The 57,671-nt window shown below is 62.5% G+C and carries 50 protein-coding genes, 2 tRNA genes and 1 other RNA gene (1 of these 53 running past the window's edge); 17 read left to right on the top strand and 36 right to left on the bottom strand.

All coding sequences use genetic code 11. The features are described 5' to 3' along the window. The 4 genes in view from BZL41_RS02930 to BZL41_RS02915 are tightly spaced (at most 57 nt apart) and all read left to right on the top strand, a layout consistent with a single transcriptional unit that may run on beyond the window. Positions 1-2,349 carry the 3' portion of a DUF748 domain-containing protein gene (locus BZL41_RS02930; protein ID WP_095597915.1) on the top strand. 549 nt of this gene lie to the left of the window's left edge, so only the last 2,349 of its 2,898 coding nucleotides appear in the window; the start codon falls outside the window, past its left edge; its stop codon occupies positions 2,347-2,349. A gap of 1 nt (position 2,350) precedes the next feature. Further along, the gene (locus tag BZL41_RS02925; protein WP_095597914.1) at positions 2,351-2,644 is read left to right on the top strand and encodes a DUF2845 domain-containing protein; all 294 of its coding nucleotides are present in this window, start codon (positions 2,351-2,353) and stop codon (positions 2,642-2,644) included. A 57-nt stretch (positions 2,645-2,701) separates the two neighbouring features. Further along, positions 2,702-3,004, top strand: a complete 303-nt coding sequence (locus tag BZL41_RS02920; RefSeq protein WP_095597913.1) for a DUF2845 domain-containing protein — start codon at positions 2,702-2,704, stop codon at positions 3,002-3,004. Between the two features lie 21 nt (positions 3,005-3,025). Next, complete coding sequence (locus tag BZL41_RS02915; protein WP_095597912.1) at positions 3,026-4,477, top strand: rhomboid family intramembrane serine protease; 1,452 nt, start codon at positions 3,026-3,028, stop codon at positions 4,475-4,477. 128 nt (positions 4,478-4,605) lie between these two features. Here BZL41_RS02915 and BZL41_RS02910 read toward each other — a convergent pair whose 3' ends face one another. From BZL41_RS02910 to rlmE, 18 genes are all read right to left on the bottom strand, one after another. Further along, positions 4,606-4,803 carry a CsbD family protein gene (locus tag BZL41_RS02910; RefSeq protein WP_084337242.1) on the bottom strand — a complete coding sequence of 66 codons (198 nt, stop codon included), beginning with the start codon at positions 4,801-4,803 and terminating at the stop codon, positions 4,606-4,608. Positions 4,804-4,847: 44 nt separating this feature from the next. Further along, positions 4,848-5,222: a BON domain-containing protein gene (locus BZL41_RS02905; protein ID WP_095597911.1), complete on the bottom strand. Its 375-nt coding sequence runs from the start codon at positions 5,220-5,222 to the stop codon at positions 4,848-4,850. A gap of 202 nt (positions 5,223-5,424) precedes the next feature. Then, positions 5,425-6,840, bottom strand: coding sequence for a DUF4013 domain-containing protein (locus tag BZL41_RS02900; protein WP_095597910.1), 1,416 nt, complete (start codon positions 6,838-6,840; stop codon positions 5,425-5,427). A gap of 151 nt (positions 6,841-6,991) precedes the next feature. After that, the gene (gene pnp, locus BZL41_RS02895; protein ID WP_095597909.1) at positions 6,992-9,100 is read right to left on the bottom strand and encodes a polyribonucleotide nucleotidyltransferase; all 2,109 of its coding nucleotides are present in this window, start codon (positions 9,098-9,100) and stop codon (positions 6,992-6,994) included. Between the two features lie 171 nt (positions 9,101-9,271). Next, positions 9,272-9,541 carry a 30S ribosomal protein S15 gene (gene rpsO, locus BZL41_RS02890; RefSeq protein WP_011914369.1) on the bottom strand — a complete coding sequence of 90 codons (270 nt, stop codon included), beginning with the start codon at positions 9,539-9,541 and terminating at the stop codon, positions 9,272-9,274. A 126-nt stretch (positions 9,542-9,667) separates the two neighbouring features. Then, positions 9,668-10,585, bottom strand: a complete 918-nt coding sequence (truB, locus tag BZL41_RS02885; RefSeq protein ID WP_095597908.1) for a tRNA pseudouridine(55) synthase TruB — start codon at positions 10,583-10,585, stop codon at positions 9,668-9,670. Between the two features lie 3 nt (positions 10,586-10,588). Beyond that, positions 10,589-10,975: a 30S ribosome-binding factor RbfA gene (rbfA, locus tag BZL41_RS02880; protein WP_095597907.1), complete on the bottom strand. Its 387-nt coding sequence runs from the start codon at positions 10,973-10,975 to the stop codon at positions 10,589-10,591. A gap of 125 nt (positions 10,976-11,100) precedes the next feature. Next, complete coding sequence (infB, locus tag BZL41_RS02875; protein ID WP_095597906.1) at positions 11,101-13,614, bottom strand: translation initiation factor IF-2; 2,514 nt, start codon at positions 13,612-13,614, stop codon at positions 11,101-11,103. A gap of 27 nt (positions 13,615-13,641) precedes the next feature. Beyond that, the gene (gene nusA / locus BZL41_RS02870; RefSeq protein ID WP_095597905.1) at positions 13,642-15,123 is read right to left on the bottom strand and encodes a transcription termination factor NusA; all 1,482 of its coding nucleotides are present in this window, start codon (positions 15,121-15,123) and stop codon (positions 13,642-13,644) included. Between the two features lie 47 nt (positions 15,124-15,170). After that, the gene (gene rimP, locus BZL41_RS02865; protein WP_084337226.1) at positions 15,171-15,629 is read right to left on the bottom strand and encodes a ribosome maturation factor RimP; all 459 of its coding nucleotides are present in this window, start codon (positions 15,627-15,629) and stop codon (positions 15,171-15,173) included. 129 nt (positions 15,630-15,758) lie between these two features. Continuing rightward, positions 15,759-15,835 (bottom strand) — tRNA-Met (locus tag BZL41_RS02860). 95 nt (positions 15,836-15,930) lie between these two features. Continuing rightward, a tRNA-Leu gene (locus tag BZL41_RS02855) sits at positions 15,931-16,016 on the bottom strand. 8 nt (positions 16,017-16,024) lie between these two features. After that, entirely contained in the window at positions 16,025-16,408 is a 384-nt protein-coding gene (gene secG / locus BZL41_RS02850; protein ID WP_095597904.1) for a preprotein translocase subunit SecG, read from the bottom strand. 4 nt (positions 16,409-16,412) lie between these two features. After that, positions 16,413-17,168 (bottom strand): triose-phosphate isomerase, encoded by a 756-nt coding sequence (gene tpiA, locus BZL41_RS02845; protein WP_095597903.1) that lies wholly within the window; start codon positions 17,166-17,168, stop codon positions 16,413-16,415. 65 nt (positions 17,169-17,233) lie between these two features. Beyond that, positions 17,234-18,571: a phosphoglucosamine mutase gene (gene glmM / locus BZL41_RS02840; protein WP_095597902.1), complete on the bottom strand. Its 1,338-nt coding sequence runs from the start codon at positions 18,569-18,571 to the stop codon at positions 17,234-17,236. Positions 18,572-18,588: 17 nt separating this feature from the next. Then, positions 18,589-19,440, bottom strand: a complete 852-nt coding sequence (gene folP, locus BZL41_RS02835) for a dihydropteroate synthase (RefSeq protein WP_095597901.1) — start codon at positions 19,438-19,440, stop codon at positions 18,589-18,591. Between the two features lie 9 nt (positions 19,441-19,449). Further along, positions 19,450-21,363, bottom strand: coding sequence for an ATP-dependent zinc metalloprotease FtsH (ftsH, locus tag BZL41_RS02830; RefSeq protein ID WP_095597900.1), 1,914 nt, complete (start codon positions 21,361-21,363; stop codon positions 19,450-19,452). Between the two features lie 187 nt (positions 21,364-21,550). Next, positions 21,551-22,174 carry a 23S rRNA (uridine(2552)-2'-O)-methyltransferase RlmE gene (rlmE, locus tag BZL41_RS02825; RefSeq protein ID WP_095597899.1) on the bottom strand — a complete coding sequence of 208 codons (624 nt, stop codon included), beginning with the start codon at positions 22,172-22,174 and terminating at the stop codon, positions 21,551-21,553. Between the two features lie 86 nt (positions 22,175-22,260). Between rlmE and yhbY the strand changes: the two genes are divergently transcribed. Continuing rightward, positions 22,261-22,575: a ribosome assembly RNA-binding protein YhbY gene (yhbY, locus tag BZL41_RS02820; RefSeq protein WP_095597898.1), complete on the top strand. Its 315-nt coding sequence runs from the start codon at positions 22,261-22,263 to the stop codon at positions 22,573-22,575. 35 nt (positions 22,576-22,610) lie between these two features. Here yhbY and BZL41_RS02815 read toward each other — a convergent pair whose 3' ends face one another. From BZL41_RS02815 to grpE, 8 genes are all read right to left on the bottom strand, one after another. After that, on the bottom strand, positions 22,611-23,045 hold the full coding sequence (locus BZL41_RS02815) for a DUF4149 domain-containing protein (protein WP_095597897.1): 435 nt from the start codon (positions 23,043-23,045) through the stop codon (positions 22,611-22,613). Next, on the bottom strand, positions 23,023-23,496 hold the full coding sequence (gene greA / locus BZL41_RS02810; RefSeq protein WP_095597896.1) for a transcription elongation factor GreA: 474 nt from the start codon (positions 23,494-23,496) through the stop codon (positions 23,023-23,025). Before greA ends, BZL41_RS02815 begins: the two co-directional genes overlap by 23 nt. After that, on the bottom strand, positions 23,493-26,714 hold the full coding sequence (gene carB, locus BZL41_RS02805; protein ID WP_095597895.1) for a carbamoyl-phosphate synthase large subunit: 3,222 nt from the start codon (positions 26,712-26,714) through the stop codon (positions 23,493-23,495). The genes greA and carB overlap by 4 nt, the downstream gene beginning before the upstream one ends. 35 nt (positions 26,715-26,749) lie before the next feature. Beyond that, a complete protein-coding gene (gene carA / locus BZL41_RS02800; protein ID WP_095597894.1) occupies positions 26,750-27,886 on the bottom strand; it encodes a glutamine-hydrolyzing carbamoyl-phosphate synthase small subunit in 1,137 nt (378 codons plus the stop codon). Positions 27,887-28,125: 239 nt separating this feature from the next. Next, positions 28,126-28,932, bottom strand: coding sequence for a 4-hydroxy-tetrahydrodipicolinate reductase (gene dapB / locus BZL41_RS02795; RefSeq protein WP_095597893.1), 807 nt, complete (start codon positions 28,930-28,932; stop codon positions 28,126-28,128). Positions 28,933-28,993: 61 nt separating this feature from the next. Next, positions 28,994-30,124, bottom strand: coding sequence for a molecular chaperone DnaJ (dnaJ, locus tag BZL41_RS02790; protein WP_095597892.1), 1,131 nt, complete (start codon positions 30,122-30,124; stop codon positions 28,994-28,996). 122 nt (positions 30,125-30,246) lie between these two features. Then, positions 30,247-32,160: a molecular chaperone DnaK gene (dnaK, locus tag BZL41_RS02785; RefSeq protein WP_084337198.1), complete on the bottom strand. Its 1,914-nt coding sequence runs from the start codon at positions 32,158-32,160 to the stop codon at positions 30,247-30,249. A 98-nt stretch (positions 32,161-32,258) separates the two neighbouring features. Continuing rightward, positions 32,259-32,828 carry a nucleotide exchange factor GrpE gene (gene grpE / locus BZL41_RS02780; RefSeq protein WP_095597891.1) on the bottom strand — a complete coding sequence of 190 codons (570 nt, stop codon included), beginning with the start codon at positions 32,826-32,828 and terminating at the stop codon, positions 32,259-32,261. Between the two features lie 155 nt (positions 32,829-32,983). On the opposite strand from grpE, the gene recN reads away from it, so the two are divergent. Beyond that, on the top strand, positions 32,984-34,660 hold the full coding sequence (recN, locus tag BZL41_RS02775; RefSeq protein ID WP_095597890.1) for a DNA repair protein RecN: 1,677 nt from the start codon (positions 32,984-32,986) through the stop codon (positions 34,658-34,660). 71 nt (positions 34,661-34,731) lie between these two features. Here recN and fur read toward each other — a convergent pair whose 3' ends face one another. Then, positions 34,732-35,136, bottom strand: a complete 405-nt coding sequence (fur, locus tag BZL41_RS02770) for a ferric iron uptake transcriptional regulator (protein WP_095597889.1) — start codon at positions 35,134-35,136, stop codon at positions 34,732-34,734. A gap of 97 nt (positions 35,137-35,233) precedes the next feature. Between fur and BZL41_RS02765 the strand changes: the two genes are divergently transcribed. Continuing rightward, complete coding sequence (locus tag BZL41_RS02765) at positions 35,234-35,752, top strand: outer membrane protein assembly factor BamE (protein WP_095597888.1); 519 nt, start codon at positions 35,234-35,236, stop codon at positions 35,750-35,752. A gap of 54 nt (positions 35,753-35,806) precedes the next feature. On the opposite strand, the gene BZL41_RS02760 is transcribed toward BZL41_RS02765, so the two are convergent. The 3 genes from BZL41_RS02760 to BZL41_RS02750 are packed head-to-tail and all read right to left on the bottom strand — an operon-like array spanning position 35,807 to position 37,965. Further along, a complete protein-coding gene (locus BZL41_RS02760; RefSeq protein ID WP_095597887.1) occupies positions 35,807-36,127 on the bottom strand; it encodes an RnfH family protein in 321 nt (106 codons plus the stop codon). Then, the gene (locus BZL41_RS02755) at positions 36,120-36,554 is read right to left on the bottom strand and encodes a type II toxin-antitoxin system RatA family toxin (RefSeq protein WP_084337186.1); all 435 of its coding nucleotides are present in this window, start codon (positions 36,552-36,554) and stop codon (positions 36,120-36,122) included. Before BZL41_RS02755 ends, BZL41_RS02760 begins: the two co-directional genes overlap by 8 nt. A gap of 7 nt (positions 36,555-36,561) precedes the next feature. Beyond that, positions 36,562-37,965 (bottom strand): sodium-dependent transporter, encoded by a 1,404-nt coding sequence (locus BZL41_RS02750; RefSeq protein ID WP_095597886.1) that lies wholly within the window; start codon positions 37,963-37,965, stop codon positions 36,562-36,564. 168 nt (positions 37,966-38,133) lie between these two features. On the opposite strand from BZL41_RS02750, the gene smpB reads away from it, so the two are divergent. Further along, the gene (gene smpB, locus BZL41_RS02745; protein WP_084337182.1) at positions 38,134-38,616 is read left to right on the top strand and encodes an SsrA-binding protein SmpB; all 483 of its coding nucleotides are present in this window, start codon (positions 38,134-38,136) and stop codon (positions 38,614-38,616) included. 76 nt (positions 38,617-38,692) lie between these two features. Here the strand turns inward: smpB and BZL41_RS02740 are convergent, their stop codons facing one another. Further along, positions 38,693-39,475, bottom strand: coding sequence for a GntR family transcriptional regulator (locus tag BZL41_RS02740; RefSeq protein ID WP_095597885.1), 783 nt, complete (start codon positions 39,473-39,475; stop codon positions 38,693-38,695). Between the two features lie 321 nt (positions 39,476-39,796). On the opposite strand from BZL41_RS02740, the gene BZL41_RS02735 reads away from it, so the two are divergent. From BZL41_RS02735 to BZL41_RS02700, 8 genes are all read left to right on the top strand, one after another. Beyond that, positions 39,797-41,491, top strand: a complete 1,695-nt coding sequence (locus BZL41_RS02735; protein WP_095597884.1) for an L-lactate permease — start codon at positions 39,797-39,799, stop codon at positions 41,489-41,491. 81 nt (positions 41,492-41,572) lie between these two features. Continuing rightward, a complete protein-coding gene (locus tag BZL41_RS02730) occupies positions 41,573-42,397 on the top strand; it encodes a (Fe-S)-binding protein (RefSeq protein WP_095597883.1) in 825 nt (274 codons plus the stop codon). Beyond that, positions 42,394-43,854, top strand: coding sequence for a LutB/LldF family L-lactate oxidation iron-sulfur protein (locus BZL41_RS02725; protein ID WP_095597882.1), 1,461 nt, complete (start codon positions 42,394-42,396; stop codon positions 43,852-43,854). The genes BZL41_RS02730 and BZL41_RS02725 overlap by 4 nt, the downstream gene beginning before the upstream one ends. After that, positions 43,851-44,522, top strand: coding sequence for a lactate utilization protein (locus BZL41_RS02720; protein ID WP_095597881.1), 672 nt, complete (start codon positions 43,851-43,853; stop codon positions 44,520-44,522). Before BZL41_RS02725 ends, BZL41_RS02720 begins: the two co-directional genes overlap by 4 nt. Next, entirely contained in the window at positions 44,519-47,356 is a 2,838-nt protein-coding gene (locus tag BZL41_RS02715) for an FAD-binding and (Fe-S)-binding domain-containing protein (RefSeq protein WP_095597880.1), read from the top strand. The genes BZL41_RS02720 and BZL41_RS02715 overlap by 4 nt, the downstream gene beginning before the upstream one ends. Before the next feature lie 187 nt (positions 47,357-47,543). Then, on the top strand, positions 47,544-47,810 hold the full coding sequence (locus tag BZL41_RS02710; RefSeq protein ID WP_095597879.1) for a hypothetical protein: 267 nt from the start codon (positions 47,544-47,546) through the stop codon (positions 47,808-47,810). A gap of 59 nt (positions 47,811-47,869) precedes the next feature. After that, positions 47,870-48,160 (top strand): hypothetical protein, encoded by a 291-nt coding sequence (locus BZL41_RS02705; RefSeq protein WP_095597878.1) that lies wholly within the window; start codon positions 47,870-47,872, stop codon positions 48,158-48,160. An 89-nt stretch (positions 48,161-48,249) separates the two neighbouring features. After that, positions 48,250-48,495 carry a hypothetical protein gene (locus BZL41_RS02700; protein WP_095597877.1) on the top strand — a complete coding sequence of 82 codons (246 nt, stop codon included), beginning with the start codon at positions 48,250-48,252 and terminating at the stop codon, positions 48,493-48,495. Between the two features lie 38 nt (positions 48,496-48,533). Here BZL41_RS02700 and BZL41_RS02695 read toward each other — a convergent pair whose 3' ends face one another. Continuing rightward, positions 48,534-51,467 carry an ATP-binding protein gene (locus BZL41_RS02695; protein WP_095597876.1) on the bottom strand — a complete coding sequence of 978 codons (2,934 nt, stop codon included), beginning with the start codon at positions 51,465-51,467 and terminating at the stop codon, positions 48,534-48,536. A 162-nt stretch (positions 51,468-51,629) separates the two neighbouring features. Between BZL41_RS02695 and ssrA the strand changes: the two genes are divergently transcribed. After that, positions 51,630-52,011: a transfer-messenger RNA gene (gene ssrA / locus BZL41_RS02690) on the top strand. Between the two features lie 97 nt (positions 52,012-52,108). On the opposite strand, the gene BZL41_RS02685 is transcribed toward ssrA, so the two are convergent. The 4 genes from BZL41_RS02685 to BZL41_RS29265 form a co-directional block, all read right to left on the bottom strand. Further along, positions 52,109-52,783 (bottom strand): NYN domain-containing protein, encoded by a 675-nt coding sequence (locus BZL41_RS02685; RefSeq protein WP_095597875.1) that lies wholly within the window; start codon positions 52,781-52,783, stop codon positions 52,109-52,111. A gap of 303 nt (positions 52,784-53,086) precedes the next feature. Further along, on the bottom strand, positions 53,087-55,186 hold the full coding sequence (locus BZL41_RS02680) for a site-2 protease family protein (RefSeq protein ID WP_095597874.1): 2,100 nt from the start codon (positions 55,184-55,186) through the stop codon (positions 53,087-53,089). 2 nt (positions 55,187-55,188) lie between these two features. Then, positions 55,189-56,493 carry an efflux RND transporter periplasmic adaptor subunit gene (locus BZL41_RS02675; protein WP_095597873.1) on the bottom strand — a complete coding sequence of 435 codons (1,305 nt, stop codon included), beginning with the start codon at positions 56,491-56,493 and terminating at the stop codon, positions 55,189-55,191. A gap of 2 nt (positions 56,494-56,495) precedes the next feature. Then, a partial coding sequence (locus BZL41_RS29265; RefSeq protein ID WP_218224392.1) for a VCBS domain-containing protein occupies positions 56,496-57,671 on the bottom strand: 1,176 nt, incomplete at its 5' end.

The raw sequence follows: 57,671 nt of genomic DNA, 5'->3' as shown, positions 1-57,671 counted from the left end.
CCCGACGACAACGCCGACATGACCCTGGTCGCCACTGGTCCACGCGGTGGGCGGATCGACTGGAAGGGCCAGATCAGCCTCGTTCCGCTGGCCTCCAACGGCGCGCTCAAGGTGACCGATCTCGACATGAAGGGTTTCTGGCCCTACGTGGAGGATGCCGTTCCCCTCGCGCTGGAAAAGGGCAGGCTCAGCCTGAGCATGGACTACCGGGTGAATCTCGCCAAAACCACCCAGGTGCAGTTGGATAACCTCCAGCTCGTCCTGGCACCCTTCGCCATCAAGACGGCGGACGGCCGCCCGCTGCTGCGTCTGGATCGCCTGGATGTGGCCCAGACCTCGGTGGATCTGGCGAAGCAGCAAGTGGTGATCGGCCAGGTCCGCAGCCAGGGCCTGGAAACCTGGGCCGCCCGCGAAGCCGATGGACAACTGGACTGGCAAAAGCTGCTCGCTGAGCGCCGCGGAAAGACCGTTCCCACCGAAGCCAATGGCACGCCAGCCAAGGAACCCGGCAAGCCCTGGCAGGTCTTGCTGCGCGATGCCCAATTGCGCAACTACCGGGCCCACCTCGCCGACCGCGTTCCCACAGATGAGGTCAAGCTGGACCTCGGCCCGCTCAACGTCGATGTGCGCGATTTCGATAGCCTCGGGCAATCGCCGTTCACCCTAAGGCTGGATACCGGCCTCGGCCGCCAGGGCCAGCTCCAGGCGGAAGGCAACGTCCGATTGAGCCCGGTGAGCGCCCAGCTCAAGGTTTCCACCCGTGATATCGATCTGCGTATCGCCCAGGCCTACCTGGCGCCATTCGTTCGCCTGGAACTGCGCAGCGGCCTGTTCGGCAGCGACCTGAGCGTCGATCTGAAAAGCGCCGAACCGCTGGCCTTCAGCGTCACCGGACGAGCCGAAGTTCACCAGCTACACACCCTGGACACGGTGAAAGAACGCGACTTCCTCAAATGGCGCCAACTTTCCCTCGAAGGGCTGGACTACCGTCACGGGGACCAGCTCACCATCGCCAAGGTGGACCTGGCTCAGCCCTATGCGCGCTTCATCATCAACGAAGACCTCAGCACCAATGTCAAGGAGCTGCTGATTCCGCAGCCGGGCAGCCCGGCCCCGACGAACGCGACGCAGCCATCGCCGGCAAAGCCCCTGGGCATTCGCATCGGTGAGATCGTCATTGCCGACGGTTCGGCCAACTTCGCCGACTTCAGCCTGACCCCGAATTTCGCGACGGCGATCCAGCAACTCAACGGCCGCATCGGCACCCTCGACAACCGCCAGTCGCTGCCCGCGAGGGTCGAGGTGAAGGGCCGGGTGGACCGTTACGCCCCGGTGAGCATCCAGGGCAGCCTGACGCCGTTCGATCCGCTGGAGAAACTCGACATCCAGACCAGCTTCAAGCGGGTCGAACTGACCACCTTGACGCCCTATTCCGGCAAGTTCGCCGGCTACCGCATCCGCAAGGGCCGCCTCAACCTGGATCTGCATTACCGCATCGAGAAGGGCCAACTGAACGCCGAGAACCGCGTAGTGCTGGAGCAACTGCAGCTCGGCGAGCGGGTCGACAGCCCCGACGCAGTGGACCTGCCGGTGCGCCTCGCCGTTGCACTGCTGAAAGACACCGAAGGCAAGATCGACATTGCCCTCCCGGTCCAAGGCGACCTCAACAACCCCCAGTTCCGTGTCATGCCGATCGTCTGGCAGACGTTGCGCAATCTGGTGCTGCGAGCGGCCCAGGCACCGTTCAAGTTCGTCGCCGGACTGGCCGGCGGCAGCGACGCGGATCTCAGCCAGGTCAGCTTCGCCGCCGGCAGCCCGGCACTGGACGACGAAGCCCGCAAGACCCTGGATACCCTGGCGGACGCCTTGAAGAAGCGGCCGGCGTTGCGCCTGGAAGTCGAAGGCTTGAGCGCAACAACCAGCGATGGGCCACACTTGGCCGAACAGCGCCTGGAACGGGAATACCGCAGCACCTACTACAAGGTCCTCCAGCGCCGCGGCGACAAGGTGCCCGCCGATGCCGACCAGTTGGTCGTCCCGGAAGATGAGAAAGGCCCGTTGCTGGAAGGCATCTACCGTGCCCGCCTGAAACAGCAGCCCCCAGCCGAATGGGCTGAGCTGAACAGCGAAGAACGTGCGCACCGGTTGCGAGATGGCGTTCTCGCCTCCTGGAGCCAGAGCCAGTTGCTGTTGCGGCAGTTGGCTCAGGCCCGGGCCTCTCGCATCAAGGAATACCTGGTGGACCAGGGTGGGTTGGAGGACGAACGTATCTACCTGCTCGACGTGAGCACTGGCGAAGCGGAAACTGACGGACGGGTTTCCACCCCTCTACACCTGGACAGTGAATGACATGATGCAACGCGCTTTTTTCCTCTGCCTGCTGGCGCTGGCCGCCGCCCCCGCCCAAGCCGAAACCATGCGCTGCGGCAGCAAACTGGTCAGCCTCGGCGATCGGGCTTTCGAAGTGCAGCAAAAGTGTGGCGAGCCGGCACATCGAGACTTGGTCGGCTATACCCTGGGCGAATACGATCGCCGCGAGTTCAAGATGGAAGAATGGGCCTATGGCCCGAACAACGGCATGCTGTACATCCTGACCTTCGAAGGAAACCGCCTGATCCGCATCGAAACCCGGCGCAGCCGCTGACAGTACGACGCCGCCGGTGTAGGCTGGCGCCCGTCATGTACCGCCAGGGACGCTTTCGTGAACATCCGTTTTTGTCTTCTCGCCCTGCTCCTGTTGGCAGGCAACGCACATGCCTCCTCCACGCTGCGCTGCGAAAGCAACCTGATCAGCCTCGACGACACCACCAGCGAAGTCCGCAGCAAATGTGGCGAGCCAGCCAGCACAGCCTTTCTTGGCTATCGCGAAAAACTCGACGACTACGGCTACCGGCAGGAAGTCCCGGTTGAAGAATGGGTCTATGGCCCACGCAATGGCATGTACCACTACCTGCGCTTCGAGGCCAACCGACTGGTGAAAATCGACAGCAAGCGCGGCAACTGATCGACCGCACAAGGACGTCCCGTGCTCATTCTCCCCGCAGAACACCCGCTCGACTGGAAGAAGCCGCCAGTCATGACCCTGCTGCTGATCCTGCTCAACGTGCTGATCTATTTCGGCTACCAGGGCGGTGACGAGCAGCGCTGGGAAACAGCCATCGAGGCGTACCTCGACGCCGGTTTGCTCAATCGCGAGCGAACCCTTTTTCTCGAAGACTTCGGTCCCCGTCGCAAACTGAATGCGGACGAACAACGCGCCCTCGCCGCCATGCGCCGGTCCGACCTCGCCGGCCTGATCCTCAGTGACCTGCAGTTCGAAAGCCGTCTGCATCATGAGCCGGCCTACCAGACCGATCCCGACTGGCAGGCCGCACGCCGGAAGGTCGAAGCCGAACGCGACAAGGTGAGCAGCATGCGCTTCGGCTTCATCCCGGCGAAGTTCAGCGTTCAGGGCCTGTTCGGCGCCATGTTCCTGCACGGCAGCTTCGACCACCTGCTGGGCAACATGATCTTCCTGTTCATCTTCGGCTTCGCGCTGGAAATCGCCCTGGGCCGCTGGCTCTACCTCGGTCTTTACCTGCTCAGCGGCATCGCCTCGCACCTGCTCTGGTGGATCATGGACCCGGTATGGGTTACCGGCGTCGGTGCTTCGGGCGCTATCTCCGGATTGATGGGCATGTACCTCGGCGTATATGGCCTGCGCCGGATCAACTTCTTCTACTGGCTCGGGCCGATGTTCGGCTACTTCCGCGCACCAGCGCTATGGATTCTGCCGGTCTGGATGGGCAAGGAGCTGTATGGCCTGCTGCTGGCCGACGACAACGTCAACTACTACGCCCACCTCGGCGGCCTGGGGGCGGGTTTCTTGTCGGTCTGGCTGCCGCGCCTGATCGGCCGGTTGAAGGTCGACGAAGCCTATCTGCGCAAGGAAGACCCCGACGCGCCCTTCAAGCGGGAACTCGCCGCACTGGATCAGGCGATCGGCCGTTTCGCCCTGGAGCAGGCCGCTTCTCGTGGTCTCGATCTGCTGCCCCGCTATCCGGGTCGGGAAGAGCTGTTGGAGAGACTCTATCCGGTTGCCAAGAGCCGGCAGGATGCGGCCCTCATGAGCGCCTTGCTCAAGCAGGTTTTCGCCTTGCCGCCCGGCACTGGCCTTCTCTTGTTGCAGCGTCTGGGCGACGACAGCCAGGCACCGGAACAGCGCCTGCTACGACATCCTGGCGTGCAGCTTCATCTTCTTCAGGGATTGCTACGGGGCGCCGATGGCCCCCGCGCTCTCGCCGCCTGGCGCCGGTTGTGCCAGCACTCTCGCCATCCGAGCCAGCTTCCACAGCTGACGCTGCAATTGGCCAAGCTGCTGGGTCAGCGCAAAGACCTGCGAGGCATCGCCGAGCTGGCCCAATTTCTCCGAAACGCCTATCCCGAGGCCGAACAGACCCGTCAGCTCACTCTCTACCAGCAGCATCTAGCCCGTTGAACGACGAAGCCCCGACCTTCGGGGCCGGGGCTTCGCCTGCTTTCGTAGCGGAAGACGTAGAACGGACCGATTGTGGACACCGGCCATGAAACAGCGACCACAATCCGGTCCGCCCTACTGGAAAGCACCTACAGGCGGCTACTGAAGTCGCGCAACTCATCCTGAGCACGCTCCTTGCTCCAGCCGTAGCGCTCCTGAAGTTTGCCAACCAGATAATCGCTGTGTCCTTCAGCGACATCCAGATCATCGTCGGTAAGATTGCCCCATCGCTCCTTGATACGGCCTGTCAATTGTTTCCATTTGCCTTGAATGACATCGGCGTTCATGGTTCCTCCTCGTCCTTCGGCAGTTGGCCCTGCCGGGACTCCGGTCAGTCGGCGGTCTTCAGACCATCGGCGGCGACATCGACGACGCCCTTGATGCTCTTGGCCTTCTCGATGGCAAGATCGCGTTCGGCATCGCTGCCGACTACGCCGGACAGGGAAACGATGCCCTGCTTGGTTTCAACCTTGATATCCATACCGCTCAAGCTGCTGTCGGCGATGAACGCGGACTTCACTTTGCTGGTAATCCAGGTATCGGAGACCGCATCTTCGGCCTTTTCGATGGTCTCGTTGGCGGCCAACACGGCCGGCTGAGCGCGGGTCGACTCGTCCGATTGCGCAAACGCGACATGGCTCAGCGACAGGCTCAGGGCAGTAGCAGCAACAGTGGCGAAAGCCAATTTGTTGAAAGGCTGTTTCATAACGATCTACTCCTGTTCTCTTTTGGGAATCTGCAGCCGTCCTCCGCTGCAGTCTCAAGGAGTGAAATCGCAAGGCACATGCCAACTATGCGCTCTAATTTAGCTCATACAAATCAATAAGTTACGATAACCAAGCGAAAGCACCCCCATGCAGATTGCATGTTGCGCCCCTGGCACACGTGCAAATTGCAAGAAATGAAGATTACGCCTTGGCGGCGAGACGCGACAAAGTCGCCTCGAGGGCGGCGATATCCGCCCCCAACGGAGAGTCCGGGTAACGCATGCGGACGAACGCGAGCAACTTCTGCGCCGGCTCGACTTGCCCAAGCCCTTCGGCAAAGCCACGGGCAGCCAGGAGATAGGCTCTGGGAATGTGCGGGTAGTCAGGGAAGCGCTGGTGCAGATTGCGCAACAGGCTCAGGCCTTCGCGTGTCTTGTGCCGCTCCAGAAGCGCACCGGCCACCTTCTCGCAGACCAACGCATCGTCCGGCAAATAATCCGGCTTCAACTGGCGCGCGTTGAGCAACGCGGTTGCGGCCAGCGCCGGGCTCATCCGTGCGGCCAGCGGCAGGTAATGCGCCAAGTGATGCAGACAGCGCTCCCGTGCATTGAGGCCGAACAGCAGCTGGTGGTAGCGCTCGTTCAACTTGAGATCGTCCGGGGTCCGCTGCAAGGCTTGGGCGAGGGTTTCCAATGCCTGCGGACTCTGTCCTTCCTTGACCCGGATCTCGGCTTCGGCCAGGGCACGGCGGCGTTGGTACTCCGGGGCCGGAAAGGCCGCCTGTCCATCTTCGTCCGCGATCACGTAACCCAACGGTCCCTGATACTGAAAGACCGTATAGCCCATCATCGCGCACATCACCACGCCGAAATAACCGAACAGAAAAGCGGCTACAGGTACCAACACAACCTTGGGCAAGCCATGGGAGAGCATGTAGGTCACCCAAGTCGGCGATTGCCAGAGAATGAACAAGAAAGCGCAGAGGATAAGGTAGCGCCAGCCCATGGCCTTGATCACCTGCCCCACCTCGTCCGGGCTGAGTGCCGCGCTCAGCGTCTTGTCCAGCGCCAGACGAATGATGCTGGCCGGCATGACCAACAGAATGCCGATGTTCACCACCCAGAACAGCGCTTCGCTGTTGAAATCGGCGGCCAGCCAGAGCGCCGCCATGGCGATGAAGAACACCGCCAGTTGCTTGAAGAACAATGAAAAACCTTCGCCGCTGAACGCCGACAGCAGGTGCGGAGCGGTCTTCTCCGCCTGGCTGCTGGCCTCGATCACACTGTGGAAGTATTTGGTCGCGACACTGAACAAAGCGACCCAGAGCAGAATGATGCTCGGCATGAACAGGCTCGCCAGAGCCAGAATTGCGCTGAAAGCCAGCGGGCTGGGCTGACAGCCATACGCGAAGAAACTCGGGATACGCTCCCAGAACGGCTGGGCGGTGTTGGCCGCGCCGAGAAAACTCAGCGGGTCACGGCACAGCGGGCAGGCCGGCGTTTCTTCCGGTGCGTCTTCGTTCAGCGGAATGCAACAGTCGCCGTAATGACGCTGGCAAGGCACACAATGCCAGGTCGCGGGTTGTGCCGAATGGTAATGGCAGTGGGTCTTTTCCATGGCCGTGCTCTTTCCTTTCAAGCCTTCGAATCTTATTGGCCGGTCTGGACCGACGTACCACGCATGCCCCGAGAGCTGCGACCGCCTATTCTCCAGGCAAAAAAAGAGGGCCCGCAAGGGCCCTCTTTTCTTCGCTGTGAACTCGGACGCGTTAGACGCCCGACGCTTCAGCCGCTGCGACGTCCTTCATCGACAACTTGATGCGACCGCGGTTGTCCACGTCCAGTACCAGGACCTTGACCTCCTGGCCTTCCTGCAGCACGTCGGTGACCTTATCGATGCGCTGATCGCTGATCTGCGAAATGTGCACCAGGCCGTCCTTGCCGGGAAGGATGTTGACGAAGGCGCCGAAGTCGACGATGCGCTCGACCTTGCCGACGTAGATTTTGCCGATCTCGGCTTCGGCAGTGATGCTGAGCACGCGCTGCTTCGCAGCTTCGGCCGCTTCCTTGGTTTCGCCGAAGATCTTGATCGAGCCGTCGTCTTCGATGTCGATCGAAGCCTTGGTCTCTTCGCAGATGGCGCGGATGGTTGCACCGCCCTTGCCAATCACGTCGCGGATCTTGTCTTGGTCGATCTTCATCGCCAGCATGGTCGGTGCATTGGCCGACAGCTCGCTGCGCGACTGGGCAATGACCTGGTTCATCTGGCCGAGGATGTTCAGGCGTGCTTCCAGAGCTTGGCCCAGAGCGACTTCCATGATCTCTTCGGTGATGCCCTGGATCTTGATGTCCATCTGCAGCGCGGTCACGCCATTCGCGGTACCGGCCACCTTGAAGTCCATGTCGCCCAGGTGATCCTCATCGCCAAGGATATCGGTCAGCACGGCGAACTTGTCGCCTTCCTTGACCAGGCCCATGGCGATACCGGCCACCGGCGCCTTCATCGGCACACCGGCATCCATCAGGGCCAGGGAAGCACCGCAGACCGAAGCCATGGAACTGGAGCCGTTGGATTCGGTGATTTCCGATACCACGCGGATGGTGTAGGGGAACTCGTCGTCCTTCGGCAGCATGGCCTGTACGCCACGACGGGCCAGGCGACCGTGGCCGATCTCACGACGGCCGGCGCTGCCCATGCGACCGCACTCACCCACCGAGAACGGCGGGAAGTTGTAGTGCAGCATGAAGGCGTCCTTGCGCTCGCCTTCCAGGGTGTCGAGCAGTTGCGCGTCACGAGCGGTGCCGAGGGTGGCCACAACCAGGGCCTGGGTTTCGCCACGGGTGAACAGCGCCGAACCATGGGTCTTCGGCAGCACGCCGACTTCGATCTTCAGCGGGCGCACGGTACGGTTGTCGCGACCGTCGATACGCGGCTTGCCGTTGACGATGTTTTCGCGAACGGTACGGTATTCCAGCAGGCCGAAAGCCTCCTTCACCTCACCGACCGACGGCTGGCCTTCTGCCTCGCCAGCGAAGCGGGCAATGACCTGCTCGCGCAATTCGTCCAGGCGACCGTAACGCTGCTGCTTCAGGGTAATGGTGTAGGCCTCGGAAATGGCCTCGCCGAACTCGGCACGGATGGCATTGAGCAGCGCGGTGTTTTCCACCGGCGGCTGCCAGTCCCAGGCCGGCTTACCGGCTTCGGCAGCGAATTCCTTGACAGCCTGGATCACGGCCTGGAATTCCTGGTGGGCGAACAGCACGGCGCCGAGCATCTGGTCTTCAGTCAGTTCCTGAGCTTCGGACTCGACCATCAGCACGGCTTCTTCGGTACCGGCCACGACCATGTCCAGGCGGGACGCCTTCAGTTGCTCATAGGTCGGGTTCAGCAGGTAGCCGGTGCTTTCATGGAAAGCAACGCGGGCAGCGCCAACCGGACCGTTGAACGGGATACCGGAGATGGCCAGGGCCGCAGAGGTACCGATCATCGAAGCGATGTCCGGATCGGTCTTCTTGCTGGTGGAAACCACGGTGCAGATGACCTGCACTTCGTTCATGAAGCCTTCCGGGAAAAGCGGACGGATCGGACGGTCGATCAGGCGGGAAGTAAGGGTTTCCTTCTCGGAGGGACGGCCTTCACGCTTGAAGAAGCCGCCGGGGATCTTGCCGGCCGCGTAGGTTTTTTCCTGGTAGTGGACGGACAGCGGGAAGAAGCCCTTGCCCGGGTCCGCGGCCTTGGCGGCCACGACAGTCACCAGCACGGTGATGTCGTCATCGATGGTGACCAGTACGGCGCCGCTGGCCTGACGGGCAATGCGCCCCGTCTCGAGGGTGACGGTCGACTGACCGAACTGGAATTTCTTGATTACCGGGTTCACGGTGTTTTCCTTCTCTGTTGCCTTTGGGGGAAATCTGTTCTTCACGAATTCGGAGACAGTCCCGGGAGTCGGACCCGCAGCCTGCCCAAAACGCAAGAGCCGGATAGCAAAAGCTGGAAGCGGGCACTAATCCCGCTTCCAGCTTTGCATTCAGCTTCGAGCAAGCATCGCTTAGCGACGCAGACCCAGGCGACCGATCAGGGCGCTGTAACGAGTGGTGTCCTTACCCTTCAGGTAGTCCAGCAGCTTGCGGCGCTGGTTAACCATGCGGATCAGACCACGGCGGGAATGGTGATCCTTGCCGTTGGCCTTGAAGTGATCCTGCAGCTTGTTGATGTTGGCGGTCAGCAGAGCAACCTGCACTTCCGGGGAACCGGTGTCGCCTTCAGCTTGCTTGTACTCGTTAACGATCTGGGCTTTTTCTTCAACGCTCAGTGCCATGATAGGGCTCCTTGAGTGAACAGGCCGGGACGAATCCCGTGTTTAAAAAAGAGGCATGACCGTGCCTGTTGACAGCCACCCTCTTACCGAAGCGCCGATGCCAAGGCGATCGACGCTCCGTCCCGGTCATTCCGACCGAATCAGTCGACGCGGCGCGATACGCCCGTCATCGCTCACTTCACCGATACCAATGAAGCGGCCTGTGTGATCCTGAACCCGGACCATGCCGAACTTCGGCGCTTCCGGGGCTCGTACCGGCTGCCCATGCAGCCAGTAGTAGGCACTGTGCTCGGAAAGCTGCAGCAGCGGCCAGTGTTGCAAACCGCTGTCCGCTGGCAAGAGGAAACGATCCAGCGCCTCGGCGCCGCCTTCGGCGTGGGCCTGTTCCAGAGCCTCCAGGCTTACCGCCTGGGCCAGATCGAAAGGTCCGGCCTGGGTGCGCCGCAGTTCGGCAACATGGGCACCACAACCGAGCAACTGGCCGAGGTCTTCGACCAGCGTGCGGATGTAGGTTCCCTTACTACAGGCTACCGACAACCGCGCCTGTGAATTTTCACAGGCCAGCAACTCCAAGCGCGTAATAGTAACAGAACGCGCCTCACGCTCCACTACCTCGCCGGCACGAGCCAACTTGTACAGCGGCTGGCCATCGCGCTTGAGGGCGGAGTACATCGGCGGTATCTGCTTGATTTCACCACGGAATCGAGGCAACAACGCCTCCAGCTCGGGGCGACCGACGGTCACCTCGCGACGCTCGAGCACCTCGCCCTCCGCATCGCCCGTGGAGGTAATTACGCCAAGCTGCATCAGGGTTTCATAACCCTTGTCGGCATCCAGCAGGTACTGGGAGAACTTGGTCGCCTCGCCGAAGCAGAGCGGCAATACCCCAGTGGCCAGGGGATCGAGACTGCCGGTATGACCAGCCTTCTCCGCGTTCAGCAACCAGCGCACCTTCTGCAGCGCCGCATTGGAAGTCAGACCGCGCGGCTTGTCCAGGACCAGGATACCGCTGACGTTGCGGCGAATACGTTTTACCTGAGCCACGCCTTACTCCTCGTCGCCACCCTGGTGCTTACGGTCTTCGGCCACAGCCCGCTCGATCAGCGCCGACAACTCGGCCCCACGGCGAATGCTGGCGTCGTAATGGAAGTGCAACTGCGGAATGCTGCGCACCTTCATGGCCTTGCCCAACTGCATGCGCAAAAAACCGGATGCCTCGCTGAGAATCTCGAGGTTCTGGGCAATCTGCTCGGGACTGTCCTTGCCCATCACCGTGATGAACACCTTGGCATGGGACAGGTCGCGACTGACATCAACGGCGGTGATGGTCACTAGGCCGAGACGCGGATCCTTGATTTCACGCTGGACCAGAAGCGCCAGTTCGCGCTGCATCTGGTCGCCGATGCGCTGGGTACGGCTGAATTCTTTTGCCATATCGAAACTCGCTTCAGGCTGCGGCTATCGAGCCGCAGGCTGATCACTGAAACACAAAAAGCGAACGGCAGGTCAGGACATGCGCTTGCACGCCTCCTGACCTGCCGCCTGTGGCTGGTGCGCCGTTAGAGGCTGCGCGCCACCTGGACCTTCTCGAACACTTCGATCTTGTCGCCAACCTTGACGTCGTTGTAGCTCTTCACGCCGATACCGCATTCCATGCCGGCCCGCACTTCGGACACGTCGTCCTTGAAGCGGCGCAGGGATTCCAGTTCGCCTTCGAAGATCACCACGTCGTCGCGCAGTACGCGAATCGGACGATTCCGGTGAACGATGCCCTCGACCACCATACAGCCGGCAATGGCGCCGAACTTCGGCGAGCGGAATACATCCCGCACCTCTGCGATACCGAGAATATTCTCGCGAACGTCGCTGCCGAGCATACCGGAGAGCGCTTTCTTCACGTCTTCGATGATGTCGTAGATGACGTTGTAGTAGCGCAGGTCCAGGCCTTCCTGCTCGACGATCTTGCGCGCACCGGCATCGGCACGCACGTTGAAGCCGAACAGAACCGCGTTGGAGGCCAGCGCCAGGTTGGCATCGCTCTCGGTGATACCACCGACACCGCCGCCGACCACACGCACCTGAACTTCTTCGTTGCCCAGATCGGACAGGGCACCTTGCAGCGCCTCCAGCGAACCGCGCACGTCGGCCTTGAGGACGATGTTGAGGGTCTTCTTCTCGTCCTGGCCCATGGTTTCGAAGATGTTCTCCAGCTTCGCCGAATGCTGGCGAGCCAGCTTGACCTCGCGGAACTTGCCCTGACGGAACAGCGCCACTTCACGCGCCTTCTTCTCGTCAGCGACCACGGTCATTTCGTCACCGGCATCCGGGGTACCATCGAGGCCGAGAATCTCGACCGGAATCGACGGACCGGCTTCCTTCACCGGCTTGCCATTCTCGTCGAGCATGGCACGGACACGGCCGTAGTTGACGCCGACCAACACCATGTCGCCCTGACGCAGGGTGCCGTCCTGAACCAGCACGGTAGCCACCGGGCCACGGCCCTTGTCCAGACGGGATTCGACCACGACACCTCGACCCGGAGCGGTCGGAGTGGCTTTCAGCTCGAGTACCTCGGCCTGCAACAAAACGGCTTCGAGCAGCTCGTCGACACCGGTACCGACCTTGGCCGAAACGGGTACGAACTGGGTATCACCACCCCACTCTTCCGGGATCACGTCACGGGAGGCGAGATCGTTCTTGATCCGGTCCAGATCCGCTTCCGGCTTGTCGATCTTGTTTACTGCCACAACGATCGGAACACCGGCCGCCTTGGCGTGCTGAACGGCTTCTTCGGTCTGCGGCATCACACCGTCATCGGCAGCCACCACCAGGATCACGATATCGGTCGCCTTCGCACCGCGAGCACGCATGGCAGTGAACGCCGCGTGGCCGGGAGTATCGAGGAAAGTGATCATGCCGCGATCGGTTTCCACGTGGTAGGCACCGATGTGCTGGGTAATACCACCCGCTTCGCCCGCGGCGACCTTGGCACGACGGATATAGTCGAGCAGCGAGGTCTTACCGTGGTCGACGTGGCCCATGACAGTCACCACAGGAGCACGGGACTGGGCTTCACCCTCGAATTTAAGCGATTCGGCCAACTGTTCTTCGAGCGCGTTATCGCTGACCAGCTTGACCTTGTGGCCCAGCTCTTCAGCCACCAGTTGAGCAGTCTCCTGGTCCAGTACCTGGTTGATGGTGACCGGCGAACCCATCTTGAACATGAACTTGATGACTTCAGCCGCTTTCACCGCCATTTGCTGAGCCAGCTCTGCAACGGTAATGGTCTCGCCAATGGAAACTTCGCGCACGATGGGTCCTGTCGGGCTCTGGAACCCATGTTGGTTACGCTTCTTCAGCTTGGCCTTGCCGCGACCGCCGCCACGACGACCGAAACCTTCGGATTCGTCGTCGGCGCTACGCGGCGCCACGCGCGGAGCCGGCGCCTTGTCCTTGAGGGACGGGCGATGCTGGGCATGCTTGCGGTCGCGGCGTTCGTCTTCGTCGCTGCGAGCTGGCTTTTCGGCACGGCGCGGCTCTTCCTTCTTGCGCTCTTCGACGACTGGAGCCGGCGCAACGACCGGCGCAACCGGCTCGGCTTCCACCACCGCACTCACCGGTGCCTTTGAGGTTTCTTCTTCGCGGGCCTTCTGAGCCTCCGCCTGGCGCCGAGCCTCTTCTTCAGCTTGGCGCTTGGCCTCTTCCTCAGCCTTCAGACGTGCCGCTTCTTCGGCGGCACGCTGCTCTTCCAGCTCACGCTGCTTCTCGGCCTCGATCTCGGCCGGGCTGCGCTTCACATAGGTTTTCTTCTTGCGTACTTCGACACTGATGGTCTTACTGCCCGCCACTTTCAGAGTCGTGGTGGTCTTACGCTGCAAAGTGATCTTGCGCGGCTCTTCGAGTCGCTCCCCATGGCTGCTTTTCAGATGAGCCAACAGGGCTTGTTTCTCGTTATCGGTCACTACTTGCTCGGCGCTGGTGTGCGACAGTCCTGCCTCACGCATCTGCTGCAGCAGGCGCTCGACCGGTGTGTCGACCACTTGGGCCAGTTCTTTCACCGTGACTTGCGTCATGCATCTCTCTCCTCAGGCCGTAACTGCTTACTCGAACCAATGGGCTCGAGCGGCCATGATCAGCTTGCCGGCACGTTCTTCATCCATGCCGTCGATCTCGAGCAGGTCGTCGATCGACTGCTCAGCCAGGTCTTCTCGGGTGGCTACGCCACGCATCGCCAACTCCACCGCCAGCTCCTTGTCCATCCCTTCGAGGGCCAGAAGATCCTCGGCCGGCTGTACGTCCGCCAGCTTTTCTTCGGTGGCGATGGCTTTGGTCAGCAGACGGTCCTTGGCTCGGGCTCGCAGCTCATTGACGATGTCCTCGTCGAAGCCATCGATATTGAGCATCTCTTCCATCGGAACGTAGGCGATCTCTTCCAGACTGGTGAAGCCCTCTTCCACCAGCACTTGGGCCAACTCCTCGTCGACATCCAGCTCGTCGATGAAACGCTGCAGGATATCGCCGGTCTCGGCTTGCTGCTTGGCCTGGATATCCGCCTCAGTCATCACGTTCAGCGTCCAGCCAGTCAGTTGGCTGGCGAGGCGAACATTCTGACCGCCGCGACCAATGGCCTGGGCCAGGTTGTCTTCGGCGACCGCAATGTCCATAGCATGGGCATCTTCATCGACGATGATCGCCGCCACTTCGGCCGGAGCCATGGCGTTGATCACGAACTGAGCCGGGTTTTCATCCCACAGCACGATGTCGACGCGCTCACCACCCAGCTCACCCGAAACGGCTTGGACACGCGAGCCGCGCATGCCGATACAGGCACCCTGCGGGTCGATACGCTTGTCCTTGGAGCGGACGGCGATCTTGGCGCGCGAGCCCGGATCGCGGGAAGCAGCCATCACTTCGATCAATTCTTCGGCGATTTCCGGTACTTCGATGCGGAACAGCTCGATCAGCATCTGCGGCGCGGTGCGCGACAGAATCAACTGCGGACCGCGATTCTCGGTACGGATTTCCTTCAGCAGCGCACGCACCCGCGCCCCAACCCGGAAAGTCTCACGCGGAATGATGTCTTCGCGCGCCAGCAGAGCTTCCGCATTGTTGCCCAGATCGACGATGACATTGTCCCGGGTGACCTTCTTCACGGTACCGGAAATGATATCGCCGAGACGCTCGCGATAAGCCTCGACCACCTGGGCACGCTCTGCTTCGCGAACCTTCTGCACGATAACCTGCTTGGCAGTTTGCGCAGCGATACGGCCGAACTCGATGGACTCGATCTTTTCTTCGATCACATCGCCCAGCTTCGCGCCCGGCTGTTGCTCTTGAGCCTGCTCGACGGTGAGTTCGGCGGCAGGGTTTTCCAACGCCTCCTCGTCGACCACAGTCCAGCGCCGGAACGTCTCGTAGCTGCCAGTGTGGCGATTGATCGACACACGCAAGTCAACTTCTTCCTCGAAACGCTTCTTGGTCGCCGTGGCCAACGCCAGCTCCAAGGCTTCGAAAATCACACCAGCCGGCACGCCCTTTTCATTGGACACCGACTCAACAACCAGCAGTACTTCTTTGCTCATCGTACGCCTCGCCTTTCGCAATCCATTGGATCCGCGGGATCCGCGTCTCAGTCAAAACGGGGAATGATGTTGGCCTTGTCGATCATGTCGATCGGCAACAGGTATTCGTGGTCATCCACCAGCACCACCACGTCCTGCTCCTCCACACCGCGGAGGAGGCCCTGAAAGTTGCGGCGTCCCTCGAACGGCGAGCGCAACTTGATCTTCACCTGTTCACCAGCATGGGCAGCGTACTGCTCCAGGGTAAACAGCGGCCGGTCCATGCCCGGCGAAGAAACCTCGAGGGTGTATTCGCTACTGATCGGATCCTCGACATCCAGAACACTGCTTACCTGGCGGCTGACCTTCTCGCAGTCATCCACCAGAATGCCATTGGCATGATCGATGTAGACCCGCAAAAGCGAATGTCGCCCTTGGGATAGGAATTCGATACCCCAGCATTGGTAACCGAGAGCCTCGACCACCGGGGCCAACAAGGCCTGCAACTGTTCTAGCTTGCTCGACACCTGAACCCCTCGCGCATGCTGTGCAAATAAAAAATGGGCGAAACGCCCATCCGTACAAACCGCCCCCAGAAGGCGGGCGGTAATTGTCCCAGCTAACAAAAAGCCCCTTAAAAGGGGCTCTGCTACAACTGGTTGCGGGGGCTGGATTTGAACCAACGACCTTCGGGTTATGAGCCCGACGAGCTACCAGACTGCTCCACCCCGCGTCAAAGCTGGGGCGAAAGTATACGGCCACCCCCATTGCGGGTCAACCGAACCTCCGCCAACAAGAAGGCCCGCGATGCAGCGGGCCTCTTGTTTTTGGTACCGAGGAGGGGACTCGAACCCCTACAGCCTATGGCCACTACCACCTCAAGGTAGCGTGTCTACCAATTCCACCACCTCGGCAAAAACCTTTACTTCTGCTCCGGAGCCTGCGGCACATCTGCGGAATTATCCGCCGGCTTTTGCTCTTGGAGCACCGGGACGTCATCCGCCGCCGGCTTCTTCTCTTGAACTTCCATGACTGCCGGATCCGGCAGCCCCGCACCGCTCAGTGCATTAGCCTTTTCTTTAGCAAAAAACGCCAAACCCAGGCTAGTCAAGAAAAAAACGGTGGCAAGTATAGCAGTAAAACGACTCAAAAAGGTAGCGGAACCTTGGCTACCAAAAACGGTAGCGGAAGCACCCGAACCAAAAGAGGCGCCTGCATCAGCCCCCTTCCCCTGCTGCAGCAGAACCAGGGCAACAACACCCAGCGCACCTAGCAGATGAATAACGATAACGACTGTTTCCAGCATCTCTTCAGCTTCCCGCGGCGCAACAGATAGCGCCGAACTCATCCGCATTCAGGGAAGCCCCACCAATGAGCCCCCCATCGATGTCCGGCATGCCGAACAATTCAGCCGCATTGGCCGCTTTTACGCTGCCGCCGTAGAGAATTCTTACAGCCCGCGCCACCCCGGCATCTTCTGCCGCCAGTTGCGCACGTATTGCCGCATGTACTTCCTGAGCCTGCTGCGGCGTTGCGGTCAGCCCGGTCCCGATAGCCCAGACAGGCTCATAAGCCACAACTGCCCGCTCGAACACAGCAACACCCAGCGATTCAACCACACAGGCCAACTGCTGGCCGACAACCTCAAGAGTCTTGCCGGCCTCCCGCTGCTCCAAGGTCTCCCCTACACAGAGCACCGGCTGAAGCCCAACAGACTGAATCGCCGAAAACTTACGAATAACCTGCTCGTCCCGCTCACCTATGATCAGGCGACGCTCGGAGTGACCAACCAAAACCCATGCACAACCGGCATCCGCCAGTTGACTCGCTGCGATTTCACCCGTCAGCGCACCCTGCTGAGCCTCTTCCGCACAGTTCTGAGCACCGATAGCAATTGAGCTACCTGCCAACGCGTTAAGCGCTTGACCGATGAACAGAAACGGCGGAAGCACTGCAACCTCGACACCATTTGGCACGGCCACCTGGCGTAGACCATCGAGAAGCTCTGCGACGCTGGCGCGGGTACCGTGCATTTTCCAGTTACCAGCTACCAGGGGGCGACGCATGCTGTACCTCGTCGATCAAAGTGGGCGCAGATGTTACCCAAGAGCAAAACAACTAGCAAGCCAAATCAAGCACATACCGAAGAAACGAGCTTCGCCAATTCATCGGCATATCCCCTAACCTGCGCCTCGTCGTCACCCTCGACCATGACCCGCACCAACGGCTCCGTCCCGGACTTGCGCAACAGCACCCGCCCCCGACCGGCCATTCGCTCGGTCACTCGCGCACAGGCCTCCTGAACAGCCGGATGCTCGACCGGGTCCTCTCCGCCACCAAAGCGCACATTGACCAGCACTTGCGGGCACTTACGCAACCCCTGGCGCGACTCGGCGAGCGTCTGCCCCCGGCGTCTGAGTGCCAGGAGCACCTGCAACGCCGCAATGATGGCGTCTCCCGTAGTCGTGTGCTGACAGCAGACCAGGTGCCCCGAATTCTCCCCTCCCAGTTGCCAGTTGCGAGCAAGCAACTCAGCCATCACGTAGCGATCGCCCACCTTGGCGCGGACGAAGGGGATATTCAGTTCCTCGAGCGCCAACTCGAGCCCCAGATTGCTCATCAGGGTTCCTACCACACCGCCCTGAAGCTTGCCTCGCTCCATCAGGTCGCGCGCGATCAGGTATAGAAGCTCGTCACCATCCACTACGCTGCCGGTATGATCGACCATCAGAACGCGATCCCCATCGCCATCGAAAGCGATGCCGAGATCGGCCTGCTGAGCCACCACTTCAGCCTGCAATGCTTCCATATGGGTGGAGCCGCACTGATCGTTGATGTTGAGCCCATTGGGTTGTGCTGAAAGCACGGAAACATGGGCCCCAAGCTCGCGGAACACGCTGGGGGCGACTTTATAGGTGGCGCCATGGGCGCAATCGATGACCAGTTTCAGTCCAGCGAAATCGGTGCTGCTTGGCACACTGCTCTTGCAGAACTCGATATAACGACCTGCAGCGTCGTTGATGCGCGACACCTTACCGAGCTGAGCCGACTCGACGACAGTCATCGGCTGATCCAGCAATTCCTCGATCATCGACTCGACTTCATCCGGTAGCTTGGTGCCCTGACCGGAAAAGAACTTGATGCCATTGTCGTGGTGCGGATTATGCGAGGCACTGATGACGATGCCCGCTTCGGCATGGAAGGTCCGGGTCAGGTAAGCGATAGCTGGTGTCGGCATGGGCCCCAGCAGCATCACATCCGCCCCGGCAGCGGACAGACCAGCCTCGAGCGCCGACTCGAACATATACCCGGAAATTCGCGTGTCCTTGCCGATCAGAATTCGGCAGCGGCCTTGCTTGCGGAAAGCCATGCCCGCCGCCCAGCCCAGCTTCAGCATGAAATCCGGTGTGATCGGGAACTGGCCGACATGGCCACGAATACCATCGGTGCCAAAATATTTTCTGCCCATACGAGGGTCCCTCTTTGTTATTCCGCCGCTTCCACCGCAGCGATCATGGCCACCACATCAACCGTTTCGGCCACATCATGGACGCGCAGGATACGAGCCCCTTTCGCCACCGCCAGGGCAGCGAGGGCCAGACTGCCATAAAGACGCTCGCCCACGTCCTTACCAAGAACCTGTCCGATCATGCTCTTGCGGGACACCCCCACCAGCAGTGGACGCCCCAACTCATGCAAAACCTGTATGTGCTTGAACAGGCTGAGATTGTGGGAAAGATTCTTGGCGAACCCAAACCCCGGGTCCAAGATCACTCTCTCGCTGGAAATCCCCGCCGCAGCGCAGGCTTCGGTTCTCTCGCGCAAGAAGGCCGCAACCTCTTTGGCGACATCCTCGTATTGAGGGTTTTCCTGCATGGTGCCCGGCTCGCCCCGCATATGCATCAGACAGACCGGTAGCCCGGTAGCAGCCGCAGCGTCCAAAGCACCCTCGCGACGCAGAGAGCGCACGTCATTGATCAAACCAGCACCCAATCGCGCGCACTCACGCATCACAGCGGGAGTCGAGGTGTCGACGGAGATAATGACATCCAGCTCGGCTGCGATGGCTTCGACGACCGGAGCGACACGCTCCAATTCCTCGACAGGCGACACCGGACGCGCCCCGGGACGCGTGGACTCCCCGCCGACATCCACCAGCGCCGCGCCAGCCTTGACCATCGCCTCGGCATGACGCAATGCCGCGTCGCGTCGATCGAAACGACCGCCATCGGAAAAAGAATCGGGGGTGACGTTGAGAATCCCCATCACTTGTGGACGGGATAAATCAAGAACCCGGTTGCCACAAGGCAACCGGGTCGGGTACAGCGCAGATGTCATCGCGAAACCTTAATGTTCGCCGGCAGGTCCGCCAATGGGGGCTTCCGGGCGGTCAGCTTCTTCACGGGGAGTCGGTGTACCGGACGTGCCTGAACCACCCTGCCAGTCACGCGGCTCGCGCGGAGGACGACCAGCCATGATGTCGTCGATCTGCTCGGAGTCGATGGTTTCGTATTTCATCAACGCCTCGGCCATCATGTCCAGCTTGTCGCGATTCTCCACCAGCAACTGCTTGGCGGTGCCATAACACTGATCGATGATGCTGCGCACTTCCTGATCGATCAGCTTGGCCGTTTCCGCGGAAACATTGGTGTGCTGGCTACCGGCACTACGTCCCAGGAACACTTCGCCCTCTTCTTCCGCATACATCAGCGGACCGAGCTTTTCCGACAAGCCCCACTTGGTCACCATGTTCCGCGCCAGTTGGGTCGCCCGCATGATGTCGTTGGAAGCCCCCGTGGTCACGCCCTCGAAGCCCAACGTCATTTCTTCGGCGATACGACCACCGAACAGCGAACAGATCTGGCTAATCAATGCACGCTTCGACAGGCTGTAACGATCCTCCTCCGGAAGGAACATGGTCACACCCAGTGCACGTCCCCGAGGAATAATCGAAACCTTGTAGACAGGATCGTGCTCGGGAACCAGGCGACCCACGATGGCATGGCCGGCCTCGTGGTAAGCCGTGTTCAGCTTCTCTTTTTCGGACATCACCATGGATTTGCGCTCGGCGCCCATCATGATCTTGTCCTTGGCCAACTCGAACTCACGCATATCGACGATGCGCTTGTTGGCACGAGCGGCGAACAGCGACGCTTCGTTGACCAGATTGGCCAGGTCGGCACCGGAGAAACCGGGGGTGCCACGTGCGATGACAGCCGGGTTGACGTTCTCGCCCACCGGCACCTTGCGCATGTGCACTTTCAAAATCTGCTCGCGACCACGGATATCCGGCAGCCCAACCACGACCTGACGGTCGAAGCGGCCGGGACGAAGAAGCGCCGGATCGAGCACATCAGGGCGGTTGGTGGCGGCGATGACGATGATGCCGTCATTCATCTCGAAGCCGTCCATTTCCACCAGCAACTGGTTGAGGGTCTGCTCACGCTCATCATGACCACCACCTAGGCCGGCGCCACGATGACGGCCAACGGCGTCGATCTCGTCGATGAAAATGATGCAGGGCGCGTGCTTCTTCGCCTGCTCGAACATATCGCGAACACGAGAGGCACCAACACCGACGAACATCTCGACGAAGTCAGAACCGGAAATCGTGAAGAACGGCACCTTGGCCTCACCTGCGATAGCCTTGGCCAGCAGGGTCTTACCGGTACCGGGCGGGCCGACCATCAGCACGCCGCGAGGAATCCGGCCTCCCAGGCGCTGAAATTTGCCGGGATCGCGAAGAAACTCCACCAGCTCGCTGACTTCTTCCTTGGCCTCGTCGCACCCAGCGACGTCCGCAAAAGTCGTCTTGACCTGATCTTCGGACAGCAAGCGCGCCTTGCTCTTGCCGAAGCTCATCGGACCGCCCTTGCCGCCTGCTCCGCCTTGCATTTGCCGCATGAAGAACATGAACACGGCGATGATCACGAGAATTGGGAAGCTCGCGACCAGCAACTGCGTCCAGATGCTCTGTTGCTCGGGCTGCTTGCCTTCGATGATCACGTTGTTATCGATCAGATCGCCGATCAGACCGCCATCCTGAATCGCGGGCCGGATGGTCTTGAAGCTATCGCCATCGGTGCGCTTGCCGGTGATGACGTAGCCATCGACCGTCACGCGCTCCACCTTGCCTTCTTTGACCTGCTCGATGAATTCCGAGTAATTCAGCGTCTGCGGTTCGCTCGGGCTGGAGAAGTTGTTCATCACCGTCACCAGGACTGCCGCAATGATCAGCCACAGGATCAGGTTCTTTGCCATATCGTTCAATTAGCTACCCTCTGAAGCAGGCCGGCCCGTAACCGCCCCCGCATGACGACTGGTTCATCCACCAGCCTAACTTACTACACATCCTGCATCGTCGGCAGGCATCGTCTGTAACCCTTTATGAACCCTTCGATATAACGGCTCTATCATTCAGACCGAAGGTAGCCACTATCCGTTGCACTCACGCGCCACGATAACCTCGAGCCAGAAGATACTGCTCCCTGGAACGGTCACGGGACGAAAGTGGTTTACGCATCTGCACTTTCTCGAACATCTCGCGAACCTGCTTGTGATAAAGGTCGAAACCCTCTCCCTGGAAAATCTTGATCAGAAAATCACCGCCAGGGCGCAAGACCCGGCCAGCCAGATCCAACGCGAGTTCGCATAGGTACATGGCTCTCGGCTGGTCCGCAGCCCTTACACCACTCATATTGGGGGCCATGTCGGAAATCACAAGGTCTACCGGACTATCCCCGATGGCCTCCAGGATACGCGCAAAGACTTCATCCTCGGTGAAGTCGCCCTGGATGAAGGTGACATCCGGAATACTGTCCATCTCCAGGATGTCCGAAGCGATCAACCGCCCGCGATCCCCGATCACCCGGCTGGTCACTTGGGACCAGCCGCCCGGAGCGGCCCCCAGATCGACAACGGTCATGCCGGGGCGCAGAATCCGGTCCTTCTCCTGGATTTCCAGCAGCTTGTAACTGGCACGCGAACGGTACCCGTCCTTTTGCGCCATTTTGACGTAGGGGTCGTCGAAGTGTTCTTTCAGCCAGCGCTGGCTAGTCTTGGAACGGGCCACGGTTACCTCGTGTTTGACTGGGCGCTCCCGGATCGCTCGGGTAAACTACGCCGCTTTTTCATACGATCAGACGCAGGGGTCAGATTATGGCGCTCACTCAAGAGCAGAAGAAACAATTCAAATCTATCGGCCACCACCTGAAACCGGTATTGATCGTGGCTGAAAACGGTTTGACCGAAGGCGTACTGGCCGAACTCGACCGGGCGCTGAACGATCACGAACTGATCAAGGTGCAGTTCCGGCTGACCGAGCGCGAGGATCGCCGGGCACTCATCGACGAACTGTGCGAAGCCGGCGGCTGCGAGCTGGTCCAAGTCATCGGCAAGATGGCGCTGGTCTATCGCAAGAACCCCAAGCCGAATCGCAACCTCTCCAACATCCACCGCTACGCCGGCATCTGATTCGCTTTACCGCCAGCCCGGCCTGCCGGGCTGGCTTAGCGACCGCCGTCCTGCCCGGGAACCGGCTGCAGAACCAACATCAGTCCGCAGAACGCGAGCACCAGATAATTGAAGGTCAGCCAGAAAGTCGCAGTCGATTGCCCTGCGCGCACGACGAAATAGACGATCGCCATCAGCATGACGGTCAACAACAGTTGACCGCGCATGTCCCGCCAGAGCGACGAGAATCGCTCCACCTGAACCAGCACCAGCGCCTGGAGCATTGCGCAGAACGCCGCGAATCCCACCATCAGCGGGCTGAGTGCCGAGGCGACATCCTCGATCAACAGCGGCGCCAGGCCAACCTTGCCCAACGCAGGCAACATCACGAAATGCAGCAGCCAGAGGCCACCGACCCAGAACGTCTGGGCCAGTTGCCAGCTGATGCTGCCTGCTCGCGAGGGGCGCTTAAAGATGGCGGACTTCGACAATCTCGTACTCGACCACACCGCTCGGCGTCTTCACTGTGACCACGTCACCCTCTTCCTTGCCGACCAAGGCGCGGGCGATGGGTGAACTGACCGACAGCTTGCCGGCTTTGATGTCCGCCTCGTCGTCACCGACGATCTGGTAGGTCACAGTCTCGTCGGTTTCGCAGTTGGCGATATCGACGGTAGTGCCGAAGATAACCTTGCCAGTGTGCGGAATGCTGGTCACATCAATGATGTGGGCATTCGACAGCTTGGCCTCGATATCGCGAATACGTGCCTCGGCCAAGCCCTGCTGCTCTCGGGCAGCATGGTATTCGGCATTTTCCTTGAGATCGCCCAGCTCTCGCGCTTCGGCGATGGCCTGGCTGATCTTCGGCCGCTCGGCCTTCAGGATTTTCAGCTCTTCTTCCAGGGCACGAGCGCCCTGGACGGTCATGGGGAATTTACTCATGCCTCGATTCCTGCATGGAGATCCTGCAGCCGGCGCACGGTCCGCTCGGGGCCGAACTTGAGCGCCTCACAGATCGCCTGACCAGCGGCAATGGTGGTGGTGCAGTAGATCTTGTGCTGCAGGGCGTTACGACGAATGGAATAGGAGTCGGCGATCGATTGCCGGCCTTCGGTGGTGTTGATGATCAGGGTGACTTCGTCGTTCTTGATCATGTCAACCACGTGCGGACGGCCTTCGGTGACCTTGTTCACCCGGCGCACGGGCAGACCAGCGGCTTCGATCACCTTGGCGGTGCCGGCAGTAGCGACCACTTCGAACCCCAGGTTGATCAGCTCCTGCGCCACACCGACGACGAACGGCTTGTCATCCTCGCGCACGCTGATGAATGCAGTCCCGGAGTTCGGCAGGATCTCGCTGGCGCCCAGCTGGGCCTTGGCGAAGGCTTCACCGAAGCTGTCGCCCACTCCCATCACCTCACCGGTAGATTTCATCTCTGGGCCGAGAATGGGGTCAACGCCAGGAAACTTCGCGAAGGGGAACACCGCTTCCTTGACACTGAAGAACGGCGGGATGATCTCCTTGGTGAAACCGACTTCCTTGAGCGTCTTGCCAGCCATGACGCGGGCGGCGACCTTGGCCAGCGATTCGCCAATGCACTTGGAGACGAACGGCACGGTACGCGAGGCGCGCGGGTTCACCTCGATCACGTAGATGTCCTCGCCCTGCACGGCCATCTGCACGTTCATCAGGCCAACCACGCCGAGCTCCAGGGCCATCTTCTTGACCTGCTCGCGGATTTCGTCCTGGATGTGCTTGGGCAGCGAGTACGGCGGCAGCGAGCAGGCGGAGTCACCGGAGTGTACGCCGGCCTGTTCGATGTGCTGCATGATCGCGCCGATCACCACGGTCTCGCCGTCGCATACCGCGTCCACGTCCACTTCGATGGCGCAGTTGAGGAAGTGGTCGAGTAGCACCGGGCTGTCGTTCGATACCTTCACCGCCTCACGCATGTAGCGCTTGAGCTCTTCTTCCTGGTAAACGATTTCCATCGCCCGACCGCCCAGCACGTAGGAGGGACGCACCACCAGCGGATAACCGATCTGCTTGGAATGAGCCAGGGCCTCGTCCTCGCTGCGCGCGGTGGCGTTGGCCGGCTGGCGCAGGTTAAGTCGCTGAACCATCTGCTGGAAGCGCTCGCGGTCTTCGGCACGGTCAATGGCATCCGGACTGGTACCGATGATCGGCACACCAGCCTCTTCCAGCGCACGGCACAGCTTCAGCGGAGTCTGCCCGCCATACTGCACGATCACCCCCTTGGGCTGCTCGACGCGAACGATCTCCAACACGTCCTCCAGGGTCACCGGCTCGAAGTACAGACGGTCGGAGGTGTCATAGTCGGTGGAGACGGTTTCCGGGTTGCAGTTGACCATGATGGTCTCGTAACCGTCTTCGCGCATGGCCAGCGCGGCGTGCACGCAGCAGTAGTCGAACTCGATGCCTTGGCCGATACGGTTCGGGCCGCCACCGAGGATCATGATCTTGTCGCGGCCGGACGGATTGGCCTCGCACTCTTCCTCGTAGGTCGAGTACATGTAGGCGGTGTCGGTGGCAAACTCGGCGGCGCAGGTATCCACGCGCTTGTACACCGGCAGCACCTTCAGCTTGTGGCGATGGTTGCGCAGGTTCTTCTCGGTGACACCGAGCAGCTTGGCCAGACGTGCGTCGGAGAAACCCTTGCGCTTGAGCTTGCGCATCAGCTCGGCATCGATGCCAGACAAGCCGAGGGTCTGGACCTTCTCCTCGTCCTTGACCAGGTCCTCGATCTGCACCAGGAACCAGGGGTCGATCTTGGTCAGGGCGAACACGTCTTCGATGCTCTTGCCAGCACGGAAAGCATCGGCCACGTACCAGATGCGCTCGGCGCCCGGCACGGTCAGTTCGCGACGCAGGGTACTCTCGGCTTCAGGATCGTTCAGGTCGAGTTTCGGGTCGAAACCGGCAACGCCGACTTCCAAACCACGCAGGGCTTTCTGCACGGACTCCTGGAAGGTGCGACCGATGGCCATGACCTCGCCCACGGACTTCATCTGGGTGGTCAGGCGGGCATCGGCCTTGGGGAATTTCTCGAAAGCGAAACGCGGAACCTTGGTCACCACGTAATCGATGGCCGGCTCGAAGGACGCCGGGGTACGACCACCGGTAATGTCGTTCTGCAGCTCGTCCAGGGTGTAACCGACCGCCAGCTTGGCGGCGATCTTGGCGATCGGGAAGCCAGTCGCCTTGGAGGCCAGGGCCGAGGAGCGCGACACGCGCGGGTTCATCTCGATCACGACCATACGGCCGGTGTCCGGACAGATACCGAACTGCACGTTCGAGCCACCGGTTTCCACGCCGATCTCGCGCAGCACCGCCAGAGAGGCGTTGCGCATGATCTGGTATTCCTTGTCGGTCAGGGTCTGCGCCGGGGCCACGGTGATGGAGTCACCGGTGTGCACGCCCATCGGATCGAAGTTCTCGATGGAGCAGACGATGATGCAGTTGTCCTTCTTGTCGCGGACAACCTCCATCTCGTATTCCTTCCACCCGATCAGCGACTCGTCGATCAGCAGCTCGTTGGTCGGCGACAGGTCCAGACCGCGAGCGCAGATTTCCTCGAACTCTTCGCGGTTGTAGGCGATACCGCCCCCGGTACCCCCCATGGTGAACGAGGGACGAATGATACAGGGGAAGCCAACCTTCTCGAGGACGCCGTAAGCCTCCTCCATGCTGTGAGCAATACCCGAACGCGGACATTCAAGGCCGATGGATTTCATGGCCTTGTCGAAGCGCGAGCGGTCTTCCGCCTTGTCGATGGTGTCGGCGTTGGCGCCAATCATTTCCACCCCGAACTTTTCCAGCACTCCATGGCGCTCGAGGTCCAGAGCACAGTTGAGCGCGGTCTGGCCACCCATGGTCGGCAGCAGCGCGTCGGGACGCTCCTTCTCGATGATCTTGGCCACGGTGGCCCACTTGATCGGCTCGATGTAGGTGGCGTCGGCCATGGCCGGGTCGGTCATGATGGTGGCCGGATTGGAGTTCACCAAGATGACGCGGAAACCTTCCTCCTTCAGCGCCTTGCAGGCCTGGGCGCCGGAGTAGTCGAACTCGCAGGCCTGACCGATGACGATGGGACCGGCACCGAGGATCAGGATGCTTTTGATATCTGTACGTTTTGGCATGTGTCTTACTCGAATCCTTGGGTCAGTCGGCAGGCTTAGCGGCGCTTGGCCATGGCTTCGATGAAGCGATCGAACAGCGGGGCCACGTCATGCGGGCCGGGGCTGGCTTCGGGGTGGCCCTGGAAGCTGAAAGCCACCTTGTCGGTACGCTCGATACCTTGCAGAGTGCCATCGAACAGCGACTTGTGGATGGCGCGAACGTTGCCCGGCAGGGTCGACTCGTCCACGGCGAAACCGTGGTTCTGGCTGGTGATCATCACCACACCGGTATCGAGGTCCTGCACCGGATGGTTGGCACCATGGTGACCATGACCCATCTTCACCGTCCTGGCGCCGGAAGCCAGGGCGAGCAACTGGTGGCCCAGGCAAATACCGAATACGGGAATATCGGTTTCCAGGATGTCTTGGATGGCCTTGATCGCATAATCGCAAGGCTCGGGATCACCCGGTCCGTTGGACAGGAAAACGCCGTCAGGATTCAGGGCCAGCACCTCGCTGGCCGGGGTCTGCGCGGGAACCACGGTCAGGCGGCAACCGCGGGCGACCAGCATGCGCAGGATGTTCAGCTTGACGCCATAGTCGTAAGCAACGACATGGTAGGGAAGCTGCTCGGCCGGGATTTCGGGATGGCTGTCGGTGGCCAGGCTCCAGACGCTGGAGCGCCACTCATAGCGCTCACGGCAGCTCACTTCCTTGGCGAGGTCCATGCCCTTCAAGCCGGGGAAGCTGCGGGCCAGCTCCAGGGCCTTTTCCTCGGTGGCGTCTTCGCCGGCGAGAATGCAGCCATTCTGCGAGCCCTTCTCGCGCAAGATGCGGGTCAGGCGACGAGTATCGATACCGGCGATGGCGACGGTACCGTTCTCTTTCAGGTACTCGGGGAGAGACTGCTTATTGCGCCAGTTGCTGGCCAGCAGCGGCAGGTCACGAATGACCAGGCCGGCAGCCCAGACGCGGTTGGCCTCGGCATCTTCCGGAGTAGTGCCGGTGTTGCCGATGTGCGGGTAAGTCAGGGTAACGATCTGCTGGGCATAGGAAGGATCGGTGAGGATTTCCTGATAGCCGGTCATGGCGGTGTTGAACACCACCTCACCGACGGTCTGACCGTCGGCGCCGATGGATTCGCCGCGAAAGATGCTGCCATCGGCAAGGGCGAGTATGGCTGGCTTAGTCAAGAAGACCTCCCGTAAATCAAGCCGTTTCACGCAAACGCAGGTTGTAAAAAAGCGGAATGACGTGTGAACACATCATCCCGCTTGTTTTCAAATTGTCTGCGTGCTTTTAGTGGACACACTAAAGCTGTAGGTTACAGCAAAAGACAGTCCCGGTCTAGGCAAAAAGCCTAGCGAATCCATGGGTTGCACTGGGCCTTTCGTCCGTTTTTCGACACGCGGGCATGCTTCCGGCTCGCCCGTCAGCCTTTCAGGCCCAGCACGTCCTGCATGTCGTACAACGCCGGCTCCCGCCCCTCCAGCCAGAGGGCCGCACGCACCGCTCCCTTGGCGAAGGTCATGCGGCTGGATGCTTTGTGGGTGATCTCGACTCGTTCACCTTCAGCAGCAAACAGCACGGTATGGTCGCCCACGACATCCCCGGCGCGCACCGTGGCGAAGCCGATGGTTTCGCGAGCACGGGCACCAGTCTGGCCTTCCCGCCCATAAACCGCGACTTTCTCAAGGTCACGCCCCAGCGCGTTGGCGACCACCTCACCCATGCGCAGAGCCGTCCCGGAAGGAGCATCCACCTTATGGCGGTGATGCGCCTCGATGATCTCGATGTCCACCTCGTCACCCAGCACGCGCGCCGCGGTATCCAGCAGCTTGAGGCACAGATTGACACCCACGCTGAAGTTAGCGGCGAACACGATGGGAATCTCCCGCGACGCATCCACCAACTGCTGTTTTTCCTCGGCAGTGAAACCCGTGGTGCCGATTACCATCGCCTTTCCGGCCTGGCGGCAAACCGCGAGGTTCTTCAGGGTCACGCTGGGATGGGTGAAATCGATGAGCACATCGAACTCATCCACCACCTTGCTCAGCTCGTCGGACAGGAGAACACCAATCCGGCCAATGCCGGCTAGCTCTCCGGCGTCCGCACCGATCAACGTGCTGCTCGGCCGATCGATGGCCGCGGTCAGGCCTGCATCGGGCGCTTGCTGCACCGCCTCTACCAGCGTCTTGCCCATGCGCCCGGCGGCGCCCATCACTGCAATACGTCGCATAACACCCGCTCCAAACCGTAGCCCCCCGAACGCCAACACATGGCTGGCGACGGAAGCTCATTTACAGATCGCCGAAAAAGCGCTTCATGCCTTCGAACCAGCCACTGGCCTTAGGCGAGTGAGAACTGTCGTTCTGTAGACTTTTGCGGAACTCTTCGAGCAGATCACGCTGGCGCTTGTCCAGGTTGACCGGCGTTTCCACCACGACCCGGCACATCAGGTCGCCGGCACCGCCACCGCGTACCGGCGCCACACCCTTGCCGCGCAAGCGGAACAGCTTGCCAGTCTGGGTGCCTTCCGGAATCTTCAACTTGACCCGGCCATCCAGTGTCGGGACCTCGAGTTCCCCGCCCAATGCCGCGTCAGCGAAGCTGATCGGTACTTCGCAGTAGAGATGCTTGCCGTCGCGCTGGAAAATCGGGTGCTCGCGAACGCTGACCACCACATAGAGATCGCCCGGCGGGCCACCCATGACACCCGCCTCGCCCTCTCCGGAGAGACGGATGCGGTCACCGGTATCGACGCCCGCAGGCACCTTGACCGACAGCGTCTTGTGCTCTTCCACGCGCCCCTGACCATGGCAGGTGCCACAGGGGTCGGAAATCATCTTGCCCGTACCATGGCAACGGGGGCAGGTCTGCTGCACCGAGAAGAATCCCTGCTGCATGCGCACCTGACCGATACCGCCACAAGTGGTACAAGTAACCGGGCTGGTCCCCTTCTTGGCACCGGAGCCATCGCAGGTCTTGCAGTTGACCAGGGTGGGCACACGGATGGTCACCGTGGTGCCGCGCACAGCTTCCTCCAGGTCCAGCTCGAGGGTGTAGCGCAAATCGCTGCCCCGCTGGGCACCGCCTCGCGCGCCACCACGGCCGCCGCCGAAGAAATCGCTGAAGACATCGCCGAAAATATCGGAGAAATTCGCCCCGCCGAACCCGGCACCCGCCGCGCCACCGCCCATGCTCGGATCTACGCCGGCGTGGCCGTACTGATCGTAGGCGGCACGCTTATTGGCATCGGACAGCACTTCGTAGGCCTCGTTGGCCTCCTTGAATTTCTCTTCGGATGCCTTGTCGCCCGGGTTGCGGTCAGGATGGTGCTTCATCGCCAGGCGGCGATAGGCCTTTTTCAGCTCCGCCTCGCTGGCTCCGCGCTCGACGCCCAGCACTTCGTAATAATCACGCTTGGCCATAGATTTCCTGCACCTTCAATTCATACCTCCAGACACGCCGACGCGGGAGCAAGCTCCCGCGCAGTACATGATGCCTGCCGCAGACACTCCACGGCAGGCTGGAGCGGAAGCAAGCCGACAGCTTACTTGTTGTCCTTGACCTCTTCGAACTCGGCATCGACCACGTCATCCGCAGTCTTGGCCTCGTCCGCGCCCTGGGCGGCCTCGCCTGCCTGGGCCTGCTCGGCGTACATCTTCTGCGCCAGCGGCGTGGAAGCCTGGGACAGCGCGTTCATCTTGGCCTCGATCTCGGCTTTGTCGTCGCCCTTCACAGCCAGCTCCAGATCGGACAGCGCCTTCTCGATTGCCGCCTTCTCTTCGGCGGTCGCCTTGTCGCCGGCCTCGGTGACCATCTTGCGGGTCGCATGCACCAGCGCATCGCCCTGGTTACGCGCAGCCGCCAGCTCTTCGAACTTGCGGTCCTCCTCGGCATTCGCCTCGGCATCGCGAACCATCTGCTGGATTTCCTCCTCGGACAGGCCCGAGTTGGCCTTGATCACGATGGACTGCTGCTTGCCGGTGGCCTTGTCCTTCGCACCGACATGCAGGATGCCGTTAGCGTCGATGTCGAAGGTCACTTCGATCTGCGGCACGCCACGCGGGGCCGGCGGAATATCAGCCAGGTCGAACTTGCCCAGCGACTTGTTCTGCGCGGCCTGCTTGCGCTCGCCCTGCAGCACGTGAATAGTCACGGCACTCTGGTTGTCGTCGGCAGTCGAGAACACCTGCGACTTCTTGGTCGGAATGGTGGTGTTCTTCTCGATCAGCGGCGTCATTACGCCACCCAGGGTTTCGATGCCGAGGGTTAGCGGGGTCACGTCCAACAGCAGAACGTCCTTCACGTCACCGGCCAGCACGGCGCCCTGGATGGCTGCACCGATGGCCACGGCTTCGTCCGGGTTGACGTCCTTGCGCGCTTCCTTGCCGAAGAATTCGGCCACGCGCTTCTGCACCAGCGGCATGCGGGTCTGGCCGCCGACCAGGATCACGTCGTGGATGTCGGATACGTCGATGCCGGCATCCTTCAGCGCAATGCGGCAAGGCTCGATGGTCCGCTCGACCAGATCCTCCACCAGCGCCTCCAGCTTGGCGCGAGAAATCTTCACGTTGAGGTGCTTCGGCCCGGTCTGGTCGGCCGTAATGTACGGCAGGTTGACGTCGGTCTGCTGACTGGAGGACAGCTCGATCTTGGCCTTCTCGGCAGCCTCTTTCAGACGCTGCATCGCCAGCGGGTCGCCCTTCAGGTTCATGCCGGTTTCTTTCTTGAATTCGTCGACGAGGTAGTCGATCAGACGAATGTCGAAGTCCTCGCCACCGAGGAAGGTGTCACCGTTGGTCGCCAGCACTTCGAACTGGTGCTCACCGTCCACCTCGGCGATCTCGATCACCGACACGTCGAAGGTACCGCCGCCCAGGTCATAGACGATCACGGTGTGGTCGCCCTTGGCCTTGTCCATGCCATAGGCGAGTGCCGCCGCAGTCGGCTCGTTGATGATGCGCTTGACGTCCAGGCCGGCGATACGACCGGCATCCTTGGTTGCCTGGCGCTGGCTGTCGTTGAAGTAGGCCGGAACGGTGATCACCGCTTCGGTCACCGGCTCGCCGAGGTAGTCTTCGGCGGTCTTCTTCATCTTCTTCAGCACTTCGGCGGAAATCTGCGGAGGCGCCATTTTCTGGCCCTTCACCTCCACCCAAGCGTCGCCGTTGTCGGCCTTGACGATGCTGTACGGCACCATCTTGATGTCTTTCTGCACGACATCTTCTTCGAAGCGACGACCGATCAGGCGCTTCACCGCGTACAGGGTGTTCTGCGGATTGGTCACCGCCTGGCGCTTGGCCGACTGGCCAACGAGGGTTTCGCCATCGTTGGTGTAAGCGATGATGGACGGCGTAGTGCGGCCGCCCTCGGCGTTCTCGATGACCTTGACGTTACCGTTCTCCAGGATCGCCACGCAGGAGTTGGTGGTTCCCAGGTCGATACCGATGATTTTGCCCATGTTCACTCTCCCGAAACTTGGATTTGCTGGCGTCCCGCTTCACCGGTTACGCCGAAATGACTTGCTTGGCACAACAGATGGGGGCCAAGCGACGGATTTCAAGCCTTCTCGTCGATCGAAGGCGGAGTCGCCGCCGGCGCCTTGCTGACTACCACCATGGCCGGACGCAACAGGCGGCCATTCAGCAGGTAGCCCTTCTGGAATACTTTCAGCACGCTACCCGGTTCGACATGGGTGCTTTCTTCCATGGCCATCGCCTGGTGATGCTCCGGATTGAAGGGGGCTCCGTGTGGGTCCACGGGCTCGACCTGGTAGCGCTTGAGCGTGTCGTGGAACATCTTCAAAGTCAGCTCCATGCCCTCGCGCATCGGCCGGATAGACTCGTCGTCCGGGCTGGACAGCTCCAAGCCGCGCTCCAGGCTATCCACGACCGGCAGCAGATCTCCGGCGAACCGCTCCAGAGCGAACTTGTGCGCCTTCTCGACATCCTGCTCGGCACGGCGACGGACGTTCTGTACCTCGGCCGCGACGCGCAGAGCCTGGTCCTGGGCGGCAGCCAATTGCTCCTCCAGGGACTGGACGCGTGCATTGAGATCGTTACCGGCCTCCGCCTCCGCAGCCAGGTTTTCCTCAGGGGTCTGGTTATCCAGGTTCTGTTCGTCAGCCATGCGTTCCTCCTCTCGAAAACGTTCACGGGTCCGGCCCGCGCTTCTGCCGCCCTATATGGGGATTCAATCCGGCGCTTCAAGGGGAAGGAGGATTGTCAGGGCGAAACAAAATACTGTACAAATACACAGCCATCACCTTTGCCGGGAGTCTAGCCATGCTGGTGCACCTGTCCGTCCATAACTACGCCATCGTCGAACACCTCGATCTAGAGCTGGACCGGGGCATGAGCGTCATCACCGGGGAAACCGGCGCGGGCAAATCCATCATGCTGGACGCCCTAGGCCTGACCCTTGGCGACCGCGCCGACAGCGGCGTAGTTCGACCCGGCGCGGATAAGGCCGACATCCTCGCCAGCTTCGATCTCGGCGACATCCCGGAAGCCCGTGCCTGGCTCGCCGAGCGCGATCTGGACAGCGAGAGCCCGTGCATCCTGCGTCGGGTCATCACGGCTGAAGGTCGCTCCCGCGCCTATATCAATGGAACGCCCTGCCCCCAGGGTGACCTTAAGACGCTGGGCGAACTGCTGATCGATATCCACAGCCAACACGAACACCAATCCCTGTTGAAAGCCGAAACCCATCGCCGCCTCTTGGACGAGTACGCCGGCAGCCAGGACTTGGCCCGCCAGGTGCAATTGGCAGCCCAGCGCTGGCGCCAGACCCGCCAGGAACTCGAGCGCATCTCCAACAGCAGCGACGAACAGCGCGCCCGCCAGCAACTGCTCAGCTATCAACTGGAAGAACTGGAAAACCTCGCCCTGGGCGACAATGAACTGGAACAACTGGAGCAGGAACACAAGGCACTGAGCAACTCCGAACAATTGCTCAGCGCCTGCCGCCAGGTACTCGAACTGTGCAGCGAAAGCGATGCGGGCAATGTGTTGTCGGCACTGACCGCCAGCCTGCATCGACTGAATGCCTTTCACAGCCAGCCGGGTGCCATCGGCGAGGCGGTGAATCTGCTGGCCAGCGCGCAAATCCAGGTCGAAGAGGCCGTCGGCGAGCTGAACCGTTTCCTCGACCATTTTGACGCGGACCCGGAGCGTCAGCGTTACCTGGAAGAACGCCTCGACAATATCTATACGCTGGCCCGCAAGCACCGAATCCAGCCAGGCGAGCTTGGAGCGCTGCAACAGCAACTGCTCGATGAACTGGAAAACCTCAACGCCGACGACGAGGCCGTCGAACGCCTCGCTGAAGAACTGACGGCTTACGCTCGCCATTATCAGGAAAAAGCGGCCGAACTCAGCGCCCTGCGGAACGAGGCCGCCGGCCGGCTGGCCAGTGCCGTGCAGCAGGAAATGCAGCGCCTGGGCATGCCCGGCGGCCAATTCAGCGTCGAGCTGCGCAGCAGCAGTGCCGAAGAACCGCAACCCTATGGCCTGGAGCAGGTGGAATTCCTGGTCAGCGCCAACCCCGGCCAGCCCTTGAAACCATTGGCCAAAGTGGCATCGGGTGGCGAACTGTCGCGCATCAGCCTGGCGATCCAGGTGATCACGGCGCAAACGTCCCGGGTTCCCACACTGGTTTTCGACGAAGTGGACGTCGGGATCGGCGGCCCGACCGCCGAGGTTGTCGGGCAACTGCTCCGCCGCCTGGGCGAACGCGGCCAGGTGCTGACGGTCACTCACCTGCCGCAAGTGGCTGCACAAGGGCACCACCACCTCTTCGTACACAAGCTGCGCGGCAGCGAGGAAACCCGGACCGCCGTCGCCAAACTGGACGGCACCCAGCGGGTCGAGGAAATCGCCCGGATGCTTGGCGGCGTCGACCTCACCGAGGAGTCCCTGGCGCACGCCCGCCAGATGGTGACTGCCGCCAAGGCTGCATGAGCGAACGCTTCGCTCTGAGTGAGCCTCAAGAAAAAGGCGACTCGAGGGTCGCCTTTTTCATATGTTACGCATCACTTTTTCTTGCGGACGTAGAGCACCAGGTTGTGGTCGACCAGCTCGAAGCCGTGCTCCCTGACAATTTCCTTCTGGCGCTTCTCGATCTCGGAATCCATGAACTCGATGACTTCACCGGTATCCACGCAAACCATGTGATCGTGGTGACCGCTGTCGGCCAGCTCGAATACCGCATGACCACCGTCGAAGTTATGGCGAACGACGAGGCCGGCGGCCTCGAACTGGGTCAGCACGCGATACACCGTGGCCAGACCGACATCCTCGCCAGCCTCCATCAGTGCCTTGTATACATCTTCGGCACTCATGTGACGCTGATCGGTGGAGTCAAGCATCTGTAGGATCTTGACCCTCGGCAATGTCACTTTCAGGCCAGCTTTGCGTAGTTCGCTATTTTCAACCATGGTCGGCTTTCTCGTGGATGCTGCTTCGCAGCTTCCTTCAATGCAGGTATGATCGGAATTTACGTTGCCCAGCCAAGATAGTGGAAGTCTCCCACCGATGCAAAACACCAAGCTCTTGCTGACCAGCCTTAGCCTGACGGGGCTGCTGGCTCTCGCCGGCTGTTCTTTCCCCGGGGTTTACAAAATCGACATCCAGCAGGGCAATGTCGTGACGCAGGACATGATAGACCAGTTGCGGCCTGGAATGACCCGTCGGCAAGTGCGGTTTATCATGGGCAATCCCTTGATTACCGACACCTTCCACGCCAACCGCTGGGACTACCTGTACAGCATCCAGCCCGGCGGCGGCCAGCGTCAGCAGGAGCGTGTCAGTCTGGTTTTCGACGGCAACGATCAACTGGTTGGCCTCGCCGGCGACTTCATGCCCGGCGTCAGCCGCGACGAAGCGATCCTGGGGCGGGATGGCAAGACCACCGTCACACCGAAAGCCGAGCGACCCAAGACCGAAGAACCGGCCAAGCCGGGCTCGCTACTGGAACAGATCCAACGCGAAGTGGACGACGTCGAGACCGTGCCTGTTCCGACCCCGGAGCCGCTGGACACCAATCCCCAGTGACCCACGCGCACTCATAAAAAAGCCCGGCATCTTCGCCGGGCTTTTTCTTGGGGCTCATTCGCCGCCTTCTTCCTGCTTCGCCTTAGCCGCCTTAGCCGCGCGCTGTTTGCGCACCTCCTTCGGGTCGGCAATCAGTGGACGATAGATCTCGACCCGCTCACCCTCCTCCAGGACGCGCTCCTCCGGCTTGGCCACGGCCTTGCCGAAAATGCCCAGCGGACTGGTGGCCAGGTCCAGGCCGGGGAAATGCGCATCCAGCCCCGAGCGTAGCGCCGCTTCGCGGACCGTGGTGCCGTAAGGCACGGTGAGACGCAACAGTTTCTGTTTGTCCGCCAGGGCGTAGACCACTTCGACGGCAATGCTCCGGTTATCCATAGAGTTGCTTCGCTCTCTGGCAGAAGGCATCCACAAGGGTATTGGCGGCCTGGTTGAACAGCGGCCCAAGGGTGGCCTTGACCAGAGGCCCGGCGTAATCGAAGGAGAGGTCCAGGCTAATCTTGCAGGCTTTCTCGGTCAGCGCCTTGAAGTGCCAGACACCGTGCAGATGGGAAAACGGACCGTTTTCCAGGTTCATCACGATGGATTGCCCCGGCTCCAGGATATTGCGAGTGACGAAGTACTGACTCAGGCCGCCCTTGGCCACCGTCAGGCTCGCACGCATTTCCGTCTCGCTGGATTCCAGCACCTCGCTGGCCGAGCACCAAGGCAGGAACGCCGGGTAGCTCGCCACGTCGTTGACCAGATCATAGAGCGCCCTGGCCGGGTACGGCAGAAGCGCGGAACGTTGGATATGCGTCGTCATAGCTCGGTTACTTCGTCAGTTCGGCGACAAACACCACCAGCACACCGATGGGCGCCACCACCCGCATCAACCAGTAGACCAGCGAGAACAGCACGGGACTCCGGAACGCCAACTCCTCGCGAACCGCATCGCGCCCAAGTACCCAGCCAGCGAAGAGCACGAAGGAGAGACCGCCCAGCGGTAGCAGGATACGACTGGTCAGGTAGTCGATGCTGTCAAAGAAATTCTTCCCGCCCTCGGCGCCCCATTGGAACAGATGGAAGCCGTCCGCGGCAAAAACGAAGAATTTGGCCTCGCTCCAGATGTTGAAAGAGAACACCGTCCCCATGCCCACCAGCCAGCACAACAGCGCCAGGATAGACGTAATCAGCGTCCGGCTCCGCCCGGTGCGTTCCACCAGGTAGGCTACCGCTGGCTCGAGCATGGAAATCGACGATGTCCAGGCCGCGACCATCACCAGGATGAAGAACACCGTCCCCATGACTTGGCCGAACGCGATGTTGCCGAAGGCCACCGGCAGGGTGATGAACATCAGCCCCGGCCCGGCACCCGGCTCCATGCCGCCGGCGAAGACGATCGGGAATAGCGCCAGCCCCGCGGTGAGCGCCACCAGCGTATCGAGGATACCGACCGTCAGCACGGTGGCGCCGATAGATGCCTTCTTCGGCATGTAGGAGCCGTACACCATGATCGAGCCCACCCCCACGCTGAGCGTGAAGAAGGCATGGCCCATGGCGGCGAGTACGCCGTCCAGCACTTTTTCCGGCTGGAAGCTGAACAGGAAGTGGAACCCTTCCATGAAATGGCCAGTGGTGAAGCTGTAGCCCAGGAGGATCAGCAACAGCACGAACAGCAATGGCATCATCACGCGCAGGCTGCGCTCCAGACCCGCCACCACTCCACGCGCGATGACGAAGCCCGTCAGCACCATGAACAGGGTGTGCCAGAGGGTCAGACGCCAGGGATCGCCAATCAGGCCGCCGAAACTGGCACCGGCGTTCTCGGCGCTGATGCCGTTGAACTGCCCGCGCCCCATGCCGACGATGTAATCCAGCGACCAACCGGCCACCACGCTATAGAAGGAAAGAATCAGCAGGGCGCCGACCATCCCCATCAGCGCGGCCCAGGACCAGCGCGGCGAGGCGCCGGAGTCGAGCGCCAGGCTCTTCAGCGAGTTCACCGGGCTCTGCCGCCCGCGCCGGCCGATCAGGGTTTCCGCCAGCATGATCGGCATGCCGACCAGCGCGATGCACACCAGGTACATCATGACGAAAGCTCCGCCGCCGTAGACGCCGGTCATGTAGGGGAACTTCCAGATATTGCCCAGGCCTACTGCCGATCCAGTGGCCGCCAGGATGAAGACCCAGCGGCTGGCCCATGAGCCATGGATGGAAACCTTGTCGTTCGCCATGTGCGCGCCCGTTTCACGTGCAAAAAAGATCGCGCATTGTCCGGGATTCGCCGAAGCCTCTCAAGCCATGAGGGTTTCGGCCCTGCCCTCGACTGGCATCAATCGCTTGAAAATCGCGACGCGGCGGCAGTCGCCAGCGCCGTGGCGACTGCCTATAATGCGCGCCCTATGGCTAAACAAAAGAAACATCCGCAGGGCACCATCGCGCTGAACAAAAAGGCGCTGCATGACTATTTCATCGAACAGAAGTTCGAGGCCGGTCTCGCCCTGGCCGGCTGGGAAGTCAAGAGCCTGCGCGCCGGCAAGGCGCAATTGGTGGACAGCTACGTGCTGCTCAAGGACGGCGAAGCCTGGCTGCTCGGCAGCCACATCACGCCGCTGAAGACCGCCAGCACCCACGTCATCGCCGACCCGACCCGCACGCGCAAGTTGCTGCTGCACAAGCGCGAGCTGGGCAAGCTGTTCGGTGCCGTGCAGCAAAAAGGCTATGCCTGCGTCGCATTGTCGCTGTACTGGAAAAAGCACCTGATCAAGTGCGAAATCGCCCTGGTCAAGGGCAAGAAAGAGTTCGACAAGCGCGCCACCGAGAAAGAGCGGGACTCCGACCGTGAAATCCAGCGCGCCATGCGGACCAAGGGAAAGGATGAATAGCGGTAAGCGGTAAGCGGTAAGCGGTAAGCGGTAAGCGGTAAGCAAAGCTGCGCAATTTGGCCGGAGCGGGCAAACCTCAGAACTTGCCTGCTCCCAATTCAGCCCTGCGCTGGGCCCGGGCCACCCGTTGGGCCTCCTCCCGTACTTCGGCCAGCACTTCCTGCACGTAGTGAATGTGCCGGTTGGACACCGCCCGGGCATCCTCCGCCCGCCCTTCGATGACCGCCTGGTACAGCTCGCGATGCTGGCTCATCAGCATGTCGCGGGTTTCGCTGCGCTGGGCATACATGCCACCGATGTTGGTCACCACGTTGCGCCGCAGCAGATCGAACAAGCCTCGGATGGTGTGCAACAGCACCGCGTTATGGCTGGCTTCGGCGATTGCCAGGTGGAAACGCGCATCGGCGGCACCTTCTTCGGCCCGGCTGACCTTGCCGTGACGGTCATAACAATCCTGCAACGCTTCGAACGCCTCGCGCAGCCGCTGGTGATCCAGCTCGGTAGCGCGCAACGCCGCATAGTAGGCGCAGGAACCTTCCAGCGTGTGGCGAAACTCGAGCAGATCGCGCTGGGCTTCCGGGTTGTTTTCCAGCAAGTGCAGCAACGGATCACTGAATGTCGAGCCGAGCGACTCGGCGACATAGGTCCCACCACCCTGCCGGCTGACCAGCAGCCCCTTGGCGGCGAGCTTCTGGATGGCCTCGCGCAGCGACGGCCGCGACACGCCAAACTGCTCGGCCAGCACCCGCTCCGCCGGCAGGCGTTCGCCGGCCTTGAGCGTGCCCTCGAGGATCATGGTTTCCAGCTGCGCGACGATGTCATCCGATAGACGGCGCTGGCGAACCTGTCCGACTTCCATATTCCCACCCTTACTGGTTTGACCACTGTCGGACGCTCTGCCGCGCCCTTTGCCGGCAAGCCTATCGGGCAGTACCGACGCGCACAAGCGGCGACACCGCGACCAAAGTCGTAGCCCCGGCAATTGACAGCGCAGGAGCCCTGCTTTTACCCTGGCCGAGCTGTTTTGTAAATTGGTCTTACCAATTTACATCTATACCGAGACCAACAATTCCAACAAGGCTGCCGAGGTATTCCAACATGCTGGTCATGCCCGCCGTTATCGCCGCTTCATCCCGTCCAATCTCCCTGCGCTCTCTGCGCGCCTGACCGGAGGCCTGCCATGCATTCCGGCCTGCTCGCCTTATTTGCCTTTTCGCCCATCCTGCTCGCCGCCGTCCTGCTGATTGGCCTGCGTTGGCCCGCCCGGCGCGCCATGCCGCTGGTCTACCTGCTCACCGCCGGCATCGCGCTGTACGTGTGGGACATGAGTTTCAACCGGGTTCTCGCCTCCACCGTACAGGGTCTGGTGATCACCCTCGGCGTTCTCTGGATCATCTTCGGCGCCATCCTGCTGCTGAATACCCTCAAGCACTCCGGCGGCATCACCGCGATCCGCGCCGGTTTCGCCACTATCAGCCCGGACCGCCGCGTCCAGGCGATCATCATCGCCTGGCTGTTCGGCTGCTTCATCGAGGGCGCATCCGGCTTCGGCACCCCGGCCGCAATCGCCGCGCCGCTGCTGGTCGCCATCGGCTTCCCGGCACTGGCCGCCGTGCTGCTCGGCATGCTGGTGCAGAGCACGCCGGTCTCCTTCGGCGCGGTCGGCACGCCGATCATCATTGGCATCAACAGTGGTCTGGATACTGCCACCCTCGGCTCGCAGCTCACTGCACAGGGCTCCAGCTGGGACATCTTCCTGCAGCAGATCACCAGCAACGTGGCGATCATCCATGCCATCGTCGGGACCGTGATGCCGCTGATCATGGTGCTGATGCTGACCCGCTTCTTCGGCAAGGAAAAAAGCTGGAAAGCCGGTTTCGAGATCCTGCCGTTCGCCCTGTTCGCCGGCCTGGCGTTCACCCTGCCCTACGTCGCCACCGGCGTATTCCTCGGCCCGGAATTCCCGTCCCTGCTGGGCGGTCTGGTGGGCCTGGCCATCGTCACCACTGCCGCGCACTTCGGCTTCCTGGTGCCGAAGAGCACCTGGGATTTCGCACCGGCCCAGGAGTGGCCGAGCGAGTGGCTGGGCAGCGTCGAGATGAAGCTGGACGAACTGACCGCCAAGCCCATCGGCACCCTGCGCGCCTGGCTGCCCTATGTGCTGGTCGGCGCCCTGCTGGTGGTCAGCCGCGTATTCCCGGAAGTGGGTGCTGCGCTGAAATCGGTGATCGTGGTGTTCCCGGACATCCTCGGCGAAACCGGCATCAAGGCCGATTTCATGCCGCTTTACCTGCCGGGCGGCATCCTCGTCGCGGTTGTCCTCGCCACCTTCTTCCTGCATGGCATGAAAGTCCGTGAGCTGGGTGCGGCGGTCGGCGAATCGACCAAGGTCCTGCTGGGCGCCGGATTCGTGCTGTTGTTCACCGTGCCGATGGTGCGCATCCTGATCAACTCCGGAGTTAACGCCGCCGACCTGCCGAGCATGCCCATCGCCATGGCTCGCTACGTAGCCGACAGCGTCGGCGCGGTGTACCCGCTGCTGGCGCCGAGCGTCGGTGCGCTGGGTGCCTTCATCGCCGGTTCGAACACCGTGAGCAACATGATGCTCAGCCAGTTCCAGTACGGCGTAGCGCATAGCCTGGGCATTTCCGGCGCATTGATCGTCGCCGTGCAGGCCATCGGTGCCGCCGCCGGCAACATGGTCGCCATCCACAACGTGGTGGCCGCTTCCGCGACGGTCGGCCTGCTCGGCCGCGAAGGGACTACCCTGCGTAAGACGGTATGGCCGACGCTGTACTACGTGTTTTTCACCGGCCTGGTCGCCCTGATCGCGATCTATGTGCTGGGCGTGACCGACCCGCTGGTCGGCCACTGACAACCGTGAACGCCACCCCGGCTTCGGCCGGGGTGACGTATTGAACCACCCGGATAACCGGGCCCACCCGGAGCCAAGCCGATGAGCGAGCTGTTCTACAACGCCGCGCCGAACGCCACCCGCGTCGCGCCGCCCCTGCCCGAGCCCCGTCGCTATCCGACGCAGAAACCCGCGCAGGTTTACCTGTTCGGGACCTGCGTGATCGACCTGTTCTTTCCCGATGCCGGCCTGGATGCGATTCGCCTGCTGCAGCGCGAAGGCATCCGCGTCAGCTTTCCCCAGGGACAGAGCTGCTGCGGCCAGCCGGCCTACACCTCCGGCTACACCGAGGAAGCGCGGGAAGTGGCGCGGGCGCAGTTGAAGCTGTTCGCCGAGGATTGGCCGCTGGTGGTGCCCTCCGGTTCCTGCGCCGGCATGATCCGTCACCATTACGCCGAGCTGTTCAAGGACGAGCCGGAAACCCTCGCCCAGGTTCAGGCACTGGCCGAACGTACCTACGAACTGGCCGAGTTCCTCCTGCATGTCTGCCGCGTCGAACTCCACGACCGCGGCCCGGCAGTCAAGGTGGCGCTGCACACGTCATGCAGTGCACGCCGGGAGATGAACACACACCTGCACGGCCGCGCCCTGCTCGCCCAATTGAGCCAGGTGGAGCGCGTCGAGCATGACCACGAAAGCGAATGCTGCGGCTTCGGCGGCACCTTCAGCGTGCGCATGCCTGACATTTCCGGCGCCATGGTGTTGGACAAGACCCGCGCCCTGAAAGGCTCCGGGGCCCATCAGGTGGTCAGCGCCGACTGCGGTTGCCTGATGAATATCAACGGTGCCCTGGAGAAGCAGAACGAAGCGCTGCGCGGCCAGCATCTGGCCAGTTTCCTCTGGCAACGCACCGGAGGTGTGTCGTGAACGACCTGTCGCGCATCCCAACCCTGCAGATTCAGGACGATTTCAAGACCAGGGCCCACAAAGCGCTGGGCGACGATCAACTGCGGCGGAATTTCCGCACGGCGATGGATTCGCTGATGACCAAGCGGGCCAACGCCTTCAGCGATGCCGACGAACGCGAACGGCTGCGTGCCCTGGGCAACCGGGTCCGCGCCCGGGCGCTGTCGAAGTTGCCCGAGCTGCTGGAACGACTGGAAACCAACCTGACCCGCAATGGTGTGACCGTGCACTGGGCGGAAACGGTGGACGAGGCGAACGCCATCGTCCTCTCGATCATCCGCGCTCACGAGGCGCGGCAAGTGATCAAGGGCAAATCGATGGTCAGCGAAGAGATGGAAATGAACCATGTCCTCGCGGCCCAGGGCATCGAATGCCTGGAGTCGGACATGGGCGAATACATCGTCCAGCTCGACCACGAGAAGCCTTCCCATATCATCATGCCGGCTATCCACAAGAACGCCGGTCAGGTCGCGTCCTTGTTCCACGACAAACTCGGCGTGGAGTACACCAAGGACGTCGACCAGCTTATCCAGATCGGCCGCCGCACCCTGCGGCAGAAATTCTTCGAAGCGGACATCGGCGTCTCCGGGGTCAACTTCGCGGTGGCGGAAACCGGCACCCTGCTGCTGGTGGAAAACGAAGGCAACGGCCGCATGTCCACCACGGTGCCGCCAGTGCACATCGCCGTCACCGGCATCGAGAAGGTGGTGGAAAACCTGCGCGACGTGGTCCCGCTGCTCTCCCTGCTGACCCGCTCGGCGCTGGGCCAGCCGATCACCACCTACGTCAACATGATCTCCGGGCCACGCAAGGCGCATGAGCTGGACGGCCCAGAGGAAGTCCACCTGGTACTGCTGGACAACGGCCGCAGCCAGGCCTTCGCCGATGGCGAGCTGCGCCAGACGCTGAACTGCATCCGCTGCGGCGCCTGCATGAACCACTGCCCGGTGTACACCCGCGTCGGCGGCCATACCTATGGCGAGGTCTACCCCGGCCCTATCGGCAAGATCATCACCCCGCACATGGTCGGCCTGGACAAGGTACCGGACCACCCCAGCGCCTCGTCGCTGTGCGGCGCCTGCGGGGAAGTCTGCCCGGTGAAGATTCCGATTCCATCGATCCTGAGGCGCCTGCGCGAGGAAAATATCAAGGCGCCGGACGATCCGCACCACGTCATGCGCGGCCAGGGCAGCAAGTATTCGCCCCGCGAACGCCTGTTGTGGAAAGGCTGGCGCCTGCTCAACACCTCGCCGGTGCTATATCGCACGTTCAGCTTCTTCGCCACCCGCTTGCGCGGCCTGACGCCCTCCAACATCGGGCCCTGGACACAGAATCACAGCGCACCGAAACCGGCCGCCCGCTCGCTGCACGAGCTGGCCCGCGAGCACTTGGGTGAAACACAGGGGGACCGCCCATGAGCGCCAAAGCCAACATCCTCGCCAAGCTGCGCAACAGCCTGGCCGGCACCACGCCAATCGCAGACGAATTCGACGAAAGCCTGCTGACCCAGCCGTGGACCTACGCGCCGGAGCAACGCATCGCCCGCCTGCGCCAGTTGATGGAAGCCGTGCACACGGAAATCCACCTGACCTCCGCCGCCGGCTGGCCGGCCCTGCTGGAGCAACTGCTGCACGACCGCCAGTTGCCCAGCCTGCTGATGGCGCCGAATACCCCCCACGGCCAGCAACTGCTCGCCCACTGGGCCGGACGCGAAAACCTGCCACGCCTGAAGGCCTATGACCGCCCCATCGAGGAATGGAAGGCCGAGCTGTTCGACGACACGCCCGCCAGCCTCACCGGCACCCTGGGCGCCATCGCCGCGACCGGCAGCCTGATCCTCTGGCCGACCCGTGAAGAGCCGCGCCTGATGAGCCTGGTGCCGCCGGTGCATTTCGCCCTGCTCAAGGCCAGCGAAATCCACGACAACTTCTACGAGGTGCAGCGCAAGCAGCGCTGGGCCGAAGGCATGCCGACCAACGCCCTGCTGGTCTCGGGGCCGTCGAAGACCGCCGACATCGAGCAGGTCCTGGCCTACGGCGCCCACGGCCCGAAAGACTTGACGGTGCTGATCCTGGAGGACGCATGACCGCTGCCGTGCCCCCTGCCCGCTCCCCGCTGCCGGCTGCCTTCCTCGCCGACGCCGAGCGTGTGATCCCCCGCGAGCGGCGCTTCGACGATCCACTCTCGACCCTGGCCTTCGGTACCGACGCCAGCTTCTACCGGCTGATCCCCAAGCTGGTGGTGCGTGTCGAGTCCGAGCAGGAAGTCGTGCAACTGCTGCAATCGGCCAGCCGGCACCGGGTACCGGTGACCTTCCGTGCCGCCGGCACCAGCCTTTCCGGCCAGGCGATCAGCGACTCAGTGCTGATCGTCCTCGGCGACAACTGGAACGGCCGCGAAATTCTCCAGCAGGGCGAGCGCATCCGCCTGCAACCGGGCGTCATCGGCGCCCAGGCCAACGCCGTGCTGGCGCCATTCAAGCGCAAGATCGGCCCCGACCCGGCCTCCATCGCCACCTGCAAGATCGGCGGCATCGTCGCCAACAACGCCAGCGGCATGTGCTGCGGCACCGCGCAGAACAGCTACCACACCCTGGCCGGCATGCGCCTGGTGCTGGCCGACGGCAGCGTGCTGGACACCGAGGACGCCGTCAGCGTCGCGGCCTTCCACGCCACCCATGCCGACCTGCTGGCGCAACTGGCCGAGTTGGGCCGGGAGACTCGCGACAACACCGACCTGGCCGCGCGCATCCGTCACAAATACCGGCTGAAGAACACCACCGGCCTGTCGCTCAACGCCCTGGTGGATTACGACCAGCCGCTGGACATCCTCTGCCACCTGATGGTCGGCTCCGAAGGCACCCTCGGCTTCATCAGCTCGGTGACCTACGACACGGTGCCGGACCACCCGTACAAGGCCACCGCCTTCATCGTCTTCCCCGACGTGGACAACTGCTGCCGCGCGGTCAGCATGCTCAAGCGCCAGCCGGTCTCCGCCGTCGAACTGCTCGACCGCCGCAGCCTGCGCTCGGTGCAAGGCAAGCCCGGCATGCCGGACTGGGTGATGGCGCTGTCGGGCAACGCCTGCGCCCTGCTCATCGAAACCCGCGCCGCCAGCGCATCGCTTCTGCAGGAACAGAAAGCGCGGATCATGGAGGCGCTGGCCAGCTTCCCGGTGGAAAAACAGGTCGATTTCACCGAAGACCCGGTGGAGTTCGGCCGCCTGTGGGCGATCCGCAAGGACACCTTCCCCGCCGTCGGCGCCGTGCGCCAGACCGGCACCACCGTCATCATCGAAGACGTGACCTTCCCCATCGAGCGACTGGCCGAGGGCGTCAACCGTCTCATCGGCCTGTTCGAGAAGCACCGTTACGACGAAGCCATCCTGTTCGGCCATGCCCTCGAGGGTAACCTGCACTTCGTCTTCACCCAGGGCTTCGATTCGCCTGAGCAGGTGGCCCGCTACGAAGCCTTCATGCAGGACGTGGCCCAACTGGTGGCAGTGGAGTTCGGTGGTTCGCTGAAGGCCGAGCATGGCACCGGGCGCAACATGGCGCCGTTCGTCGAGCTGGAATGGGGCAGCGAAGCGTACCGGCTGATGTGGCGGATCAAACGCCTGCTCGACCCGCTCGGCATTCTCAACCCGGACGTGGTGCTCAGCGAGGACAAGGACATCCACCTGAAGAACCTCAAGCCATTGCCGGCCGCCGATCCCATCATCGACAAGTGCATCGAATGCGGCTTCTGCGAGCCGGTCTGTCCGTCGCGGGGCCTGACCCTGACCCCACGCCAGCGCATCGTCATGTACCGCGATATCCAGGCGAAGAAGCGCCGGGGCGAAGACACCGAAGCGCTGGAGCGCGACTACCACTACCACGGCATCGACACCTGCGCCGCCACCGGCCTCTGCGCCCAGCGCTGCCCAGTGGGCATCAACACCGGCGACCTGGTGCGCAAGCTGCGTAGCCTGGACGCGGACAACACGCGCACCGCCGACTGGCTGGCCGGGCACTTCGCCACGGCCGTACAAGGCACGCGCTTCATGCTCCACGTGGCCAACGGCGCCCGGCTGCTGTTCGGCGCCCCGTTGCTGGCAAAGACCTCGGCGGCGCTGCGCAAGGCCTCCGGAGAACGCCTGCCCCAGTGGACGCCAGCGATGCCGCAGCCGCTGCAGACCCTGCGCCTGCCCAAACCGAGCGGCGGCCAGCGCCCCCGCGTCGTCTACCTGGCGGCCTGCGTGTCCCGTGCCATGGGGCCGGCGGCCACCGATGCGGAGCAAGTCCCGCTGATCGACAAGACCCGCGCCCTGCTGGAAAAGGCCGGCTACCAAGTGGTCTTCCCGGATGACCTCAACAACCTCTGCTGCGGCCAGCCCTTCGCCTCCAAGGGCTACGGCGAACAGGCCGAGCGCAAGCGCCGGGAAACCCTCGACGCGCTGCTCGAAGCCAGCCGTGGCGGGCTCGACCCGATCTACTGCGACACCAGCCCCTGCACCCTGCGGCTGGTCCAGGAGCTAGCGGACGAGCGGCTGAAGGTCTATGACCCGGTGCGTTTCATCCGCACCTTCCTGCTCGATCGCCTGGACTTCGAGCCCCAGGAGGCGCCCATAGCGGTCCACGTCACCTGCAGCACCCAACACCTCGGCGAAGGCCCGGCGCTGATCGACATCGCCCGGCGCTGCGCCAAGACCGTGGTGATCCCGGAAGGCATCCAGTGCTGCGGCTTCGCCGGCGACAAGGGCTTCATCACACCGGAGCTGAACGGCCACGCGCTGCGCAGCCTGAAAGACGCGGTGCAGCATTGCGAGGAAGGCATCTCCACCAGCCGAACCTGCGAGATCGGTCTGAGCCAACATGGCGGTATCGACTATCACGGCCTGGTCTATCTGGTCGACCGGGTGACGCGGCCCAGAGCCACCTGACACCCTCTTTTCAGCCCCGTTCGCGGGGCTTTTTTTCGCCTGCCCGCCTCTCCTGTCCCAATATTGGCGACAGAAAAATGAAACGCTTGCCGCCAGCCGCAGTCCATTTTTTTAAGCCCATCCGTTACGGGCCCAAGGAGGTTCCGCCCCACCGATGTGACCGGTGGAACGGAACGAGGAGGTGTCCATGCAACCTGCTGCCTTGCTCATCGCAGCCACGCTGCTGGCCAGCCCGGCGGCCTTCGCCATCAGCGACAGCGAAGTGTGCGAAAGCCGGCTGGAGCAACTCGAAGCGGCCATCGAGAGTCTCGATCCCGACGGCGCCCTCGAAGACGTCGTCGACGATCTCAAAGACCAGGCCGAAGAGGCTCAGGACGACGGTCGCTATGCCGAATGCATCGCCATAGCCGATCGCGCCCTGCAACAGCTGAATGCACCGATGATCAGCCAGTAAGCGTGACCTGTCGGCCTGCCATCCCCGCCACAGGTTTCAACCTTACCCAGGAGAGCACCATGAAACGCACAGTCTTATTGATCACTGCCACTCTGTTGACGGCTCCGGCTTTCGCCGAGGACCTCTGCGCAGTCAACCTGCAGAAACTCGACGACATGATGACCACCACCCCTACCATCGGCGAACCGCTCAAGCAGCAGGTCGACGAGCATCGCAAGGCTGCCGAGGACGCCCGCGCCGCTGGCGACCTGGAGGCCTGTGCAAGCCATGCCGAGAAAGCCCTGCAGGCGATGCGGCGTCCGGGTGAAGGCAACGAGACCGGCACGGGCACCAGCGGCACCAGCCAATAACCCCGTAGCCGACGACGCTTGCCGGCTTTCCTGCGTGCGCGGTGGGATTTCCTATACTGAATTCCCACCCCGCCACAGGAGAGCCCTCCATGCGCCGCCTGTTCGCTTTCTTCGCTGCCGCCTTGATCTCCACCCCGCTCTGGGCAATGCATTGCCCGGCCGACATGGCCAAGATCGACGAAATCCTGAAAACCAGCCCACCCAGCGACCCGGCCACCCTGGCCCAAGTCAAGAAACTCCGCGCCGAAGGCGAAGAACTGCACAAGGCAGGCAATCACGCCCAGTCCGTGCAGGTCCTCGGTGAAGCCCTGAACCTGCTGGGCACCAGCAACTGAGCCCGCTACCGAAGGCGCCGCGCGGCGTCTTCGGTGCCTCAGCGGGACAGGCTGTCGGCCGTCCGCCCATCCTCGCGCTGCAGCAGACTGACGGCGATCCGCCGCAACTGCTGTAGATCCACCGGTTTGCTGATACAGGCTTGCGCGCCGCGCCGACGCGCCTCGGCGAACAGCTCCTGATCCACCACCGCACTCACCACCAGCACCGGGACGGACGCCAGCCGCGGCTGCTGGGCCATGGCATCCAGCACCTCCAGGCCGCTGCCGTCAGGCAGATCGAGATCGAGCAGGAGCATGTCCGGCGTACGCTCGCGCAGCACCGCCAGGGCCCGCTGCACCGAGCCCACGCCTTCCAGCTCGGCCAGGGACCGCAAGGCCTCCTGCAACACCTTCAGGCTGGCCGGGTGATCCTCCACACAGAGCACCCACGGCAAGGGCTCCGGCTCCGCCGGCGCGCCATCGACCTCCGGCGCCAGGCTGGGCGCAGCGGCACCCGGCAGATCGATCCAGAAGCGGCTGCCCGCCCCCGGCGAGCTGCTGAAGCCCATCTCGCCCTCCATCAGGCTGGCCAGCTCGCGGCACAACACCAGACCGATGCCGGTTCCCGGAATATTCGAATTCTCCCGTCCCAGGCGCTGGAACGGCTGGAACAACTGCGCCTGCTGCTCCTCGCTGAGACCCGGCCCGCAATCCTCGACCCACAGCCGCACGCAGTCGGGCCGCACCTCGTAACCGAGGCTGACCAACCCTTGGGGCGCGTTGTACTTGATGGCATTGGACAGGAGATTGAGCATCACTTGGCGCAGCCGGCGGGCATCGGCCTGCACGTAGAGCGGCTGATCGGAGGCCATGAGCTGCACCTGCTGCTTGCGCAACTGCGCCTCCGGCTGCACCAGCTCCACGCAACCGGCCAGCAGCGAACCCACTTCCACCGGCTTCAGCTGCAACTGCTGGCGGCGGCTCTCGATGCTGGACAGATCGAGGATGTCGTCCACCAGAGAGGACAGGTGCCGGCTGGCGTTGACGATTTCCCGCGCGTAGACAATTTCCTGCTCGACATCCGGCTTGCTCTGCAACTCCAGTTCGATCAGTTGGCCGAAACCATGAATGGCGTTCAGCGGTGTGCGCAGCTCGTGGCTCATGCTGGACAGGAAGCGGCTCTTCGCCTGGCTCGCGGCCTGTGCCTCCAGGCTGGCATGACGCAAGTCCTCCTGGACCTGCTTGAGCCGGGTGATGTCCACATGGGTGCCGGCCACCCGCAAGGCACGTCCCTCGGCATCTCGCTCCAGCACCTTGCCCCGGCTGAGCAGCCAGGCGTAGTTGCCCTGGGCATCGGCATACCGGTACTCGGCGTCGAAATGGTCCTCGCCGCTCTCGGCGAAGCTGCGCCGCAGATGACGCAGACGCTCCAGATCGTCCGGGTGCACCCGCAGATTGAACTCGCTCAGCGGCATTTCGCTGCTGCGCAGCCCGAAGCGCTCGACGAAGCGCCCGCTGATCTTGATGCTTTCGCCTTGCCCGTCCACCTCCCAGATGCTCTCGGTGGTGCCCTCCAGCACCAGTTCGAGATTGCGCTGGGCAAGGAAGCGCTCCACCTCGCTTGCTTCCAGTTGGGCGCCGGTCTGCTGGACGGCCTCCGCCATGCTGGCCAGCTCGTCGATGCGGGTTTCCGGCGCGACGGGACGGTAATCGCCCTGCCCGAGACTGCGCATCATCCCGACGATACCGGCTATCGGCCGGGACAGTTCGCTGCTCAGACGCCGCGAACGCACCCACATCCAGGCGAAGAACGCCAGGTAGAAGAACACCAGCCCGGCGATCAACAGATAACCGATCTGCTGGTAGCGCTCGGCCAGCCGATTGGTCTCCCGGAAGATATTCGCCTCGTCCACCACCAAGAGCAGGCGCCAGCCGGTCTGCGGAATCTCGCTCCAGGCCACCATCTGCTTGCGCCCGCCGAGTATCACCTCCTGCACCCGCCGCTCATCGGCCGCCAGCGCCTGCAACAACGGCTGCATCTCGCGGCGGCGAGCCAGGCTGAAATCCTCTGGCTTGAGTACCTCGCGACGCACCGCCTCGTCGTAGGAATACTGGGTCAGCTCACGCAAGCCGAAATCCCGCTCGCCAGCCGCGGGCAGCGCCATGATGCTGTGGTCGCGGCTCACCAGCATGGCATAGCCCTGCCAGGGCACCTGCAGCGAACCGATCTCGGCGAGCATCTGCCCCACCGTGATATCCAGCCCCACCACGCCCTCGAGGAAATCGCCGCGGTACACCGGTGCGATGGCCGACATCATCCAGCCCTGGCCGGCCGGGTCCAGGTAGACATCCGTCCAGACCACCTTGCGCTCGGGATTGTGCCTGGCGTCGGCGAGGTAATAGAAGTTGTAGTCCGGTATCACCATGTCATGGGGATACTGCTCGGGCGTCATGAAAAACGGGTAGATGCGGTTGTAGTTATCCCAGGTGTTGAAATACACGGCCGCGACCAGCGGATTGGCGTCGTCGATCGAACGCATCAGCGGATCGACCTGGGACAGGCGCAGAGCCTTCTCGTGATCCTGCTTCTCCAGCGGAGTGCTGTTGGCGTAGAACGACGCCGCCCGGCCATCGTCGGAGCGGCTGTAGAACACCCCGGTGGACGTCACCGCATGCCGTGTCCGCTCCAGACCGTCAGGCTGGAAGCGTGTATCCAGGAGCGCATGGGTGGTGGCATCGCGATAGATTTTCACCTGCGCCTCGATGCCCTGCAGGCGGCTGTCGATGATCTGCCCCTCGCGCTGGGCGGCGCTTTCCAAGTCCTGCAACGCGCTCTGCTGTAAATGCCCCACCTGGGCATCGCGAATCGCCCCGTTGGTCAGTAGATAGACCGTGATCAACACCGACTCCACCAGCACCAGCGGAATCAACGCGCTCTGCACGAACGCCCGCCAGATCCAGCGCCTCAGCGAATTGCGCGGCAACGACCTCATGTCGACGACGCCCCAGCTACGGCGAACCCCAGCCACATCTGCTTCATGACATATCCTGATACGAGGAATCAGCTTCCAATACGTAGTGTAAGGCAGACGGACATCGACGCTGTCTCAGCTTTGCCGTAGAATGCCTCCTCATAAAGTAGCACCAAGGGTTTTGGGGCCGATTAGGATTCGACGCCGGTAACGAAACTTGAGGGGCATGCCGAGTTGGTAACAGAACTCGTAAATCAACTGTTGCAAACCTATAGTTGCCAACGACGACGACAACTACGAAGGGTACGCGCAAGTCGCCTAACCTTCATCTGGTCGCTTCGGCGCCAGCGATCACCAGGGGATGCCTGTAAACCCGAAGTGATCGTCAGACAGAACAGGATCGCCGCCAAGTTCGCTGTAGACGTAACGGCTAAAACTCATACAGCTCGCTCCAAGCACCCTGCCACTCGGGCGGCGCGGAGTTAACTCAGTAGAGCTGGCTAAGCATGTAGAACCGATAGCGGAGAGCTGGCGGACGGGGGTTCAAATCCCCCCGGCTCCACCAATTGAAGAAAGCATAAGCCCCTGATTTTCTCAGAGAATTTCAGGGTTTTTGTTATCCGGGGGATGCGAATACCCTGAAAGTGTCACAAGCGCAAAAACTACCAGTAGTCCGGTTTTACTATGGCCGGTTTCCTGGGAAGTGGCACCTTTGGCGGGAGCTGGAAAGCAGCGAGCTCAGACTCGGGAATATGGCGACGCATCCAGTGAGCGTGCTCTTTTAATGCCCCCGGTGGATCCCGCTGTTCCTGACGGTGCGGCAGAATCACACCAATGCGGATATGCGGGAAATCCGAGCGAATGGCAGCTAGAGCAGGCGCCAAGTCAGTGTCGCCCGATACCAGTACGATCTGATCCAGTTGCAGTTCCACAGCCCGACATGCTGCCCGATACATGCCTAGGGCCAGGTTGACGTCCGTCTCTTTCTCTTCAAGCTGCCAAATCGCCACCTGATCCTGCCTGGAAGGCTTCTGACCCTCGAAAAACCGGGGCGCGTACCCTTTGGTCAGACGGTGCGTACCGAGCGTGATCGAGACGCCCTTCGCCTGCAAAGCTCGGATATAGCGATTTTGCGCATCATTGGAGACTTGCCCGCGAGTCGCAAGCCTGGCGATGACAGGAGAGGTGAAGTAATCGACGGAGACCAGTTCGGCCGACGGCTCCTGAATCCGCAAGATCTCGGCAAGCAACGCAGGCAAATCCAGCCACTTATGGTCGGAGCCATGCAGGACGCCGTAATAGAGGTTGTAGCCGTCTACGAAGAAAGCTGTACGCACAATGTCCTATCCCTAGAAACGAAAAAACCGGCTTTAGGAGCCGGTTTCTTCACCCGAGGCTAAGGCTGAACTTAATCGGCCCGCCAAGGGTTGAGTCGTGTGAAAAGTATCCCCCAAAACCGAACACGGTTCAACACGATCTCACACCAAGCTGGTCAGTGAACCCAGCGATAGGTTCAGCTTCACGGACTAGGTCAGATGCTCCAGCCCAAGTGCGCATAGCGCATGGCACGGCCAAGCTCGAATGGCCCAGGATCTTTTGCAGCGTGACGATATTGCCGCCGTTCCGGCAACACGACACCCTCAAAGACTCGCCTCACGCAACAACACCGCAAAGGCATTGCGCAGGTATCGCCAGGCCGGCGCTTCCCAGCCGCCGTGGATGACGACGGTTCCCCGCCAAGAGCGGCCGGCCAGTCTCTCCGGGGGTGACGCTACCGCCAGCACGACTCGGTAGACGCCTCGCTCGGGGACCCGTTGGCCCCGGCGTTCCCGCACGAGGATATGGCCGCCGGCCTGTGCCGCGAGCAGGCCGTTGGCGAGTACCCGTGTTGCATCCGCGTCGATGTGGCGAACCACCAGATCGAGGCGCCCGCCCTCTCCGCCGTCGCTGACGAAGGCCGCCGTATCGCCCAGGGCGACGCGCTTGACCGCGTCTTCGTCGAGGAAGGTTTCCACCATATACCCCTCCCGGCCAACCAGGAGCGCGATGCGCTCTTTCGAACCGAGCCATTGCCCAGCCTGCAGATCGGGGTCGAGGTCATACAGGTATCCGGCAAACGGGGCCTTGGGCTGGTAGCGCGCCAGTTCCTGGTCCAAGCCGGCGAGCGTGGTTTCGGCGGTGGCGAGTTCTTCCTGGGCGCTTTGCAGGCGGGAACGAGATTCGCTACCGAAACCCGCGGACGCCGCCAGCCAGCGCAGGCGCTCCACCTGGGCCGCAACCGCATCGCGACGCACCTGGACGTCCGGCGCGGCCAAGCGGACAAGGACTTCGCCCGCTTCGATGGCATCGCCCTCGGCGTGAGGCAGCGCATCGAGGTAGGCAGGCCCCGGCGCATGCACCGGCCAGACCGCCATCGGCCGCAACAGGCCGCTGACAGTAACCCGGCCGGGCCAGGGCACCAACACCAGCGCCACCAGCAGCAGGGCCACGATCAGACTGATGCGACTGCGCCGCCGGCCGCGAATGGCGGGCCAGCGCGCCTTCCAGGCGCGCAGTTCGTGACGGATCGGCATCAGGATGAACCAACCGATTTCGACCATGAACAGCAGGATGCCGACAGCCTTGACCGCGAAGTGATAAACCAGCACCGCGATGCCGAGGAAGACCACCAGGCGATACGCCCAAGTCACCCAGGCGAAGGCGACCAGCGCCCGCTCCTTGGCCGGCGCGAAGTGCTCGGGGCGCTCTTCGCCCAGATCGAACAACCACTCCCGCAGCTTCCAGCGCGCCAGGGCGAAGCTGCGCTCATGCAGGTTGGGCATGTCCAGCCAGTCGGCGAGAATGAAATAGCCATCGAAGCGCATGAAGGGACTGGCGTTGATCGCCAGGGTGGCGACCCAACTGGTGGTGGCCAGCACGAAGGCCGCCGAGCGCAGCTCTCCGTCCGGCAGCACGCTCCAGGCCAGGGTTGCCCAGGCGGCCACGCCCAGCTCGGTGACGATGCCGGCGGCGGCCACCCGCAAGCGCTGCCAGCGGCTGGTCAGGCGCCAGGTGTCGTTGGTATCGGTGTAGGCCATCGGCCAGAGGACCAGGAAGGCCACGCCCATGGTCGGCACCCGGCAGCCCAGGCGCTTGGCGGTGAAGGCATGGCCGAGTTCGTGCAGCAGCTTGACCAGGAACACGGCCACCCCATAGGCGGCCAGTCCTTGCCAGGTGAAGGTGTCGACCAACGACGCGGTGAAGCTGTCCCACTGCCGTGCCACCTGACCCAGGCCCAGCAACAGCGCGCCCAGCGTCAACAGGGCAAAGCCACGACTGTAGAAATGCCCGGCCACCCCCTGCCAGCGCCCCAGCCAAGCATCGGGGCGCACCAAGGGTACGCGGAAGAACAGGTAATGGTGCAGCAGCCACTTGAAACGGCTGCCCTGCATCTGCGCCAAGCGCTCTGCCAGTTTCCGGGCATTGCCGGGACGCGCCTGGAGTAGCTGGTTCTCGCCAAGGAAGCGCGTCACCCGCTCGACGTCCTCAGGTTCGAGCGCGAGGGTCGACTCCTGGCGCACGCTCTCGATGATCGCCTGGGCATCGGCGAACGACCAACGGCGCAGGATCTCGAAGGTGGGCCAGTCGATGTTGAAGAAGCGGTTGCGGGCCGGGTCGTGCAGTGTCCAGCTCGGCTGGCCGTCGGCCAGGGCCGGGCCGGGCATCAGGGCCAACTCCTCGCGCAGCAAGGGCCAGTTCATACTCACCACCCGGTCGCCGCGCGCAGGCTGGCCAGTGGCCTGCGCAACGCCCAATAGCCAAGCGGTACCCAGCGCCCGCTGAATTTGGCGGTGCCCTTGAGCCCTACCCTGTGCTCGGTGGGAGAAGCCAGCCGGGCGCGGACGCGGTAGGCGTAGGTTCCGTCGGGCCGCTCCACCGCATCGTGGGCGAAATAACGCAACGTCGCCTCGACCGGCGCCAGCGGGCTGGCGTTGAGATGCAAGGCGACCCGGCTGCCGTCGGCCAGCGGAATGGCATCGGCCAGCGAGACCCAGGCTTCGACCTCCACGTCCTGCGGCGCGGCAATGCGCATGATGCGCTCGCCGACGGTGACTGGCCGACCGATCCACTCGGACGGGTCGTCGAACAAGGCGATGCCATCGCGGGGGGCGAGCACGCGGGCCCGCTGCAACTGCTCGGTCCCGTAGGCGACCTCGGCACGCTTCTCCTCGATCTTTCCAGTGAGCACCGCCAGTTGCGCCTTCGCACGTGGGTCGGAAAGCGCCTGCTGCGCCGCCTGGCGGTATTCGGCCTCGGCCGTGGCCAACGCCTGTTGCGCCACATCGAGACGGTTTTGGATCAGCGCCTCATCGAAGCCGAACAGCGGCTGGCCCTGGTGGACCGCCTCGTTGGGCTGCACGTGAAAGGTATCGATCACGCCTTCGAGCGGCGCCCGGATGACTGCCGGGTTGGCCGGCACCAGCTCACCGGGGGCCAGCACCGTCAGACGGACAGGAACGAGTGCGAGCACGCCGAGGGCGATTGCCCAGCGCCACGGGCGCCAGCCACGGGCGGTCTTCTGCGCGTCGCGCCGCCAGAAGGCCCAGCCCCGCCGGAACATCTGACGGGCTTGCCAGGCGTGGTGCCAGATACCGGCCCACTCGATGAGCAAAGCCAGCTCAGGGTCGCGCCAGGGCAGATCACGCGCCAGCAGCACGCCGGCGTCCTCGCCCAACGGCAGCCACAGCGCCTCGCACGGCAGCCATTCATCCCACTCGCGGGCCAGCGCATCCGGCAGCGCCGCCCGCTCGACAACGCGAGCCCCGGGCTCCTGGATCAACTGTCGACCGAGCGCGTCGAGCCAGAGGGCGTAAGGCACGTTGGCCTCGACCTGCACCACGCCGGACAAGGCCCGCACGCCCTTGTCAGCGGTCCAGAACGCCGCCTGCCGGTAAGGCGCCAGGGCGTGGCTGTCGTTGACCAGCAGGAACTGCAGCTCGCTCAGCGACTCGGCCTGGCGGGCCTGACGGCCCAATTCGAGCAGGGCAGCAAGCGGAGACCGCTCCATCGCTAGTCCGCCTTGGCCCCGGCCCGGGCATCGGAGGGCACCTGGCCTGCGGACAGCGTCCGCACCTTAGCCTCAGCCGAACGCAGGGCAGCGGCTTGGCGCAACTGATCCGAAAGCCCGCTGCGGCTGCTCGCTTCGGCCACCCGGCGATCGCCCACATTGAAGCGGAACAGAGCACTGGCCTCACGCCCCTGGCTATCGCGGGCCACCACTTTGATGTTCAGCTCGCCCCGGTAACCAGCCGGCGCGACCAGTTCGAACGTGCCGCTGCGTGGGTCGAAGCGCACCCAGGCGGGGAGCCGTTGACCATTGGCCAGCGTGGCCCTGAGCAGGATGCGCTCGTTCGGGTCGGTGTGGGCGAACGCATCGTAGGGCACCGAGAAGCTGGTCTGGATCTCCGTTTCGGCGTACTGGTCCGCAATGCCGTGGTACAGGCTCAGGCGCGGCTGGGGCGCCTCGATCACCAGCATCTGGAACCCGCCACGCTGGGTATAGAGCTCGTAATAGTCGCCACGTGCCTGCAGCAACAGGTCCAGCTCGCGGCTCTGCACGGCGGCGACCAGCGGCGACGCAGCGGGCGAAGGCGCGGACAGGCTGTTCGCCGGCAGCACCGTGGCGTTGAACGGGGTCGGCGGCGCTGGCGGCGCGACCGGATCGGGAATGGCCGGAGCCGGTATCGCGGCTGGCGCAGGCTGCGGCGGGGTCACCACCACCGGAGGCGGCTCCACCGGTGGCCGGGTAGCCGGGACCACGGGTTCATCCAACCCCTGCACCACGATCGTCACCGTGGTCGAACTCCCGTCAAGGGTCGTGACAGTGAAGGTCTCGGGCCGGGTATCGCCCGTGCCGAGCGCCTGCACGGCCGGATCGGCATTGTTCAGCTCGTAGCGCCAGAAGCCGGCGGCATCGATGCTGAACTGTCCATACAGGCCGCGCGTGGCAGTCTGCGCCACGATAACGGCCTCGCCCTGATCCCCGTCCACCACGCTGACCCGGCCCTCCGAACTGAAGTGAGTGTCCTCCTGAACATAGCCCTGCCTTCCGCCGGGTGCGAATACCGCAGCGTCGTTCACACCATGGATGGTCACACTGACCGTGTGCTGGGTACCTTCCAACGCAGTTACGGTGAAGGTCTCGACCTTGGTCTCGCCAGCCTTGAGGTACTGCACCAAGGCGTT

The sequence above is a fragment of the Pseudomonas sp. PIC25 genome (genome assembly GCF_002286785.1).
Taxonomy (GTDB): Bacteria; Pseudomonadota; Gammaproteobacteria; order Pseudomonadales; family Pseudomonadaceae; genus Pseudomonas_M.
The sequence above is the reverse complement of the archived record's forward strand: the minus strand, read 5'-3'. Positions and strand labels throughout refer to the sequence as shown.

Excerpts from the sequence above, each read along its gene's own strand:
- BZL41_RS02925 (WP_095597914.1), top strand. The coding sequence starts at position 2,351 with ATGATGCAACGCGCTTTTTTCCTCTGCCTGCTGGCGCTGGCCGCCGCC.
- BZL41_RS02910 (WP_084337242.1), bottom strand. The coding sequence starts at position 4,803 with ATGAACGCCGATGTCATTCAAGGCAAATGGAAACAATTGACAGGCCGT.
- BZL41_RS02905 (WP_095597911.1), bottom strand. The coding sequence starts at position 5,222 with ATGAAACAGCCTTTCAACAAATTGGCTTTCGCCACTGTTGCTGCTACT.
- BZL41_RS02900 (WP_095597910.1), bottom strand. The coding sequence starts at position 6,840 with ATGGAAAAGACCCACTGCCATTACCATTCGGCACAACCCGCGACCTGG.
- rpsO (WP_011914369.1), bottom strand. The coding sequence starts at position 9,541 with ATGGCACTGAGCGTTGAAGAAAAAGCCCAGATCGTTAACGAGTACAAG.
- rbfA (WP_095597907.1), bottom strand. The coding sequence starts at position 10,975 with ATGGCAAAAGAATTCAGCCGTACCCAGCGCATCGGCGACCAGATGCAG.
- infB (WP_095597906.1), bottom strand. The coding sequence starts at position 13,614 with ATGACGCAAGTCACGGTGAAAGAACTGGCCCAAGTGGTCGACACACCG.
- nusA (WP_095597905.1), bottom strand. The coding sequence starts at position 15,123 with ATGAGCAAAGAAGTACTGCTGGTTGTTGAGTCGGTGTCCAATGAAAAG.
- secG (WP_095597904.1), bottom strand. The coding sequence starts at position 16,408 with ATGCTGGAAACAGTCGTTATCGTTATTCATCTGCTAGGTGCGCTGGGT.
- tpiA (WP_095597903.1), bottom strand. The coding sequence starts at position 17,168 with ATGCGTCGCCCCCTGGTAGCTGGTAACTGGAAAATGCACGGTACCCGC.
- glmM (WP_095597902.1), bottom strand. The coding sequence starts at position 18,571 with ATGGGCAGAAAATATTTTGGCACCGATGGTATTCGTGGCCATGTCGGC.
- folP (WP_095597901.1), bottom strand. The coding sequence starts at position 19,440 with ATGACATCTGCGCTGTACCCGACCCGGTTGCCTTGTGGCAACCGGGTT.
- ftsH (WP_095597900.1), bottom strand. The coding sequence starts at position 21,363 with ATGGCAAAGAACCTGATCCTGTGGCTGATCATTGCGGCAGTCCTGGTG.
- yhbY (WP_095597898.1), top strand. The coding sequence starts at position 22,261 with ATGGCGCTCACTCAAGAGCAGAAGAAACAATTCAAATCTATCGGCCAC.
- greA (WP_095597896.1), bottom strand. The coding sequence starts at position 23,496 with ATGAGTAAATTCCCCATGACCGTCCAGGGCGCTCGTGCCCTGGAAGAA.
- carB (WP_095597895.1), bottom strand. The coding sequence starts at position 26,714 with ATGCCAAAACGTACAGATATCAAAAGCATCCTGATCCTCGGTGCCGGT.
- dapB (WP_095597893.1), bottom strand. The coding sequence starts at position 28,932 with ATGCGACGTATTGCAGTGATGGGCGCCGCCGGGCGCATGGGCAAGACG.
- dnaJ (WP_095597892.1), bottom strand. The coding sequence starts at position 30,124 with ATGGCCAAGCGTGATTATTACGAAGTGCTGGGCGTCGAGCGCGGAGCC.
- dnaK (WP_084337198.1), bottom strand. The coding sequence starts at position 32,160 with ATGGGCAAAATCATCGGTATCGACCTGGGAACCACCAACTCCTGCGTG.
- grpE (WP_095597891.1), bottom strand. The coding sequence starts at position 32,828 with ATGGCTGACGAACAGAACCTGGATAACCAGACCCCTGAGGAAAACCTG.
- recN (WP_095597890.1), top strand. The coding sequence starts at position 32,984 with ATGCTGGTGCACCTGTCCGTCCATAACTACGCCATCGTCGAACACCTC.
- fur (WP_095597889.1), bottom strand. The coding sequence starts at position 35,136 with ATGGTTGAAAATAGCGAACTACGCAAAGCTGGCCTGAAAGTGACATTG.
- BZL41_RS02765 (WP_095597888.1), top strand. The coding sequence starts at position 35,234 with ATGCAAAACACCAAGCTCTTGCTGACCAGCCTTAGCCTGACGGGGCTG.
- BZL41_RS02760 (WP_095597887.1), bottom strand. The coding sequence starts at position 36,127 with ATGGATAACCGGAGCATTGCCGTCGAAGTGGTCTACGCCCTGGCGGAC.
- BZL41_RS02755 (WP_084337186.1), bottom strand. The coding sequence starts at position 36,554 with ATGACGACGCATATCCAACGTTCCGCGCTTCTGCCGTACCCGGCCAGG.
- BZL41_RS02750 (WP_095597886.1), bottom strand. The coding sequence starts at position 37,965 with ATGGCGAACGACAAGGTTTCCATCCATGGCTCATGGGCCAGCCGCTGG.
- smpB (WP_084337182.1), top strand. The coding sequence starts at position 38,134 with ATGGCTAAACAAAAGAAACATCCGCAGGGCACCATCGCGCTGAACAAA.
- BZL41_RS02740 (WP_095597885.1), bottom strand. The coding sequence starts at position 39,475 with ATGGAAGTCGGACAGGTTCGCCAGCGCCGTCTATCGGATGACATCGTC.
- BZL41_RS02735 (WP_095597884.1), top strand. The coding sequence starts at position 39,797 with ATGCATTCCGGCCTGCTCGCCTTATTTGCCTTTTCGCCCATCCTGCTC.
- BZL41_RS02730 (WP_095597883.1), top strand. The coding sequence starts at position 41,573 with ATGAGCGAGCTGTTCTACAACGCCGCGCCGAACGCCACCCGCGTCGCG.
- BZL41_RS02720 (WP_095597881.1), top strand. The coding sequence starts at position 43,851 with ATGAGCGCCAAAGCCAACATCCTCGCCAAGCTGCGCAACAGCCTGGCC.
- BZL41_RS02715 (WP_095597880.1), top strand. The coding sequence starts at position 44,519 with ATGACCGCTGCCGTGCCCCCTGCCCGCTCCCCGCTGCCGGCTGCCTTC.
- BZL41_RS02710 (WP_095597879.1), top strand. The coding sequence starts at position 47,544 with ATGCAACCTGCTGCCTTGCTCATCGCAGCCACGCTGCTGGCCAGCCCG.
- BZL41_RS02705 (WP_095597878.1), top strand. The coding sequence starts at position 47,870 with ATGAAACGCACAGTCTTATTGATCACTGCCACTCTGTTGACGGCTCCG.
- BZL41_RS02700 (WP_095597877.1), top strand. The coding sequence starts at position 48,250 with ATGCGCCGCCTGTTCGCTTTCTTCGCTGCCGCCTTGATCTCCACCCCG.
- BZL41_RS02695 (WP_095597876.1), bottom strand. The coding sequence starts at position 51,467 with ATGAGGTCGTTGCCGCGCAATTCGCTGAGGCGCTGGATCTGGCGGGCG.
- BZL41_RS02680 (WP_095597874.1), bottom strand. The coding sequence starts at position 55,186 with ATGAACTGGCCCTTGCTGCGCGAGGAGTTGGCCCTGATGCCCGGCCCG.
- BZL41_RS02675 (WP_095597873.1), bottom strand. The coding sequence starts at position 56,493 with ATGGAGCGGTCTCCGCTTGCTGCCCTGCTCGAATTGGGCCGTCAGGCC.